We start from the raw sequence: 52255 nt of genomic DNA on the forward strand, positions 1-52255 counted from the left end.
CTTTTCAGCCTGTCGGCAAATAGCCCGCAGTGACCGAAAGTAACACGCCGAAGTATTCGGTGAACATCCCGAAGCCAACAAATAGTGTTCAAAACTCAGAAAGAATCCTGCTGTCAACTCTTTAAAAGTTAGCAACTCAATATTAGCAAACTCTTCTAAGCTATGCAATATACTTCTGCAAGTATGCTCTGCCGAAAACTTAAACAATTCCCCCAGCCCCTCCGCATGAGCCACAATACCTTCCTTTAATGTCTTCATTCTCATCACACTGTTCTTTTAATTAATGATTATTTCCTCCCCAACCCCACTCTCCATCATTTGTTTTAGAGTGAAAAAGAGGTAAACATCAAAAGTAAGAACAGGAAAGTTGGCTGCTTGTCATGAAACATGCATAAATACCCGTATATAGTGTATATAAACAAAAAAAGTAGTTACCTACATTAGATAACTACTTAATTCCTTTATAATTCGTCTGGGATCCTTTTTTTGGGGGTATTACGTTGATATTTAAAGTCTTATGCTCTTTTGTTTCAAGTATATCCCATTAATTATCTTACTAATTTGCTACGTGCTTTTGCGGTAGTTTGCTCATGGAGAATACTGGGAACAAAGATAATATAAAGAATTTAATCATTTCATTTTGATAATTCTACTTGTGTATTATTGAGTTGAAAACTTTTTATATTTTTCTCCAAGAGATTTCAATTTAGATAAAAACTGTTCAACATATTCCGCATCTACAGTTTTATCATCTATATTTTTTAATAGAGAAAACATATTTCTTAAATCAGTTATAATATCTGTTTTATGTGATATTGCTGATTGTATTGAAAGATCATAAAGCATAATCCATAATATGTAAAACTCTTGATAAGAACGACTAAATCGTTGTAGGTTTTTTATATTTAGAATAGCATTAAAGCTTTCTTTTGTTGCATTATCTTCTAATAGCACATCCTTTATTAATTTTATTATACTCTCTGTTTTGTTTATACTTTTTAGAAAAAGTTCTTTTTCTGTTGGCTTAAATTCAAAGCTTTCTAATAAATCTGTTAAACTGTATTTATTTTTAAGCCTGCAAGTGAATTTCTCCATACGTGGATAAAAGCCAAGAATTCTTGTAATATCTCCAGTTTTAATATTGTTATAACACAAATATGAAAGAATTGTTATTAGTTCTTCATTTTGCATTCTATCTTTTCTCGCATCTTCTGAATCATCAGGAGCTTTTATATAAAACCATGAAACATATTTAGCGGTAATCTCTCTGATCAATTGTATTACATCTTTGTCAACTATTGAATTCCACATCTCAAAAGTATTAGGCTTTATAGGATATGGCTTACTATTGAGTCTAATAAATAAATCAGTGGCTTCAAAATCTTCATTTAAATCTTGACTTATCTCTATCTCGTCTAAATCAAAATCCAATATGGTATCTTCGACTTCAGATAAAATATCAGAATACCTTTTTCCATTATATTGTCTCAATATTCGTAATTCTTTTAGTTTGAAATTATGGTTAATAGAGTGTACATTTATTCCTTCTTCATTTATATATGATCTCCCTAAGAAGCCTATTATTGATAAAAGCCTTTGTTGACCATCAATGACCTCTCTTATTCCATCTTTTCTCACATATATAAATAATGGAGGAAGTTTTATTCCTAATAGAATACTTTCAATGATGGAAGATGCTTTTTTTATACTAATTTTTTCTTGTCTTTGATAAGAAGGTCTTATTAAATAGTAATTAGAGGCTAGATCTGCCATTACTTGATCTATAGGTTTAGAAGCTGGTGAAGGTTTATTGATTCTTAAGCTAGCAAGCCTATCCATTGTTAATTCAGCATCTTTCTCTGTCTGTTTAAGTGAATTGATTTTATTTTTAAAATCAGAAGACCTTAAATACATTTTAAAATCAAAGCCTGATAACTTATTTAATAAGTTAGCTGTGTCTGTAAAGCGAGCAACAATATTACCATAATAATGGTCACTGTCTGTTTGATATATATGAAGGTTCTTTTGGTAGTGTTCATTAAGTGTGTGTGCGTGTTTGCTAATTTCAAATGGAATATTTTCATTGTTGAGAATCCGGATACCCCATAAAAGACATTCATAGGCATTTCCACTGTTTATTTTAATATAAGCCGTTATATCATGAATCTGTTTTAACATTTTTTTTATATCATCTTCTATACACTGTTCGTTTTCTCTGGCATTTCCGATATAATTATCATATAGTAAATCTAGGAAAAAATTTTTACCACTGTCGGCGTATCTGGTAATTGGCAATGAGCTAAGAATTAGTGACTTTCTTAAAAAAGTAACCATGTCAACTATAAGTTCACTTTTAATTTTATCACTGTTATAAAAAAAACATTTGTTTATTTTATTGTATAAATTGTCATTTTCTTTTAATTCATGTTTGAAATAATCAGAGAACGTATCTGAATCATATTTGGCGTTATCCACTTCTGATTGATTTAGAGGAGTTATTCCTGAATTGTATCGTCTAAATATTTCCTTTTTTATTTTGTCCTCAATTACAGGATCTAATGCTGGCATACCAACAACTTCAAATTCAAAAATGCGAATTTTAGTGTTTAAAAATAGCTGTTGTATATCAGGATTAAGTTTGCTAAAAGTCTTTTTTGCAAGAGCTTGTAACTCAGGTAATCCAGATAAGTGCAAGGCGAAATCATCTTCTTTGAATCTTTTTAAAGTTTCAAACCTTTGTCTGCCATCAATAACCTCTACTCTCATTCCAGACTTATAGAAAACGAGTGGGGGAATTTCAGTTCCTAACACTACACTCTCAATGAAAAAGGATTGTTTGTCCTTTTCCCAAACATAGTTTCGTTGATAGTATGGATCATACTTAATGCGCTTTAAATATCTATCACTCAATAAAGTTGCAACAGATACAGTTCTTGCATCTTTTTTTAAATTATTCTTAAAGGTTTCAATGAAAGCCTCTTGGTTATTATTGTTTATCATAATTCTATATCTTTATTTAATTTCTCAATTAATTGTTCATTAAGTACATACTCAAACAACATAGTTCCATCAACTTCTGCTTGAGACCTATAAGCAAATTCTTTATCTATTGTTTTAAATTGAGTTATGTACAGTTTGTCACATAAATAATCATATATAATTTGCTCAAAATGCTCTGGAATTCTTGATTTATCAAAACATGCTATTTTTATGGATACCTTTTCTATATAAGAAATTGAAATAATACAACTTAAGCTATGATGTTTCTCTTCTATTTCTTGAAAATCAAATGAATCACAAAATTGATTAATTGTTTTTTCTAGTAAGATTGAAAAACCTTCGAGAAAAGCAGTCAAAGCATAATTATTTTCAGTAGTTATATTGTATTTTTTTCTAAATTCAATTTTGGATAGAGGGTGTATGTGTTTGAGAATATTATATTTATATATTAAGATGGTTGATTTATTTGCATAAACAGAATGGTAATTGTAGTACATTATTAATAATTCATAATCTGTCAATTGAGATCTTATTATTTTGGCATAAAACATCTTTTCTTGATTATTTAGGCATAAACTGCTGTCTATGATTTTTAATAACCGATATATTGTTTTAAAGTAATGAGATAACCTCCCCTTGTTATGCAAGAATAGGTCAATGTATTTTTTCTCTACTATTTTATGACAATTTAAGGGAGGCTCATTAATTAGTTCTATATCAATAGATTCACATAGCTTGAAAAAAATTGTTTTGAAAAAGTCCTTTTCCTCGTCATTAGTATTTAGTTCATTCTTTATTGCAATGTAAACGTTTAAAAAGGAGTAGAAGCTAGATTCAAATTGTTGAATTTTCATTGTATGTTCTTGTTCCTTCATCGTTTTATACTGCTGTTCATAGACAACTCTAGTCAAAGCTAATTCTTCTTTTTGCTTTTCAAATTCTTCAATTTGTTTGGCGAGAGCTTCATTTTGAAGATTCATTGATTTCTGATTTATAGCAATATCTTTTCGTTGTTCTTTCAATGCAACATAATACAATATTGCAGCAACAAAAGCAAGTAAAGTACCAACCACCCCTCCGACAAAATCTCCAAACTGTGCAATTTTAGCCTCGTCTAATATTGGACTAAACTGCCAACTTCCATGAATAATAAAAACGTAAATAGAAACAAGTAAGCAAATTAGTGAAGTTATAGCTATAACACCACTCAATTTCTCGGAAAATATTTTATCAAAGCGATTAGTCATTTTGTCTATTCTGAATTTGGTTCAATACAAAAGTAGAAAAAAAAACAGAAAATCCCTAAAAATAAATATTTTATATACTATTTGATAAGTAAAAAAATCTAAATACAAGTGCATTTCTATATTATAGGTGAGGATGAACATCTACAATTTACTTTGTAGATATTATCATTAGTCTGGTTGAAAAAGCTATCAGTATGGATACCTTGTAGTATCCGTTCCATATCTTCATGCTCTAAATAATTAGCTAGTTGTCAAATACTTCCAGAATTATTATATATTCCGTTTGATAGTGAAGCAAAGTCAAGGTGCATAGTTCTATGTGTTTATCAGATTGCTGATTTCGGTTTTCAGGTTCTCTTTCCTTTTGCTACCCATCACACCACAAGCGGATAGTTCCGAATATTGTTGTATTAGGTGGAGTAACTTTTTATAGTCCCTTTGCTGTATCTGGTAAAGTGCATTTATCTTTTTGGACTGGCTGTTTATCACATCGGTATAATTGCCGAACTGCTCACTTAACTTTTTAAGTACGGCTGTTTATTTCTCTTGACTGGCTTCCAGTTGAGAGATAATAAGAGTTTCCAAAGCTTTTCCGATAGTATCGAAGCGCAAAGCGATAATAATTGTTGCCCGTATCATGGGATTCTTCTTCATAGTGATGGATGAAGCGGATAATATCATCCTGTCTCTTACTTATTTTCGCCAGTTCCGATTTTATGGATTCAGGTGCTTCGGATAGGTTGATATGCGCCTCATCTATATGCCCGAACGTCAATTTTACAACTTCGCTCTTTTTCAGTGAATAGCGTTTGCATATCTTTTCTACCAAAGCTGCCGTTTCCTTATCTATGGAAATAGTGGTGAATATTGTTTTCCGACTGTTATTTGTCATAGTAATTACTTTTTTATAGAAATATGAATAGATAAATACCTGATAATAACAAAGTCCGGGCTTGAGAAAGTCTGGGCTTTGCGCATAAAAAAAGGTTGTGCCAGCGTTTTGACACAACCTCTGTCTCTTTTTTGTCGCCATTTGGCTTTGTTCTTATGTGATCCGCCTGGGATTCTTCTTGTTGAGTTACCACGCTGATATTTAAAACTTTATATTTCTTGCTTCAAGCATATCCCATGAATTATCCCACTAAATTTCTACGTACTTTTGCGGTAGTTTTCCTCATGGAGAATACTAAGTACAAAGATAAATTATTTCTTTTGAACTCACAAAAATAAAAACGATTTTATATAATGTCAATAGAAAGTGAATGCTATACGTTTTGCTATTGATAATCATCATTTTTTAACTGGAAAATCTATACGCTTAAGCACGAAATTATTTCTCGTTATTTTGTTCATGATTTAATACGATTGTTATTGCAGAGGTAAGAATGAATATTGAATTAATCCATTATTTGACTGAAAATATGAAACAATTAGCGCTTTTATTTCTATTATACAGCAATAGTAGTACAGTTTGGAAACAAAATATTGAGATAGATTAGGAGTATTTTTGTCGACAATACATAAGAAGATGCACCTCTTTACAAAATCAAACAGAGCCAAACGAAAAATCAATCCTCTCTCAATAGTTTGAGTTGTTTATTTATAGTTAGTAATACAGATTCACCAAATTCCTCGTACCAAGACTGAGGTAAATTTTCTGCTTCGTCTGGTTTGGGTAATCCCAATGCACCTGTTATCATTCCTAATTGAGCCCCAAATTCACGTACAATAACTATGGGGAATCCCAAATAAATGTGAGACATAATAGAAATAGCTTCTTCCTGTGTATAGTCTGTATTTGGAGATATCAATGCTTTAACTGCATTCGTTGAGGCTTTTAAGGCTTCTAATATTTTTTGTGCGATTATTTTTGAATTTTTATTTTTAAAATATTCAAAGATAGCACTACTAAAGCTGGTTGCGAATATAAGATCGAGCATTTCCCAAAACTCAGTGGAAATTATAAGTTGTTCGGAAATCAAATGATCGAGGTATCTGTGAATGGGATAATCCTTTCTAAAATCTTGATATTTATCATAATGAAGCAAGAAAATAAGATGCTCCTTAATCTTTATTCTACATTCTCTAAATACATCTAAGGTTACATCCTTCAGGATAGGGGTATGTTTTTTCACTAAGTTTAAAATCTCCTGCTCATCATCTAAATCCTTTATTGTCATTAAGGCATATAGACTTTTAGCATCGTTTTCCAGTTCCAGTCGGAATTCAAAAAAGCGAATAGCTTCTTCTTTTAATTCTTTGTCATCTCCCCAATGCTCAATAAGTAAATTTGATTTAAAATTTAGATAATATATATCTTCTGGATAAATGTCCAAGCCTTTATTTATCCATATCAATGATTCCTTTATTTTATTCAGTTTCTCATAGGCATACGCAATCCCCCAATACCCATAAGCAAAACTATGAATCATTTCCTCTTCACAATTCAGAGCCTTTAACATTAATTTCAAGCCTTCCCTATGCAGGTTATAGATGCGTGATAGAGTAACTCCTTTACTGAAAAGAGCTTGTGGTAATTTAGGGTTTATTGCCAATGCTTTGTTATAACATTCGATTTCTTTCTCATGTTCATGGATATCCCAATAAACCTGGCCGAGATTCTTCCATGCAGTTGCATGATTTGGATTTATTTTCAAACATTCCTGATAATACTTTATTGCTTCCTCATGTTGCCCCAATCGACTTAATGTGTTTGCATAGTTATAATAATAATGCTCTTGATTTGATCTGTCTCCTATAAATTGTTTGAAAATATTTCTGGCTTCGATGATTTTTCCCTTTATTCCATTTTGAGTTCCATCTTCAGCTAAAATACATGCTTTAGTAAGGTATAGATTCCGTTTACCGGAAAGTTCAATTGCCTTATTAATATTAAAAAGAGCCTCTTTATAGTTGAAAGTTTCATATTGGCTTTGCGATAATCCTTCCAGAACAGTTACATTCTTAGGATTATCACGAAGCAGATTCTTAAAATAGAAAATAGCATTCTCATATTCCTTTGAATAATAATATCTCCATGCGAGTAATTCAGAATTAGAAATTTCGCTGTATTCAAGCGATTTAATGCCATCAACTAGAGTCTTAATGCTAAAAATACGCTGAACATACTTAGTTATTCTTGTCCAATCAAGTTCACTCAACTTATTAGTCTTGGGAATCTGTATTGTGAATGTCTTCTGTTGAACAGTTAAGTCAATATCCAAATCATTATTCCAGCACCAATAAGCCTCCTTTTCTTCTTGAACATAAGCGATTAACAATACGGGAACTAACATAGTATTAAATAAGGACAACGTTGAATGCTTCAATGTAATTGTTGCAAAATCAGAATGATGATCCCGTATCATGCTTTTTAACTGGACAGAAAAACTCAATCCAGTAACTTCGTTATTTATGACAATATTAATGTTGTAGTCAATCCCATAATCATGATCTGGTTTATCAATAACCCACTCATTTGGAATATGATTATTGACAAATTTATTAGACTCTGTTTCAAGAATATGATTATTATGTCGTATCGGCTTTCCCATCGTATGCTACAGTTTAACTTTAGTTTTAATCAATTCTGCGATATCGTTTGATTCCTCTACAATCCATGAATTACTAGAAATTAACAGCTCAATTAGTTGTCTTTCTTGAGAATCAAACAAGTCTTTATTCAAATTTGATAACTCATGTGGTATATGCGAGTTTTTCCAATGGCTATCATGTTCTGACTTAATGATGCTTACTGGTGTTGCATTAGGGAATAGCAATTCAATTTGAGGAATCTTTTTCTTAACCAAATCAAAAATCCTAAGACCATCGTAATCCCAGTCACACAAGTAATAAATAGATAAGTTACGAGTATCTACGTTTTCTAACATTCCGATGTTATAACCTCCTGCAAACCACAATTCCACATTATACTGTTTTACCCTATCGGGAACCCGTAAGAAATAAAGATTTTCACACAATAAAATTGCCTTCGCAGATTTACACGGGACTACATATAAATATTGTTTATCCTTTCCTGACGGTAATTCAGGGACTTGCAATATTTTTTCAATAGCATCCACAAGGGACTCTTTTTCATCGAGGTATTTTTCATTTTTAAAGAACATGAATGATACTCCTCTTACTGTTTCATTAGCTTTTAAGATTTGCTCTCGCAATGATTTCAAAGAACCTGAATCCATTTGAGCTTTGATCTCAATTAATTGTTCGATGTCCGTGTGTTCAAACCTCGTTTGTGGTTTTTCTAATCCATTATCTTTCAAGAATGAACTATATAAGGCAAATTTTTCTCGATATAGTTTATCATATGTTTGCCTGAAAGTTGAATTCTCTGGAATGATTACTTCTTTCCTTAAAACACACAATTCTTTTGTGGAATTTATTAAGTGATCTACATTCGGATCATCGACAAATGATGGTTTTCTTTTAATTTTTCCACACTCATATAGAGCTTGCATATCTTTTAATACATTCCACTTCATCTTTCCAACGCTTTCAAATAATTCTCCAAATCAATTCGATTCTCCCTTGTTTTATAGTAACTTGCGGGAACAGGATAATTAATATTATTGTCTTTATTCCCTTTTATTAAATGATGCAAATACCAGCCGTCCTCTGAATCAGAATTATACGGTTTTGGGGTCATTGTGAGGATTTGGTAGTCAAATTCACGAGCGATCTTGGGAAAAACATTAAAATTAGTATCATCCAGATTAGCTAATTCTTCTAAAATGATAAATCTCAGACCATTTCGCCTTTTTTCCTGTACTTTTGAAAGACGAGCTATACCCAGCAAAACAATGGCAGAGTACGTTTCTCCGGTGCTTCCGGGTATTTCGTTTTTTTCTTCATCCGTAAGTTTAACTGTTAAGTCGAAGTATGTCTTCGGATTAAGCAGGTCTTTAAATTCAATCGCTTTCCGGATACCTGTTATTTTTTTAAACAATTCCTCTATAAACTCCTGAACACAATGCCCGAACTCAAGTTCCCCTGGTTTATTTACCCAACGGGCAGATTTCTGTAATTCGTCAATCCAGCCGATATTGATATCATCATATTCTTTAAAATTGAGGTTTAGATAATAAGTATCACTAATTTTTTTACCAATGAAAAATGTATTGAGATTTTTGACGATAGTGTCATAATCTTGATATCGACGTAATGTTTTGGAAAAGACCTTAATCATATTTTCCCGAATGTTTTCAACGATACTAAGACGTTGCTCGTTAGCCTCACGTAAATAATCACTGACATTATCCAAATATCTTATTTTTCCTCCCAGTAAAACTTCTTCGAGTATTCTAAATTGATAGAGTGTATTATTTACCTGAATATTGATTTGTGGATTTTTTCCTTCTCGTGTTTCTCTAAAAAGGCTTACTATGGATTTGTATTCGGTTATATAATTTTCCTGTGCTATATTGAATTCTGTTTCCAATTCATCAAGGCTTTTGGTCTCAATAATATCATTTGACGCACTAAAGTCTTTATCCGGATGTTGTTGAACAAATTGTCCTTTTTTAAAATTGTATGAATTAAGAAGTTTTGCTATTTCTTCTTGTTTTTCTTTTAGTTCTTTTTGAAGATGCGGGAGTTCACCATTTAAATGAGATAATTCATTAGATTCCTTGTTTTTCTTATCTTGTAACCGATTTTTGCGTATAGAGACTAATTTCTTTTTTGCTTCATACTGTTTTACCAATCCGAATAAATTTTGTGTGTTTACTGGAATTGTAATTTGGGATAAGATTGTGTCTATGTCTGATTTTAACTGAGCACTTTCAGATAATAAATGAGATATTTTTACTTCCATATTGCATATCATCCAGACAACCTGCTTAAGATTCTCTATCCCTGAATATTCTATCAGCCGTATGTCGAAATCATAATCTTTAATGATTCTCTTATCATACGGGTGTAATTTTTTTATTTTGTTTAATTCTTCTTTCTCCTGTTTTAGTTTTGTAACCTGAATGTTCAACTCATCTATTTTATTTGATAGTATATTTTCAAAATCTGAACCAGATTCAAAAATTCGTTCGTCTTTTGACAGCTCAATAAATTCCCTTAATTCGCCTAATTTTAACCAAATCCCCTTATTTTGTTTATCGAATTCAAAATTATTTTCATCAAGAATATTTGTTGAAAGAGCATACCTTAAACCTTTAATGGCTTTTTCAGGTTTTTCGAGGGATATATCAATAAGAGATAGTAGTACTGATTCCTGATGCAAGGAAAGAATCTTCTTCTCACGGATGACCTGACCGAACAAGCTATTGGAACCTCTATCAACGAGCAGGTTGATTATCCGATCTAATTGTTTTAGTTTATTTTCTGTTTCGAGAGCTAAGGATGAGAGTCTCTCTTCCTGCTCATGGTGTTTCCTGATAATATCACTTAACTGTCCATATTGTACAAACAAGGGAATGGCTGCGTTGACCTTCTCTATTATTTCTTTTGTCGTTTTTAGTTTAAAGTCTATGGGAGAAGAGTTATTTACTGTTTCTTCTGAAAAATTACTGTAGTGAATCTCGCTTAGTTGGGTGATTTCACTATCAAAACGCTTCCAACTATTATACTTTGACTCGTATTGCAGCAAAAAAGTATAATTGGACTCAATTTCCTCATAATAACTTTCGACAGCAGGAGTTAGCCGTTTAAATTTCTTTTCTCTATCTTCTAAATATTTTCTTCTATCTACTTTGTAACTTAAATTTTTACTTAGTTCTTGTTCTTGGTTTTGGCTCTCTGAATATTGCTTATCTAGTTCCACAATTTCTTTCAAGTTGAAATTAAACTTGGACTCGTTCATCTGTTTTTCAAATCCATTAAGTTGTTTAAGCACTTTTTGTTTATACTCAATATCATCTATATGGGAATTTAGATCTTTAAAGTCAGTCAGTAGTTTATCCAGTTGTTGTTTGTGCTTTAGATATTCTTCTAAATATTCTTTATCATCATCTTCAAACAGGAACTCTTTCAGACTGTTCGCCTTATCAAGCCCTAAATCTCTCACTCTGGAAAAAGATTGTATTACTTTGGCAAATGCTTTTAGTTGCTCTGGAATGGTTAGATTTATAGGTAAGATTTCTTTTTCAAACAGAAAAGAGTGGTATCTCTCAATATCTTCATTGAAGGGAAAGTAGGTCAGAAATAACTGATGCTTTTCTTTTAAACGCTTTGACAATTCGTCTAATGGCAGGATTTTATGTTGTTCATTCAAAAAATCTCTATATGTGAGAATTTTACTACTTCCATATACAAGGTCTGTAAGTAGTAAGTTCAAATTAGGTTTTGAAAGAATCAAAAAAGGACGAATTCTCTTGCCTGACCGTGATTGTATATTTACTCCTAATGTGATAAACTGCTCTTCCTTTATTTTGATATTCAGAAATGCATAGCCTTCGTTGTTTTTATACGGAAGTTTCCGGATTTCCCTCTTTTCTTTCGTGAAACCATCTGTGCCAAATTTGATATATTTTTCGTAACAGATAAATATTATCTGGATTAAATCTGCAATGATTGATTTCCCAACACCATTTCCTCCTGTAAAATCAGTCCGTAAAGGATGAAGAAGATAATCTTGGTTGAAGTGCTTCAAAATACCGACTGTAGATATTGAATATATTTTTGGTTCGTTCATGATTTTCAAAAGAGTTTAATTTTTGAGACAAATTGAGGGAACTCTTCAATCTCATACTTGTATAATTCAGCAAAGCGGTGGATACTTTCTTTCAATTGGAAATGTATCTCTTCTTTACCTTTTGAAAGTTTTTTAATCCATCCTAATTGGGTAAAGCTATTTATTGTTCTACGGAATAACTCCTGTACCTTTTCCCATTCTTTATCGGTATAGAAATCTCTTACCTCTTCGAAAAATAACTTTTTATATAAGTCCTTAAGTTCGCTTTGCTCTATTTCTTCTTTAATATCCTCCCAGAACAATTCTTTGGGATATTTAAAATACATATCGTAATACATCTTAAGCAAAATAATTCCTATAATTACCTGCTGTTCGCTAAGTTCTCGATATCTATTGCTCAACCTCCCTTTACTGTCTACTGGGAAATCAAGGTAAAAATAGGTACTGTTGTCAAACGTAGCTTTTTCTAAAATGAGTTCGTACAATTCTTTGTAATATTGTTTCAATTCAGGTTCGTAATACTCTCTTAGCAGTTGGTAACTATAATAGTCATCAGCCGTGATATGCTTGCCCTGAAGTAAATCTAAATTCAGGTCTGCAAAGTACCTTTGAACAGAAGGATTACTTAAGAATGCATATGGACTTTTTTGCGTTGTATTTTCATGTTCCATGTCAGAATATCATTTCTATTGGGGTTTGCTATTATTTTATCAATAGTAACATCAAAATCTTTATTATTGGCATATTGCTGAAAAAGCGAAAAGCCAACTTGAAGTGGAATTTCAATGTTTTGCTCATTATCCAGAATTTCATAAAATACAGATGAATAGTCTAGCTGCTTTTCTTTTTCAATCCTAGAATTACAAGTGTCTATCCATAAAGCTATTTTCTCTTGTATTTGCAACTCTTTCTCAATCTTAGATCTTTCTGCCTGTTCATAATCCGTGTTACTTTCGGGAACAATACCTATTCTTTCCGGTTCTACATTGAACTCATACCTGGGCACGAAAAAGAATTGCATTTTCTGAAATGGGAGGCTCTTGATCGGAAATCTTTGGTGTAACACAATACCGTCCTTCCTGTCATAACTACTAGTTTGAAGCACAATCTGAAGTAACTTTTTCAGATTGATTTTGAAAAGCGATTGATATTGAAAATTTTCCTCCAATTCTTTTAACTTTGAACTGGCAAAAACTATCTGATCGTTGATTCTTGATAGCTTTTTATTAATATTATCGAAGAAAACAGCAACCTCACCTTTTATCTGATTAGCTGTTTTCCATTTATGCTCTAATTCTTGATAGCTTTTTTCTTCTTCTATAGTCTGATAGTGCTTTGTCTCCTCAATTTTTATATAAAAATAATCGGCAGCTTTTTTCAGGTTTTTCAGAGTTTCATCTTTGAGAAAAAGGGCTTCCCTTATTTGCTCTGCTTTAAGTCCGAAATTTTTAAACTCATTTACGAACAACCGCACCATTTCAATAGCCTGCAATTCATCAGAGTATAGAATCTTGTTCAGCTTCTTGATAGAGCTTTCAACTTCATCTTGCAAACTTTCGATATGGTCAAGAATAACTCTCTTCGAAGTATCGTGAAAACCTTGTTTAAACCAACGATTTAATTCTTCAAAATCTTCAATTTCCTCAAATTCGATAGCAAAATATTTTTCAAAATTCTTTTTTAAAGGAAAATTTCTGTAAGGGCTATCTATTTTAGTTTCTAAAAGTTGAATAAACCTTTCAGCATAATCAGAAAGATAGTATTTTGAAACAGTTTCAGGAGGTTTCTTAATAAAGTAATGAAGTAAATCCTTTAATATTTTCTCTATTTGAGGTGTAGCTCCATTTGTCAATGCAGTTACTTCATTGACTATATTTTTTATGTCGTTATAAGAGAATTCTTCTTGAATTTCACCGGATTTAATTTTCTGCCATAACCGAATGATAATATATCCCTCAATCCTGTTAGGAATAAGGAAGTCATAGTCAGAAAATAATTCATTGAAATCAAGACTCATTACATTATTCGATTATATTTCCAATCCAGTATTTATTACAGAAACATTTCTTCATCTCTGTTCTTCTCATCTTTAATACGCTTGTTTATATATTCCAAATGAAGATTCGCCCACTGTGAAACATTTCCAATTGGATGACTCTGGTTCTGGACGAATATTTCTTTTTGAGATTCTAATAAAGGCACTATAGAACCTACCCAAGAAAAAGTTCCCATATTAGTATCGAGGTTATTTAAAACGTCTTGAATATCCCCAAATTCATTAATGAGCCTGAATGCTATCGGTTGCCAAGTAGCATTTTCTTCGAAAATTGGAACCTGCTCTGCTAATCTTGTAGGGGCCAAAGGGTTGTTATTTTTGCACCAGTCAAATATCTTCATAACCTCATCGTGATTTTCGAAATCAATTGCATCCATATTCATTTCTTTTATATGTTTTCAAAGATACTAATTAATTCATAAATAGAGGAAAGATCACTTGCAAATTTTGAAGATAAGTTATTGTAACAACACAATGTCCCACTTTTACGGCGTCGTTCAACTGCCAAAAATAATTCTTAGACAATCCTTCCGCCCTTCAAAACGGATAGGGAAGCTATGAGCGGGAAATAAACGAAGTTGTACGGAAATACTTTTAGCACAAAAAAAGTCTAATTTTATCAGCTTAATCTTGGTCTTCGTTTCTTCTTTTTCTTGTGTTTCAGTAGTTGTTGTTCATCCGTTGGCTTGATCTCCATAACCGATGGAAGTATGGGTAATAAAGAAGATAAGCTGCTTTTATCTGTTTGTTGGTATATTGATTGGTTTACTGTTAAGCTGGTTTGCTGTTGTATTGAAGTATCTAAAATCGTTTTTACATTTTTATCTGTTTTTACATCGACAATCTTTTTCTTTTCGCCAACAAAAAATATTTCATGGGTGTTCAGTTCACGCTCTTGCGTCAGTAGTTTATCCATGACAGGGCTGTTCTTCATGGTGTTACAATACCCGAACTTTTCGGATAGCTGTCGATGGTAGTTGAACAATTTATCAAATCCCTTTTCTACGTTCTCAAACAGGGCTGCACGGTCAAACCCGCCTGCAATAACGCCTTTCTTAGTATTGCGATGGTTGGTAAGCGGGCTTATTTTGATCTTGTTCGATTGGTCTTTACGACTTACAATTAAATGGCAATGCATGTTCAGACGATTGTCGGAGTGGTTACGGGAAAAATGGATTTTGCCGTAAAACTTTATATCCGTTTCGGATAGTCCTTTGTTGAAGTTCTTGGCGTATTCTGGGATAAATACCTCACGGATATAGCGTTTCATTGCTTCGGCTTGTTCCTGCTCTGTGTTACCCATTACTCGGAGTTCCTTTTCCGATGGGCTGACATGAATAGCGTAAAACTTGGCATCTGTTTTTAGGAGTTGTCCGATATTTGTATCTATATCCTTTATGACCTTTGATTTATAGATATTATTATCTGTCAGATTGAAAAAGCCTTCGGTATAGATACCCTTTTCTATCCTTTCTAAATCCTCATGTTCGAGGTAATATGCTAACTGTCGGCTACTGCCTGCATTGTTATATGTGCCGTTAGATGGTGGAGCAAAGTCTATGTGCATAAGCTTATGTATTTATAAGGTTTGTAATTTCTGCTTTTAGATTATCTTTCCTTTTGCTATCCATCACACCACAAGCAGAAAGTTCCGAATAGAGTTGTATTAGGTGAAGCCACTTTTTATAGTCCCGTTGGTGTATCTGATAAAGTGCATTAATCTGTTTGGACTGATTGTTTATCACATTGGCATGATTGCCGAACTGCTCGCTTAACTTTTTAAGTACGGCTGTTTGTCTCTCTTGACTGGCTTCCAGTTGAGAGAGAATAAGAGCTTCTAAAGTTTTGCCGATAGCGTCGAAACGCAAAGCAATAGAATTTGTTGCCCGTATCATGGGATTCAGTTGTTCTTCCTCGTAGTGACGGATGAAACGGATAATATCATCCTGTCTCTTATTTATTTTCGCCAGTTCTGATTTTACGGATTCAGGTGCTTCGGATGGATTGATATGCGCCTTATCTATATACCCGAACGCTAGTTTTACAACTTCACTCTTTTTCAGTGAATAGCGTTTACATATCTTCTCTACCAAAGCTGCCGTTTCCTTGTCTATGGAAATGGTGGTAAATATTGTTTTTCGACTGCTGTTTGGCATGGTAATTACTTTTTTATAGAAATATGAATAGATAAATACCTGATAATAAGCATTGAAAAGAAAATGCTTATTACAGGTGTCATTACAGCGTGTTCTTGTAACACGCTAAAGCCGAAGGCTTTGCCCCGCAGGGCAAGAGGGAAGAACAGGACTTGTCCAGTTCCCTCTTGCTCGATTTAGTGAAACGGGCTGAACCGATAGGTGAAGCAGTTTCTGTTAAATCGAGGTGACAACACAAAGAAATAGCCCGCACACAGGCTTCTTCCTTCTACTGCATTTTGCTATCAGGGCTGATTTGTCAACTGATTGTCTTTTTCAAACCGTTTGTAGGTTTGGGAATCGGCACGTTCACGAACAAAAGCTCGAATATCTACAGCCCGATAATAGGTTTTCCTTCCGATAGTGAAATAAGGAAGTTGATTATTTACTCTATAGCGTTGAAGAGTTCGGAAAGATACTTTCAGGAGAAAAGCTAAATCCTGATTATCAAGAATCTTCTCATTATCATCTAGTACTGTATCAGTATTGATAAGAGATTTCAAATCTTGTCCGATTACGGTGAGCTTTTTAGATAGCTTTTCCATCCACTTCTCAAAGTTTTCATTGTCTATATACATTTTGCTTCATTTTTTAGTTCAACATTATTATTTTCAATCGATTGATGAAGCAAAGTACGGTAAATGGATGCAAATGAGTTAGGGGTGTAGTATATCTACTCCCCTAACAATTGTTGGTAAGTTCTTGATTTATAGATAGCCTTTCTTTTTACTTTCTTCGGCAATAGCTTTGCGAAGTGTATCTAAAAATTCAGTTACTTTAGATGGCTTGCGCTTTATGACGCTTTCGTGTTTCTTGTGAACATCTCCTAATTTGATATTAAAGAGGTGTTCAAATGCTCTCCCAATTTCTGTTAATGGTGATTTTGTTCCGGCATGGGTTACTACTCTTTGTGATAGGAATAGTCCACTAATCAACTCCATGATTTCAACTAGGTTGGTATTGTCGGTCAAATAGAGTGGTGAAGGTGGAAGGCTGCTTATTCTATTTTGAAATTGGCTGGGGTACTGAATTTTTAGATTCAGCAGTTCCATTTCTGCGGTAATAGTAGCCTGTACCTTTTGTATGAACAGCTTTTTAAGCGCATTTTTCCCCCTGCCCGTAAAGAGGTATTGTTTCAAGTAAAGCTATCTCGATACGGGTAGCTGCAAGAATTCGATAAGTAGTTGAATAATCATTTCCATTACTTATAGTTCTAATCTGTTCAACAAATTCGCCATAGGCTTCTTGCATTTCGTTATTAGTTACTTCTTGTGAGGTTTCAGAGAATAGTCCGAACATCCTCATGTTTAACAATACATTCATAAGCATAATTTTAATGGTAAGTATTATATAGAAAGACTTAACGCCTGATTTCATGCTTTTATATTACCAATAAATATCCATTATGCCAGAAAATACTAAAATCAATCTACGAATATGAATCTAAACTAAATGAGCTTCTTTCTTTAGAAAAGAATGAAGTGATTTGATAGAACTAAACACATATCCTTGATTTTCCTTTTCTAATTTCTTCATTTTTGAGAGTGAGGCTATCCATGCAGCAGATAAGCATTGTATTCCAACTTTACTACAAGCGATAATATCGGAAAATTCATCTCCAACATATACCATTTCTGCTGGTTGGATATTATATTTTAACATTAGTTCCGCCATTGATTCCGCTTTTGTGTTTCTATCTGGCGATCCGATTGAAATACTATCAAAAAGAGCTTCCATTTCAAAATGGTGAAGCGTAATATCACAACTCCTTTGACCTTTACCTGTTATTAAAGATACAATAATTGAGTTCTTCTTCAATTCTGTTATCAATTCTCTTATCCCCACAAATGGTTGAATGTAGACTGTGTGCATTTCTTTGTATATCACATAAAAATCAATCAGAGCTTTTTCCCAATCTTCTGAAACGACCTCTTTAATCATTCCCTCTTCATTAAGTCCGAATGTTTTCACAATATCATCTTCTGACAATATTTTTGATGCATAGGGAGATACTGCCTGTTTAAAGGCTTCGATACACATTGGGATTGTATCGGCAATTGTACCATCCAAATCAAAAGCGACCAATTTTATCATAGTTTCTTAGTTTGATTGATTTGACGTATCACTTTACATGGATTTCCAACGGCTAAACTATTTGCCGGAATATCTTTTGTAACAACACTACCTGCTCCAATTACACTACCGTACCCAATTGTTATTCCGGGAAGGATTATTACACCTCCACCAATCCAGCATCCATCCTCAATTGTAATAGGCAAAGCGTAAGTGCGGCGAACTCGTTTTATTCCATCTTCTGTTTCAACAGGCGCTAGCCGTTCATCTAAATCAATAGGGTGAGTTGCTGTATAAAGCTGAACATTAGGGGCAATAAGAACATTACTTCCGATAGTGATTTTATTACAATCCACAAAGGTACAACCGGTATTTACAGTAACATTATCCCCTATATGTATATTGCAGCCATAATCACAAATAAATGGACTGGCAACCGAAACTTTCATTCCGATACTACCTAGCATCTTTTTTAGCAAGCTGTGTTTTTCTTCTTTATTCTCATAAGGTAATGAATTATATTTCATCAATAACTTATGTGTTCGGGTCTTTAAATCCAAGAAAACTTGGTTATGACAATCATACCATTCACCGGCCAGACATTTTTCCATTTCTGTTTTCATAATTGTTACATTTTTATAAGATTGAAACTATTTCGGTTATATCTTTTCTTTTAGATGATTTTTCAGGTGGTTGTTTTACATAACCTAATGAAATAATTGCCACAGGGTACATATTGGGAGATAAATGAAGATTATCCTTTAGCATATCAGGATCGAAATTACATACCCAGCAGCTACCTAATCCTTGTTCTGCTGCGGCTAAACAAATATGTTCAGTCGCTATTGCTGCATCAATATCTGCATGGTTCTTATTGTCTGATTTTCTCACCCAAGAAATTGATTTGTCAGCACAAACTACAATATAGAGTGGAGCTTCGGTAAACCATTCACGTGGATAAGATTGTTGAATCAGTAGTTTGGTTTTATTACTTTTTACGACAAAAAAGTGCCAAGGTTGATAGTCTACAGCAGAAGGAGCAAAACGGGCACATTCTAAAATGTAGTCGAGTTTTTCTTGCTCAATCATATCAGAAGAATAGTTTCTTGCTGAATAACGCTGTTTTGATAGTTCTAAAAAGTTCATAAATAATCTAATTTTGATTTATGGCAAAGTTATACCTATTTTATTTCAAATATAGGTATATATTTTCGCTATATTGGTATAATTCCGCTTTATGTGTTATATTTGAGGAATGAAAAAAGAAAATCTTCATCAACCGTTTGAGATCAGCTTTAACGAGCATAATGAATCGTTATTAACTGAGCATGAGCATACTTTTTTTGAATTAGTCTACATCTTAACAGGAACAGGTATTCAATGGATTAACAATAACATGTTTCCATATCATGATGGACACTTGTTCTTGATAACTCCAAATGATTCTCATTCCTTTGAGATTCACACAACTACAAAATTCATTAACATCAAGTTTAATGACATCTATATACATTCAGCTATATTTGGTTCAGAGAATATCCAGAGATTAGAATTTATTTTGCAACATGCAAATCATCAACCGGGTTGCATCCTTAGAAATAAGGTGGATAAGCTATTAGTGAAACCAATGATTGAAACAATTATTCGCGAGTATGTAAATAGGAATCTGTATAGTAAAGAGATTATCACGCAGTTGATAAATACTATAATTATTGTTGTGGCAAGAAATATAGCTATGTTTTTACCTCAACAAGTCGATGAATGTTCAGATGATAAGTCTCTCGATATTCTTCAATATATCCAAGCAAATATCTATCAAACAGGTAAAATTAGAGCAAAAGAAATCAGTCAGCATTTTGGTATATCTGAAAGTTACTTGGGACGTTATATAAAAAAGCACACCAACGAAACAATGCAGCAATACATATTAAGCTATAAACTAAAATTGGTCGAAAGCAGATTGTTACATAGTCAAATGAGAATAAATGAGATTGCCGAAGAACTAGGATTTACCGATGAAAGCCATTTGAGTAAATTCTTTAGAAAAAACAAAGGCTGTAGTCCTTCAAGTTTCAGAAAAAGTAATAAGGCAATATGATGCGTATCCATTCTTAATCTAATATATTTCAGCGATAACATATATACTATTTATCTGTTTTCTTATTTCAATAGGAAGCCAGCAATAGTCAAATCTCACCACTTCCAGACAGTTTTTAAAACGTCTCTTAATTCTTCTTTCATTTGCCGATGAAAATAGAATCAACACGTTTTATAAACCATTAAAAATTAAAAGTATGGAAGTAGTAACCATTGAAAAGAGAACCTTTTCGTATATCAGCGAACGGTTCATTGAGTTTGCCAAACGAATAGAAAGTTTGTGCAGCACTCATACCCAGAAAGTAGGAAACTGGCTGGATAGTCAGGAAGTGTGCCTGTTGTTGGGCTTTAGCAAACGAACACTGCAATATTACCGAAGCAGTGGACGGTTGGCTTATTCTCAAATCGGGAGCAAGATTTATTATAAGTCTTCCGATATTGAAAGAATTATTGCGGACAGTGAAACACTGAATCAATCACCTAAACAAATCATGCCTTATGAAAAGAACTAAAGAAGATTATCCGTCCTTCAACCTGTTTTCTATTGTCGGCACATGGGAAAGCGTTAATCTGAATCCTACGATAATCATTTATCGGAGCGATAAAGAGTACCTTCTTTCTATTATATATGTATCGGAAACCACCAAACAGGCTTCGCCCGCTACTTGTGAGATACAGCAAGATGGTAGCCAGTATTTTATTGCCACTGAATCCAAACGGCTCTATGTAGATTATGATTCGGCAAAAGACGTACTTAACATTTCATCTTTGGGTGACTATCTGCGTAACTAGCCAGCTATCTAGCCATCTTGAAATCAAGATTTCAATAAAACAATCTTTCAATCATGGAATTAATAAATAAAGATACCCCACAAGTCAAAGAATTTATTTCTTCGCTTGATTCGATGCTAGACGGCATTGAATCTATTGTCAAGCATTACAAGCCCCATCTGAACGGAGAACGTTTTCTTTCCAATAATGAGGTTTCAAAAAAGTTGAATGTCAGTTTGCGAACCTTGCAAGAATGGCGAGATACAGGATTAATCCCCTTTATCCAGATAAAAGGGAAAATCATCTATCGCCAAAGTGATATTGACAAACTGCTCCAAAAGCATTATTTTGAAAGCTGGAAAGAATAACTTGCCAGCCCTAAAAACATTGTTTTTCGGAATTCAATTTGAATCATTGACTTTTCCAGTGAAGTATTTAGTCTGTGCAAGTCTTTTTCTAAAAATACGCTCGGAATGTAATGGAGAGGAAGATTTTTAGGAAAACCCATAGGGCTTGGACTTGAACAGGCTAAATACGGAACTTACCTTTGTCAATGCTTCATATTGAGTTCTGGGAAACTTACAATAAAAGAAAAAGGATTGAGAAAATGAAATTCATTATTCCCAATCCTTTTCTTTATGTGGCTACTACTTTATTATATCGCCAATTCCGACAAACTACTATTTACTTTTTGCATATCCTTGAAAATATTCTGATCCAGTACCCTTGCATAGTGCTTTGTCACACTGGTATCTGCATGACCTAACATCTCTGCTACATTCTCCATACTTACACCATTTGCAAGGCAAATGCTCGTGGCATACGAGTGACGGGCTGTGTGAGTGCTAAGATTTTTGTGAATTCCGCACACATCGGCAATTTCTTTCAAATAACTGTTCATGCGTTGATTACATAATACAGGCAAAAGTTTTCCAGTGCATTCTGCCACATCTTTATACTTGTCAAGTATAGAAGCTGCCACAGGTAACACAGGAATGTTACACATGATTTTTGTCTTTTGACGGTTCTTCCTTATCCAAAGTTCTCCTTTGTTATCTCTTACCAAGTGTTCAGGTGACAAGTCTTTCACATCGCTGAACGCCAAGCCAGTGAAGCGATAGAAAACTATCAATGCGACCAATAGAGGAATCCGGCAAAAGAACTGCAATTCGTTGTAAAGCAGCAAAATTGCGTTGGTTTGCGCAGTTGGGTAAATAGCAAAAACAGGTAGAATAACGAACCTGTTCAGCTACCAAGTCATTACCTGTTTTCATTTCATTTAGATGCAGTCAATCAGGGGATAAACTGTCAGTTAAAAGGTATTTCCATCCGGGAATCCCCCTTTATCCGGCAGATTTTGTCCGTCCGGTTTTGATTGCGCCGTTCTGCCTGATTCTCATATCATTCGATTGGCGAAGTATGAGTAAAATTGCAATCAAAAAAAGTAACGCATGAAAACAGAAATGAAAGTGCTGCTCTACATCAAGCGCGGCGTACAGGACAAGGACGGCTTTTCTCCGCTCATGGGCAGAATATCCGTCAGGGGAAAGGTGAACTCCATCGCGCAATTCGCGTGCAAGTTCAAAATCGATGTGCGGTTGTGGAACGCCACCGCCCAACGCTGCACCGGCAAAAGCAAATCGGCAACAATGGCAAACAGGGAGATTGAACGGGTACTGCTATTGTTGCAAAAGCGGTTCAACGAACTTTCCGACATCCGGGATGTCGTGAAGGCGGAGGAAGTCAGAAACGTGTTCCAAGGTCTGGCTGAGACCCAGGACACCATCATGAAGCTCTATGCGGAGCATAACAGCGACTATGCCCTGCGTGTAGGGGTGAACAGGGCGGCAAGCACGTTCTACCAGTACCGGAACACCTGCCGGATACTCGGTGAGTTCCTGAAAGAGAGATACCATGTGTCGGATATGCCTGTCAAGCAGCTGGATGAAAACTTTATCGAGGCGTTTGATATGTATATGCGCACGACAAGGCGTTTCATGCCCAGGACCATACTCGGACATGTCAACCGCCTGAAAAGCGTGATGATGCTTGCCGTGTTCCGCGGCATCGTCCCTTTCAGCCCGTTCAAAGGCTATGCGCCGCAGAAACCAGTTTTCAAACAGATGTACCTGACAGAAGACGAGCTTGACAGGTTTGCGAACACTACCTATGACACCCCCAACCGTAATTTCACGAGGGACATGTTCCTGTTCTCGTGCTGGACGGGTATCTGCTACTGCGACATGAGAAGCCTGACAGCCGCCAATCTGGTGAGGGCGGACGACGGCAGCCTGTGGATTCACACGGAAAGGCAGAAGACGGGCACGCCCGAATGTGTCCGGCTGATGGAGATACCGCTGAATATCATTGAAAAATACAAGGATATGGACAGCACCGGGAAACTCCTTCCGATGCTGACCAAGGAGAGCATGAACAGACACCTGAAAAAGATGTCCGTGATGTGCGGCATCAACCGTCCGGTCTCATTCCATCAGGCACGTCACACCTTCGGAAGCATCATCTGTCTGTCACAGGGAATCCCGATAGAGACCGTCAGCAAAATCATGGGGCACCGGCATATCACCACCACCCAGCGGTACGCAAAAGTCACGCAGGATAAAATAGACCGGGACGTGGACTGCCTGAACGGTGTTATTGGAAGCAAGTTCTCCTTGTCCGGCATCGACACCGCCCCGTCACCCATTCTGAAAGACTACAGCCAACGGAAAGTCAATCCGAGCTTGAAGCAAAGGGAGTATATAACCAAAATAATGGAAGGGTAAGCCATGCGAAGCACATTCAAACTATTGTTTTATATCAACCGCCTGAAAATAAAGAGAAACGGCAGATGCCCGATTATGGGACGGGTCACCCTCGACGGGAAGATAAGCCAGTATTCCACAGGGTTGGAAATAGAGCCTGACTTATGGGATGCAAAAGTGGGCAAGGCATTCACGGACGGTCGTAAGACCGGAAACATCACCGGCGAAAAAAGAAATGAGTTGAACAGGCTGAACTCATTATTGGAGGCTTTGGAGGAGAAAGCGAAATCCGCCTACAAAAGAAACGTGGACTCTTATGGCTTCGTCTCGGCGGAAATCATCAAGAATGCAGTCACCGGGAAATCCGATGTCAAAGAGACATTGCTGTCCCTGTTTGACGAACATAACGGGGAATATGCCAAACGTGTAGGCGTTGACCGGACACGGCATTCCTATGTCCGCTATCTTACCACGCGCAAGCATATATACAATTTCCTGAGATACAAATATGATTTGGAGGACATTCCGCTGCGTTCACTGACGATGAAATTCATGACCGACTTCACATTCTATTTTTCAACCGTACTGCGGTTGAAAGTTTCCGCCTACAATGACTATCTGATCCTGCTGCACAAGATGACGCGGCTGGCTTTGAAGAAGCACATACTTAAGCGCGACCCGTTTGCCGGGCATAAGGTTGAGAAAGTGCCGGTAAACCACCGCCACCTGACCGGGGAACAATTCGAGAAGCTGCTCAATGCCCGACTGCCGACCTACCGCCTGTGCCATACACGCGACCTGTTTGTCTTTTCGGTGTTCACGGGCATCGGCAGGGCAGATCTGGCAAACCTGACGGAAGACAACATCATCACGAAGGAGGACGGTTCCAAATGGATCCACATCGCGCGGCAGAAGACCAAGGCGGAGTGCCATATCAAACTTCTTGACATACCTCTCCGCATTATCGAAAAATACAAAGGGGAAGGCAAGGACGGAAGATTGTTTTACGTCCCGCAGACCTGTAACCTGTGCCGCAGCCTTAAAATCATAGCCGAACAGTGCGGTCTGGGCTGTCACCTGACATTCTATCAGGCACGCCACAGTTTTGCGACCCTTATCTGCCTGAGCAACGGGGTTCCGATAGAAACCATCAGCAAGATGATGGGACATTATTCCATACGCACCACCCAGATATATGCCGAGATAACCAACCACAAAGTGAGCAGGGATTTGGAAACCCTGTCTGAAAATACCAAAGGCAAATATGCGTTGCCCGATGACGGTATGCCGTCACGGGTGTTCAAATGCGGAAATTACAGCGGTTGGAAAAAGGAGTGTGCATCAAGTGATGAAACTAAAATCAAGTGACAATGAATAGAGGAATAATAACAATCAGTGAAACGGGTGCGGTCACGATGCCGACCGTATCCGTATGGATGACGCAACAAGAGATAGCCGACCTGTTCGGCGTGTTTTCCTGCCACGTCCGCAAGGCCATCCGTTCCATCTACAAGAACAAGGAACTGAATGAACTTGATACAATGAAGTATCTCAGGCAAGCGGATGGAATCAGTTATGATGTTTACAGCCTTGAAATGATTATCGCCATTGCATTCAGAATATGCAGTAAAGAGAGTGTCTTGTTCAGACGGTTTATAATAAATGAAATTAGCACCATTAAGAAGGCTACACCGATTACACTGTTTGTTGCCAGCGTCAGAGGTAATAACCGATGGTATAGTTGAGGTTCATTCCGCCAGTCTCTCGTTCCCGATGCACGGATGCAAAGGTAGCGTATGGCTTGATGGCAGCGGCAAGGTCGGGCGGCAAAGCCGTTTCGAACAGAATCTTCCTCCTTTGGAGTGTATTCAGCCCGAAAACCTTGCCACTGCCTGCCATACGCTTGAAAAGCATCCGGCAACGGAAATAAGCGACTGATGGGAAATCAGAAGAAAGAAGAGAGGAACGGCTTACAGACGAAGCGGAATTTTGATGCTTCGTCCGTAAGCCGTTCCTTTCTCTTTTTGCCGAAAGTCCGTTGCTGATGCAACCATAGGGCAGACGGCAAACTGCGCTCTTTCAAGAAAATCATGTGCCTGTCAGCCGATAGGCGGAGCGGTAGCCGTCAGCAAGCATCCTTTCGATGTCGGATTCACGGTAGAGGATTTTACCGCCTAACTGGATATAGGCTATGCGTCCTTTGTTTCGATAGTCCTGAAGTGTCCGGCGGCTCACTTTCAACCGTGCCGACACCTCCTTGTCGGTGAAGAAACGTTCACCGTTCAGTGTCGGGCGGTAATTGGCGGTCAAATGTTCGAAGCTGTCCAAAAGACGGTCGAGACTGCCCATGAAGTGGATTATCCACTCGTTGTCCTTGTTAATCAGTTCATTCATGTTACTTTGGATTTAGTGGGTATTGTTAGTTTACTTCGTTCATTTCATCAAGTTTATATAGTTCTTCCTTTGAACTTTGCTTCTTTGCGCCTGTCCTCCACAACGGAAACAATGCGCTGTACATCATCGAGACGGTAGTAGGTCTTGTGGTTTATCTGCGAGTAAGCCAGCGTCCCGTTGTCCCGAAGCGTCTGCAATGTGCGTGGACTGATGTTGAGTATCCGGCAAACGTCCTGATTGTCCATCCACTCGTCCATTGTCTTCTCTCCGTGCCGCTGACAGATGGCATCCATGCGACTGACGAAACGGTCGAACTTGGCGACCATCGCCTCAAAGGTCTTTCTTTCAATTGATACGATTTCCATATACATACTTTTTATTGTTACTGTTTCTTTTGCCGCAAAGGAATACATAATCTGTTATCCGGCAATGGATTTCCCGGAAGTGGAAGCATGTGGCACAGGTTGGTAGAGGTTGGCACAGATTGGGGCTATATTCTTAATTCCGGAAATCAGGAATGTGGCAAGAGAAAAAACAAGGGCTTAATTCAAGCCTGACTGTGATTGCACCTTTGTTCTTCCGGTTATTCATATCCGGCAAATCTGTGAAGTCCTCACCAATATCTCTATCACCATAAAGCAAAGTCTCACAATATTGCCTAATCGAATCCAAGTTATTGACTGACGGTACTAAAACGTCTTACTTTGCTTGCAACAATCGGTCAAGGTACTGACCAAGACCACAGTAATAACTTAATCAACCTGTTTTATGACAATGAAAAGAGAACCAAGTATCAGTGAGCAGCAGGCTCGTGAAATCGTGGAAAGAATGGGACGCAGGGAATCCCGCAGTGAGAAGTCTATGGACGACTTCTACCGGAATATCGGTCTGGATCCGGAACCGCTGGCACAACCCGGCAAGATCGTCACGAAAAAAGCGGAAACAACTACGGTGGATGAACCGTCAGGCGGAACGCCCGAAGATGTGGCAGTGCCACAGAAGCGTGTCAGCAGCAAACAACGCAGGCTGTCGCTGGACGAGTACCGTACCGCTTACCTGCAAGTTCCTGTCTAACCGACCGCAAACCCGTGTTCGTCAGCGGTGAAGTGCGTGACCGACTGGACGGGATTGTCCGCCGTCTCGGCGGGCATGGCATGAGTGCGTCGGGACTCGTTGAGAATCTCGCCCGCCTGCATCTTGAAACCTACCGGGAGGATATCGAGCAGTGGCGCAAACTCTGAGCGGATTACGGTAGAACCGGTCAAGCCGGTGGATACACTCCATCGGTTTGACTAATATTCCAAATGAGTTATTATACTCACAAACCAATCCGACAAGCGGAGGATTCTTGTGTCCTCAAAGACACAGCAAGATATATTTTCAGTTACCCGAATAATTCTAAGTAACTGAAAACACCTTCACCGCCGTGGGCAGAATTATCCTCCGCAGTCGGATAATTTCGGGGTTCCTTAATCAAAGATTAGACAATGGACAAGCTATAAAATTAAAAGAATAAGAAGAATGAAAAAGAAGAGCAAGTACGGGAGAAATCCCAAGTTGAATCCGAAGACACACTGCGTGATGGTGCGCTTCGATGATGTGGAATGGAACAGGTTCCTGACGATGTACGAGGAATCACAGGTGTATGCGAAAGCCGTCTTTCTCAAAGCGCATTTCTTCGGACAGAAGTTCAGGGTACATAAAGTGGACAAAGCAATGTTGGAATACTGTACCAAGCTGTCCGACTTTCATGCCCAGTTCCGCGGCATAGGCACCAATTACAACCACGTCGTGAAGGAATTGCGCATCCATTTTTCGGAGAAGAAGGCGATGGCGTTGCTCTACAAGCTGGAGAAACATACCATCGACCTTGTGAAGTTGAGCCGGGAGATTGTGGAACTTTCAAGGGAGATGTATGTCAAGTGGGAACAACAGAAGGAATAATTCCATACCACACTAAGCGCCCGCAGATTCGCAGTCCGGTGAATGAGCGTAGTCCGTCAGGCAATTTCATTGCCGACCATGTCATCATCGGACGACCGGGTTTTCAGATCAAGGATGATAACCGTCCGAAAGGGATAAAAATATAACTTTTATTGTGGGCAGTAACGTCATTGTTTTCGTTACTGCCCACAATAACAAATAATCCTTATCGCTTTTGGATATTGGCTGATAGAAGTTGGTACAGACAAATTTAACAAAATAGAACAAAAAAAGTAACTACTCAGCTATGCAAAGTCGTTGAGTATCAACTCTATTGCACGAGGTCAATCTTGCGTAATGCCCGATTTTCATCGAAATATAGTAAATCAACAAGTTTGCTACTGTTGATAATCAAGCATTTGGGCACATTTAGATACCTGAGTAGTTACACAAAAAAGCAATGCAATTTTTTTATACGTTGCACACTGATTTCTTATTTTGCAGAATTACAGCGAACAAGTTTCTCTTTCGTTTTGCAAATCTACTTGCAGTGTAATCTGTTTGCTTCTTAATATTATAGATGAAATTATAGCAACAATCAAAGCAAACACGGCAATACCTATAAATGACACATGCAAACCGTAGCGTTTTCCTATGAATCCGATTATAACCGGACCAAGAAGTATGCCGGAATATCCAAGAGCATTAATAAAACTAATGATGTTGTGTACAGCCATCCCTTTTATGTGGGCCGCAAAAGATACTAATTGAGGAACTACATTGGCCGCACCACAACCGACCATAGCAAAACCAGCTACAGAAGCGATCGCACTATCAATTGATACCACAATCAGGAAACCAGCGGAAATAAGTAATGCCCCTCCGCTAATCACAGTCCTTCGTCCAAATCGATCGACGATCTTGTCGCCGCAAAGTCTCATAATAGTCATTGCTATGGCAAAAGCGGTATAGAAAAATCCGGCCACGGACATGTCAATGCCACGCTCTTGACTAACAAAAATTGCTGACCACCCCATTACAGCACCTTCCGACGCATACATGATAAAACATAACAAACCGACCACTATCACCATAGGTGGAATATAAAATTTCTTATTCACATCCTGTTTCGGATGGTCGTTGCTTTTAAGTACCTTTGAGGATAGAAGGTCACGGCATCCGGCCATCATCGCAGCCAATACCAATATCATAAATATTACGACCGACCACATAGGGATTATTCCGAATGCGAAAAGAGAACTCATCACACCGGCACCGATGAGCGTACCAAGTGAATAACCCCCATGAAATCCTGACATCAGATGTTTTCCTGTCTGACCTTCAACTGCAACACCATTCACATTAGCAGCAACATCGATGGTGATAGTACAACCGCCGAATACCAATAACATTATAGCCGTCAGGGTGAAGTTAGCCAATAGGCTTATCGTCAATAGAGAAAAAGCCATTAAAAATCCGGAGAAATAAACTACTCGTTTTGCGCCAAATCTCACACATAGCCAACTTGATAAAGGAAGTGCTATTATTGAACCCAACCCGGTACAAAGCATCAGAAGTCCTAAGGAAGCTTCGTCCAAACTAAATGCACGTTTAACATACGGTACAAGAGGTGCCCATGCAGCCTCAAGACAACCTATGACGAGAAAAGCGGTGCGATTTGCGATAATTGGATGTTTACTCATCGTTTAAAGGTATAAGAAAAGCGCACATTTTGAATATGTGTGCGCCTTTGAAAATGATTAGATTGTTTTATTATTCTGCTATATTACCCTTTCTAAAGTCAGCGACAGGTTTATCTGTCAGAGATACTTCGGTGAATAGGCAGGTGTGTTCATTATCCTTAGGACTCTGTGAACTGATGCCTATAAGCAATTTTTCAGGAAAGTCATTCTTATAGAGTCGGGCCATACGCCATATTTTACCATCTTCTGAGAAATAGCTACCAAGGGTTGTGCCATCGGAGGATAATCTCATATAAACGTATGGAGCCGTGATTGCCTGATGGTTATTGTCATCAGAGGTGCCTAATGTGCGAACTGACACCACTCGGTGATCGCCATACTCATCCTGCTCGAAACATAGTTTTTGACAATGTGTGTCGTTTTCATAAGCATATATCACCCCTGCCGAATAAGTTCCGGTTTCAGTGAATTCAGGCTGCACTTTAGCCGTGAAAGTGAAAGGTTTGGTGTTGTCAACCTCTGTGAAGATGACCGCAGAGTTATTGACTACGCTTCCATCCGGGGAACGGAAATAATCAGTTTGAGGACCGGCCACAAATTTGAGCGTGTCGCCAAGAAGTGTGATGCCATTCTCTCCGCCGTTTTTCGACTTTGTAAAACGAATTCCTCCTACATTGATGTCGCATGTGGCGAGTTCAACGTTTTCTGTTGTAGCTTTCTTGTCAGAATTTCCCGCTTTTTTCTCTGGTTCTTTCTGGGTGCATCCAGCCATTACAAGACTTGCAATGATTGCGATAAATACTAATTTTTTCATTATGATATTGATTTGATTATTATTAAATTGCAATTTCCTTGTGATTTATTTGCGGTTGCAAAGTTAGATAGAACAAAAGATGTGCACAATACTGATTTCTAACCAATTTTCGCATCAATAGCAATAGGAATTAGCTATTATTTGTTGAATATCAATCCTCTACGGCCTACTACCAACGAATTATCAGGAACATCTTGGGTTATGGTACATCCATGTGACATGACACAACCATTACCAACACTAAAGCTACCCGCGACAATTATAGTTCCTGTACCAAAAACACAACGATTGCCTATTCTTGCTCCCGGAAACAAAATAAGTTCTCCTCCTATGATATTATTATCTCCGATATAGATGTCATCACCTACTCCTGTGCAATAAATAGAAGCTCCGTGTGTAAGAGAAACGCCTTTACCAAAATGAATTGGCACAGAACTAAAAATACGTTCACATTCATTTTGCAGAACTGTTATGCCTGCTTCCAATTCTAATTTACCAGCAAATTGATTCATCTTTTTCGCTTTTATATGCCCGCAAAATTACGAACCAATAATAACTGGTACAACACTGATTTTTAACCAATCATAAAGCAAGAGGGCTCATTAAATAAGATTCATTCTTAATGCGATTTCTACAGCAGCCGCAGTATTAGCGACTTTTAATGAAGCTAAAATATCCTGACGATGGCGATTAACGGTATAAACGGAAATATTTAGGTTGTCTGCAATCTGTTTACTGGGCACCCCTTTCGCTATTAGTGATAGTATTTCAAGTTGTCGCCGACTAAGGATTTTTCGGTCGCATGCTTCGTACACGTTTCGTCTAACGGTTTCTCCTGTCACGAGATTTACAATAATACCGTCTTGTTTGTTATGAGAACCAAAGTATGGAGAATAAGTGCATAGACCGAGAATGACACTTCCACCGTTGCTACAACTAAAATATCTCGTTGTATGTAATATTTTTATTGTCTCATTACTCCCTGTCCGATAGAAACTGATTATACACGAAGCCGAGAAATTTGTCTTTTCATTTATGGGAAGTTCTTTTATAAAGTTGAAGAAACGAAGTTCGAGTATATGACGTTGAATAAGCTCTTCTTCATTCGCGTGGCTGAAAACGGTATTTTCAAAGGCAGATGTATGATCAACCATATATTCCGGGAAGTCCATTATAGTTTGACCGAATCTGCCAGAATATATATGACATTCGTTGTTTTGAAAATCTGACACAACTGCTATACCTTCTGTTGCAAGAGCATAACCATTTGCGCACGCTCTTGCTTGAGCAAGCATAAATTCCTTATTTTCAACATCTTCAAACTGCTGCTCAGTCAGAAGCGATTTTAGTTGATGTTCCTGTTCCATAGTGAATTGGTTAATTTTCACCATTGCGGGATTGCGCCAATAGTCCTAATTTTGCCACAAAATTACGAATAATAAATGATTCAAAGATGAAAAGAACCGTTTTATATGGAGCATTTCTTGTTGGATGCCTCTCTTTAGCTGCATGTCAGCAGCACAAAGAGTCCAAAACAAGTGAACCGGATTTGACCGGTAAAGTGGCTGAAACAAGCCAAATCACAGACTGTGAGATAAAAGTGGGAGATGTCACTTTTACCAAATCCATCAATGGCGCAGATACATGTGTAACCATACTTGCAGACGGAGGATTGGAATTCAACTGTCCCGGAGGACTTGACTTCTTCTGTGATCCTAACGAGGGTAAGCTGTCCAACAATACACTGCCTGTGTTACTGATTCCGACCGATAATACAAAGCCATTCACGCTGACAGCTAAAGTAACCCCTGAGTTTACCTCTGATGGACTTTACAATGCCGCCGATCTTTTTGTGTATGTCAACGATACACTTTGGCAGAAACTTGCCTTTGAGCAGGACGAATATGGCAACCACCGCATCGTAACGGTACGAACACAAGGTACATCGGATGACAATAACCATGATAAGATAGACGCAAAATCAGTCTATATGAAAATATCTTCTGATACTCACACTATCGCCAGCTACTATTCATTAGACAAAAAAGAGTGGCATATGGTGCGTCTGTATCGTAATGAATATCCCGATCAAATATATCTCGGCATCAGCAGCCAGTGTCCGCAACATGGTGGATGCACAAGCATCATCGAAGATATAACTCTTAGTCATGACAACGTAGGAGATTTCCGTATGGGTGAATAAATGTAAAGGATATGAGCAAACGAATTTTGATTTTAACCGGCAGCCCACGACGGGGAGGTAACAGCGACCTTATGGCGGACGCTTTTGCGAAAGGAGCATCCGAAGCGGGCAACAGTGTTGTGCAGTTTAATACTGCGCATAAACATATTCAAGGATGCAGAGCTTGCGATAATTGTTTTAGCAAGGAGAATAAAGCCTGTATTTTTAATGATGATTTCAATGAACTGGCATCTTTGATGGCAGAAAGTGATGTCATCATATTCTGTACCCCTCTTTATTGGTACTCGTTTCCTACCCAGATAAAAGCTGCCATAGACAAGTTTTATTCTTTCATCATAGGTAAAAAAGATGTGCCTATTAAGGAATGTATGCTTCTTTCGTGTGGAGAGTTGGAAGACCCACATGTATTTGACGGTATAGTGCGTTCCTTTGAACTCATTGCGCAAGATAGGGGATGGAAAAACAGAGGCCATTATCTTGTAAATAGTGTCAATGAGAAGGGGGCTATTTCAAATACCGAACATCTACAAAAGATATATGATATCGGAAAGAAATTTTGAATTGTCTATTGAGGATGTTCTATAATCCAATTTGATATAGCATCTTTATTAGACTGAGCTTCAAAGACCATACAGCCCGTAAGCCTATAAAGACCTACGGGCTGTATTATCAATAATCAATGGCAATAACGCATGAATCGACATAACGCTGAAACAAGACACTTCCGTATGCTGACTTCCATAGGCTATCTACTAATAGCTTTGCTGGTAGGCGGCATCATGTACACATGGCTTGGCGAATGGCGAGACATGGAGGGACTGGAAGCCAAAAACCGAGAGATCGATGAATTTCGAAAAGAGGTAAACAATATTCATATTCATTTGATAGAGTTTTCCCTATTGGGTGAAACGATATTGGAATGGGATAATGACGATTTAGAACTTTACCATGCTCGGCGTATGACAATGGACAGTATGCTTTGTCGGTTCAAAGCTATCTATCCGGTAGAACGCATCGACAGTGTACGCCATTTTCTCGAAGACAAGGAAGGGCAGATGTGCCAAATCGTGCAGATACTTGAACAGCAACAAGCCATCAACGATAAGATAACCAGTCAAGTACCTGTAATCGTGCAGAAGAATGTGCAGGAACAGCCCAAGAAATCCAAGCGCAAGGGTTTCTTAGGCATCTTTGGCAAAAAGGAAGAAGCGAAACCAACTGCGACTACTACGATGCTCCGTTCCCTTAATCGGAATATGATAGCTGAACAACAGGCACAAAGCCGCCGTTTGTCGGAACACGCCGATAGTCTTGCTACACGAAATGCGGAACTCAACAGACAACTGCAAGGACTGGTAGTTCAAATGGATGAGAAGGTGCAAGCAGACATACAGAAACGGGAAGCTGAGATAACAGCCATGCGGGAACAATCGTTTATTCAGATAGGTGGCTTGACAGGATTCGTTGTGTTGTTATTGGTAATCTCTTACATAATCATCCACCGAAATATCACCCGTATCAAACGGTACAAACGAGAAACTGCGGATTTAATAGAACAGCAGATACAGTCTATCAAACAAAACGAGGCACTGATTGCCTCTCGTAAAAAAGCCGTTCATACCATCACCCATGAATTACGTTCTCCACTGACGGCAATAACGGGTTATGCCGGACTGATGCGGAAAGACTGCAATACGGATAAAACCGGGACATATATCCGAAACATTCAGGAATCTTCTGACCGCATGCGTGAAATGCTGAACACCCTGCTGAATTTTTTCCGGCTGGACAACGGCAAGGAACAGCCTAATTTCTCCGCATGTAGGATTTCCGCAATCACACATACGCTCGAAACGGAGTTTATGCCAATCGCCATAAACAAAGGACTGACTCTGACAATACATTGCCACAAGGATGCCTTTGTATGTACAGATAAGGAACGCATCTTGCAAATCGGGAACAACTTGCTGTCCAACGCCATCAAGTTCACGGAGAACGGTGGCGTTTCTCTGACAACGGACTACAATAATGGCGTCCTGAAACTTATCGTCGAAGATACGGGCACAGGTATGACCGAAGAGGAACAGCAGCGGATATTCGGGGCGTTTGAACGTCTGTCAAACGCTGCTGCAAAGGATGGCTTCGGATTAGGTCTTTCCATTGTTCAGCGTATTGTGACAATGCTCGGCGGCACAATCCGGCTGGAGAGCGATAAAGGCAAAGGTAGCCGTTTCACGGTGGAAATTCCCATGCAGACAGCCGGGGAACAGCCGGAACGGATAAATCAGACAAGGATTCATCATAACCATAGATTCCACGATGTGATTGCCATCGACAATGACGAAGTGCTGCTCCTGATGCTAAAAGAAATGTATGCACAGGAAGGGATACATTGCGATACCTGCACCAATGCAGCGGAGCTGATGGAAATGATACGCCGGAAAGAATACAACCTGCTTCTGACGGATCTGAATATGCCGGAAATCAACGGCTTCGAGCTGTTGGAACTGCTGCGCACCTCCAATGTGGGCAACTCAAAGACAATCCCAGTAGTCGTGACAACCGCTTCGGGCAGTTGCAGCAAGGAGGAACTTATGGAACGTGGTTTCTCCGGATGCTTGTTTAAACCTTTTTCCATATCGGAACTGATGGAGGTTTCAGATAAATGCGCCATGAAAGGCAACCGGAATGAAAAGCCGGATTTCACCTCCTTGCTGTCATACGGCAATGAATCCGTCATGCTGGAGAAACTGATAACGGAAACCGAAAAGGAAATGCAGGCAATCAGGGAAGCGGGTCTAAAGAAAGACCTTCAGGAACTGGACGCCTTGACACACCACCTGCGAAGTTCATGGGAGATACTCCGTGCCGACCAACCGTTAAGGGAACTATACAAATTGCTTCATTGCGATGGCACGCCTGACGATAAAACAATTGGCAATACCATAAAATCCGTGCTGGATAAGGGTTCGGAAATCATCCGGCTGGCAAAAGAAGAAAGGAGAAAATACGAAAATGGATAATACAAAAATCATCGTGGTGGAGGACAACATCGTGTATTGCGAGTTCGTCTGCAACCTGCTGGCACGCGAGGGATTCCGCACCGTGCAGGCTTTCCACCTCTCGACCGCGAAGAAATATCTGCAACAGGCCGCAGACGGGGACATCGTGGTTTCCGACCTGCGCCTGCCAGACGGCAACGGTATCGACCTGCTGCGCTGGATGCGCAAGGAAGGTATGATGCAGCCGTTCATTATCATGACCGACTATGCCGAAGTGCATACGGCGGTTGAAAGCATGAAACTCGGCTCGCTGGACTACATACCCAAGCAGCTTGTGGAGGACAAACTCGTCCCTCTGCTCCGTACCATATTAAAAGAACGGAATATCGGACGAAGCCGTATGCCCATGTTCTCGCGTGACGGCTCGGCGTTCCAGGCCATCATGAAGCGGATAAGGCTGGTAGCCCCCACCGACATGAGCGTGCTGATCTTCGGGGAGAACGGCACGGGCAAGGAGCATATCGCCCACCTTCTGCACGATAAGAGCAAGCGAGCAGGAAAATCGTTTGTGGCTGTGGACTGCGGTTCGCTCACCAAAGAGCTTGCGCCGTCGGCCTTTTTCGGACACGTCAGAGGGGCGTTCACTGGTGCGGACAGTGTCAAGAAAGGCTATTTCCATGAAGCCGAAGGCGGCACGCTGTTTTTGGACGAGGTGGGCAACCTCGCACCGGAAACCCAGCAGATGCTTCTGCGTGCCATACAGGAACGGAGATACCGCCCGATAGGTGACAGAACGGACAAAAATTTCAATGTCCGTATCATCGCCGCCACCAACGAGGATCTGGAGAAGGCGGTCAATGAAAAGCGTTTCCGGCAGGATCTATTATACCGACTGCACGACTTCGAGATAACCGTCCCGCCGTTGCGTGACTGCCAGGAGGATGTCATGCCTTTGGCTGAGTTCTTTCGTGAAATTGCGAACCGGGAACTGGAATGCGATGTCATCGGCTTTGACGGAGAAGCCCGCAAGACATTGCTGACCCATGCGTGGCCGGGCAATGTCCGCGAGCTTCGTCAGAAAATCATGGGCGCGGTGTTGCAGGCACAGAAGGGTCTTGTCACGAAAGAGCATCTGGAACTTGCCGTGACAAAACCTAACTCACCCGTCAGCTTCGCCCTGCGCAGCGATGCGGAAGACAAGGAGCGTGTCTTACGCGCGTTGAAGCAAGCGAACGGGAACCGCAAGGTTGCCGCCGAACTGCTCGGAATAGGACGTACGACGCTGTACAACAAACTGGAAGAATATGGATTGAAGTATAAATTTCAGCAACCATAGCCGGTAATTCGCTGAATTTGTATGATTTTGATTATCAGAATTTGGTTAATTCTCAAAATAATATTATCTTCGCATTGAGCTATTTGAAATGATTGGGAATCATGCAAAATGATGAAGGCAGGTGGTTTCTAAACCATTACCTATACCTCTATTGTTGGCTTGTAATTTATTGATAATCAACTACACATTAGTTAGTGCAACAAATGTGAAGCTGCAAAATGCAAAAACGTCACGTACCTGTTCTACTCGTTTAATTGTGAACTCTTTAGCGAGAATGATTTTAATCTCGTCCATCGTCAGAAATTCGGGATCAGTTTCTTCCAGTTTGAAGCGGTAGTAAGCAAATGGATCTTTCTTTATCCAGTCGTTTTCCAGAGCAATGCGGATAATCTTTTTCAAATTCTTAAGTCGGGTGATAGCGGAGTTCTGCGCACAACCTTTTTCAATCTTCAAGAAAGCATCGAACTTAGAAATGAAGTTGGCTTCCAAGTTGTTCAGAGCAATATCCGATAACTGATATTCTTTCTTTATGAATTCCTCCAAATAGCGGGTAGTGGTTTCATACCGTTGAACGGTCTTACTAACAAAGTCTTTGCCAATCAGCTTACGGCTTTGTTCGTTATGCTCTCTGAATACCTGCAATAGCGTTTTGTTATCTTCGTCCACGCCATAAAACAACTTTCTCACAAGATCAACTGTGATAACCTTATCGGAAGCTTCCAATTCTCTATAAATTTGGTGTATGCGTGAACGTGTGATTTCTAAGTAGTGGTTCAGTTCCACTGACATACGGTCTTTGCCTTTTGAATTCTCTTTAGCCTGATTCCATAGGTTTACGGGACAGCTTCTTTTGATAGAAATATCTACCATACAGCCGTTTACGGTGATTCTCATGCACACGGGTGCTTCTCCGTTCTTTAATAATTTGCCTTTCTTGATGAAGAACAAAACAGAAAATGATTTTCGAGCCATTTTTACATCGTTTTTAGAGTTACAAAACTATGTATTCTCTTCCAAAGTAAGTCTATGCAAAATACTATGAATCAGTGAGAAAGATGCAAATTCGTGGGACTTTTTTCGACTAAATTTTAGTCCCACGATTTATCCACCGATAATATGCTTGAAACGGCTGTTTTCTGCTACCTGCCAGAAAAAAGAAATCCCTGATAATATCTGATTATCAGGGATTTGCTTGATTTCTCTTGTTGTTTCAGTGATCCGCCTGGGGCTCGAACCCAGGACCCCAACATTAAAAGTGTTGTGCTCTACCTGCTGAGCTAGCGAATCAAACCTTTATTGCTGTTAAGCGGGTGCAAAGATAGGCACTTTTATTTAATCTGCAAGGAATATAAGGAAAAAAGTTTGCATTATTTTTCTTTGGTACCCTCTATCGGTTGATCCTCAGTAGATTCCGTTCGATAAATATTTTCTTGATTAATGATGTATCGTTGATAATAGGAGAGCATCAGCGTGGTAAGTGGCAAGGCTATGATCATCCCCAGCATACCCATTAATGAGCCCCAGACAGAGAGGGAGAGCAAAATAATGGCAGGATTCAACCCGGTTATCTTTCCCATGATGCGGGGCACAAGGTAACCATCTTGTATGATCTGTACCACTATGAATACAGCCGTTGCCGAAGCTATGATAATCCAGAAATTATCGCCGGTATCCGCAGCTTTCAGAATGGCGAGCATAATGGTAGGGATAAAACCGATGATTTGCAGGTAAGGCACCATATTCAGCGCACCGATGAACAGTCCCAAGCCAATAGCCAGAGGGAAGTCGATAATCAGAAATCCGATACTGAACAAGATGCCTACGCACAAAGCTACTAATGCCTGTCCGCGGAAATATCTGTTCATGCCGTCTTTTACGTCGTTCAGTATGCCGGTCACTGTGTGCCGGTATTTCTTGGGCATGAGATGTGTCCAGCCTTGGGATATACTTTCATAATCGAGCAAAATAAACACTATATATAATAGTATAAGGAAGACAGTGAAGAACCCGAATAAAAGGTTTATGGATTCCGAGACTAATGCCCACAACTTGGGAACGGTCACTTTAAGGGCATCCAATATGTTTTCCTGACTGAACATCTGCTCTAATATGTGCATGTCAACATTCTGCCGGATAAACTCGGAGAGGGTAGTGGGCACGTTGCTTGCAGTATGGGTAGTACTGAAATATTCTATTAGCAAATCCTTCACCCGAAAGAACTCCTGAATCATGGGCGGCACAAGCAGATAGAACGCAGCTCCCCCTATAATGGTAAGAGTGAATAAAGCACAGAAGATAGAAGCAATTCTATTCTTTAACCGCAGCTTATATTGGAAAAAGGATACTAACGGATATATCAGGTAAGCAATCAGCCATGCCAGGAAGAACGGAAGCAATACTCCACTCAACCGCTTCAGAAGCATCAATATACCGATGATAATGGCACCGAGAATGACGGCACGGATAAAACTGTCGAATGTTATCTTCTTACGTTCCATAAGGCTTATGCTTTTTTATTTGTTGTCAACTGCCAGCCGCTTTCTGGTCTTCTTTCACTGCCCGCAGATAACATTCACGGCAGAGGGGTTCGTATTCGGCAGTTTCTCCCAGAAGTACCTGCTTGTCGTTCTTAACGGTACGGTGAGAGAAGGATGCCAGTTGCCCGCACTTCACACAGATGGCGTGAACTTTGGAAACTTCGTCGGCAATGGCACACAGACCGGGCATCGGGCCGAACGGAAGTCCGCGGAAGTCCATATCCAGACCGGCTACAATAACGCGTACGCCATTGTTGGCAAGCTGATTGCAGACATCGATCAAACCGCTGTCGAAGAATTGTGCTTCATCGATTCCTACCACATCTATTTCCGAAGTGAACAGCAGGATGCTTGCCGAAGAATCTATCGGGGTAGATGCTATGGAGTGGCTGTCGTGTGACACCACCTCTTCTTCCGAATAGCGGGTGTCGATGGCTGGTTTGAATATCTCTACACGTTGTTTGGCAAACTTAGCACGTTTCAGGCGGCGAATCAGTTCTTCTGTCTTACCAGAGAACATGGAGCCGCAAATAACTTCGATTCTTCCTCTACGATTGGTTTCCTGTATGTGGTCTTCCGAGAATAATACCATTGTTTTAAAAGTTTATTTTAGCCGCAAAAATAACACTTTTAATGGCTTTCCGATATTATTTCATTATTTATTTCTACATTTGCGGCATTAACACTTTGTGATGAGAAAGGAAATGCAAACATTATTGGATGACATAGAACTGGACATTCAGGAACTGAAATATCTAATGCAAACTATAACGGCCGAGCCTGATTCTAAATTACGGATTGTGGCGAAACGGAGTATTCAGCAGATGCGTGCGCGTCTGGATGAATTGCAGAAGGTATTGGAGGAGACTGGAAGCAAGGTGGAAGAGCCTCAGATTGTTGAGATCAAAGTTCCGGAGGTTACCGAGCCTGTATCTCCCAAGCATGAACCGGAGGCGGCTCCAATTTCCTCTCCTGCATCGCCAATCCTGGCAGAGCGGATAAAGCCGGCTACTGACTTGCGGCATGCTATCAGCCTGAACGATTCTTTCCGCTTTGCGCGTGAGATTTTCGGTAGTGACACTGCCCGTATGAATGAGGTCATACGCCAGTTAGGTGATGCCCCTTCTCTGGATAAGGCACTGGAACTTTTCTCTTCTCTGGTAAATCCTGATGAAGAAAATGAGGCGGTTGTCGATTTTGTAGAACTTCTCAAGAAATATTTTAGCTAAAGTATATAACGGATATGGGAAAACTTTATGTAGTGCCTACTCCGGTAGGAAATTTGGAAGATATGACATTCCGTGCTATCCGCATCCTGAAAGAGGCGGATCTGATTCTTGCCGAGGATACCCGTACTTCCGGAATACTGCTGAAACACTTTGAAATAAAGAATGCAATGCAATCCCACCATAAATTTAATGAACATAAAACGGTGGAAAGTGTTGTTAATAGAGTAAAGGCAGGTGAAACTGTGGCATTAATTTCGGATGCAGGTACACCGGGAATCTCCGATCCGGGCTTTCTGGTAGTGCGTGAATGTGTTCGTAATGGCATCGAGGTGCAATGCTTACCGGGGGCTACGGCTTTCGTTCCGGCTTTGGTTGCTTCGGGCTTGCCGAATGAGAAATTCTGTTTCGAAGGTTTTCTTCCCCAAAAGAAGGGCCGCATGACGCGTCTGAAAACTTTGGCAGAAGAACGCCGGACAATGGTGTTTTATGAGTCTCCCCACCGCTTGGTGAAAGCATTGACGCAGTTTGCCGAACATTTCGGTGCCGAACGTCAGGCCTCCGTATCGAGGGAAATCTCAAAAATGCACGAAGAGACGGTGCGTGGCAGTCTCACGGAATTGATAGAGCATTTCACCGCCAATGAGCCACGTGGAGAAATAGTAATAGTAGTAGAAGGAATAGACGATTAGATAACTTCATTAACCAACGTAAAACAAAAGCGTATGAAAAAGTTAGCAGTTTTAATTGTATGCGCAGCCGTTATGGCATCGTGCGATGGCTTATCAGGTGGTAGCAAAGACCAGTTGAAAGCTGAAAATGATTCTCTTTTGATGGAACTTACCCAGCGTAATGCTGAACTGGACGAAATGATGGGCACTTTCAATGATATCTCCGAAGGCTTCCGCCAAATCAATGCCGCTGAGAGCCGCGTGGATTTGCAGCGTGGCGCTGTTTCGGAAGGCTCTTTATCTGCAAAACAGCAGATTGCGACTGATATTGAATTCATCCAGAAGCAGATGCAGGAAAACAAAGAGCAGATTGCAAAGTTGGAGGCTATGCTGAAAAGTAGCAAGACCAATTCTGCACAAATGAAGAAAGCGGTAGAATCTCTGACTCAGGAATTAGTAGCCAAGACTCAGCGTATTGAAGAGTTGCAGGCTGAACTTGCTTCCAAGAATATCCGTATTCAGGAATTGGATGCAGCCGTAACCGGTCTGTCGGCCGATAAAGAAGCTCTCTCTGCTGAAAACGAGGCTAAGGCTAAGACTGTGGCTGAGCAAGATAAGGCAATAAACACCGCTTGGTTCGTATTCGGAACTAAGAAGGAATTGAAAGACCAAAAAATCCTGACTGATACCGGCCTCTTCAAGAAAGGTAAAGTATTGAAGGATGGTGATGTGAATAAGGATTACTTTACTCAGGTTGACATCCGTACAACGAAAGAAATTAAGTTGTATTCTAAGGATGCTGATGTTCTGACAACTCATCCGGCAGGTTCTTATGCTTTGGAAAAAGATGATAAAGGCCAGCTTGTTCTGAAGATTACGAATCCGAAAGACTTCTGGAGCGTATCTAAATATCTGGTTATCCAAGTGAAATAATTTGATAATGTCATAAGATGGCAGGGTCATGAGCCCTGCCATTTCTTTTTTATGCAATACAAGAATCTGTTTTTCGATCTCGATGATACTCTTTGGGCGTTTTCTTATAATGCCCGCGATACCTTTGAAGAAATGTATCGCAAATATGAATATGACCGCTATTTCCGGTCTTTCCAGCACTTTTATGAACTCTATGAGCGGCGTAATGTGGAATTGTGGGCAGAATATGCGGATGGGAAAGTGACAAAGGATGAGTTGAACCGCCAGCGTTTTCTTTATCCGCTGGAAGCAGTGGGAGAGGGGGATGCAGCTTTGGCAAAGGCTTTCTCTGAAGATTTCTTTGCGGTGATTCCCACTAAAAGCAGATTGATGCCTCATGCCCGGGAAGTGTTGGAGTACCTCGCGCCCAAGTATAATCTTTATATCCTTTCCAATGGTTTCCAGGAATTGCAGTGTCATAAGATGCGCTCTGCAGGAATCGACCGTTATTTCAAGAAGGTGGTTCTTTCTGACGATATCGGTGTACTGAAGCCTTGGCCGGAGATTTTTCACTTTGCCATGTCAGCTACCCAGTCCGAACTGCGTGAGTCGTTGATGATTGGTGATAGCTGGGACAATGATATTGCCGGTGCCAGAGGGGTAGGGATGCATCAGGTATATTACAATGTTACGGGCCGTGCGGAGTTCCCATTTAAACCAACTTACCAGATTATAGACTTGAAAGAGTTACTTCAATTGTTGTGACATTGAGGGATTAGTTGTAATTTTGCATTCGATAAAAAACGAATAAAATTGCAACTATGGAATCTATTCTTCCTTTTGCCTTGCTTTGTCTGACATCTTTCTTCACGTTGACAAATCCTTTGGGAACCATGCCCGTCTTTCTGACTATGACACAGGGGATGACGGATAAAGAGCGTCAGTTTATCGTATCGCGTGCCACTCTGGTAGCCTTTCTTACGATAATGGTCTTTACCTTTGCAGGTCAGTTCCTCTTTAAGTTCTTTGGAATCTCTACCAATGGTTTTCGTATTGCGGGCGGAGTCATCATCTTTAAAATAGGTTTTGACATGTTGCAGGCCCGTTATACCCACATGAAGTTGAAAGACGAGGAAATCAAGACTTATGCTGATGATATTTCCGTAACCCCGTTAGGTATTCCTATGCTGTGTGGTCCCGGTGCCATAGCCAATGCCATTGTGTTGATGCAGGATGCCAATACCATTGAAATGAAGGGAGTTCTGATTGGTGCTATCGCCTTGATTTATCTGATCACCTATTTTATATTGCGTGCCTCTACACGTCTGGTAAAAGTGCTGGGGGAAACGGGAAATAATGTGATGATGCGCCTTATGGGACTTATACTGATGGTGATTGCGGTGGAATGTTTCGTGAGTGGGGCGAAGCCGATATTAGTGGATATACTGAAGGAGGGATTGATATAATGGAATGAAAATGAGGATGTGGCAGATTGACTGGCACATCCTCATTCATATTTCTGTTGTCATTTCACAATCACCATCGGCAAGTCTAGTTTGCCTTCTATGACACTTCGAGTATTCGCTTTCCCTTTCTTGGGTCCCGGTGTCAGGGGACTGTAAGTCAATACATGCCGAATACGATTGCGCTGGTCATTTGTTAGACGGTCAGCATAACTTATTTCATAATCCATCAGGTTGTATGAGCTGAATATCTGCCCCGTTTTGCAATTTTCACGTTTTACGGCCTCGGCCATACTCAAGCTTGTCCCCTGCTGAGCGGCTTCCTGAAGCAACGCTCTTAAGTTCATCATATAAGCTATACGGTTGTATGAGGGCGTATCCTCGCAATAGTCGGAATCTATGCAATCTGTAGAAAGACCAGAGTTCTCATCTTCATCAAAAGCATGATGCAACCCTAAGTAATGCCCCAACTCATGTGCCAAAGTCACATTTACGTCAAATCCGTTGTACTTTCCGTCACTACCGGTCTCTTCATAGACATATAGGCTGTTGATGGATAGACATTTGGGATAAGAAAGGTTCTCTTTGGTCAGGTAAGCGTATTGGGTGGCGGGAAGTCCTTCCAGATAAGTTGTGCCCGTGGTAGAAAGCGGAAGATGGGAAATGCCAAGTATTACACTTCCACCTCCGTCCACTTCCGCAAAGTTGTAGAGCATTACGTTGATGTAACGATTGGGATCCCAAAGCAGTTTTACATAGCGGCTGTCACCCATAAAAGCCTCACAGTCCAGGGGCATGGCATCCATCTTTACATATTCTACACCTGGAGTCAGAAGCGCATTGCCCGTTTCGTCAGTTTCGGCCGGTACGAATTCCAGATTCATATCCACTCCTTTGTCACCTCCATTGTAGCGAGTGATTCCGTCATAGTAAGTGTTTACTCTGTCCAGTACTTTCAGCAGGCGTTCTTGGTCAATATACTGGTTCCGGTCTTCCGCATCGGAGTAAAGCACATGGAAGATAACCGGGAGCCTGTAGGTAAATTCCTGTCCGTCCGGTATTCCTTCTTGCCGGATATTGATCTCCCGTATCTGTTCTTTAGTCCATATCTTTACCACACCGGAACGCTCCGTATCAATATTGGGTTCCAGCGATAATTCCAGTACGGCATCGCCTGTTCCTTTACTTTGGGATACCCGGCACCAATTCACCAAACTTGTGGCCGTCCATTCCAAAGAGGTTTGGATGGAGACTTTCAGAGTGTTCTCTTCATAAGAAATGTTCGCGAAATTATCCTGCGATAATGACACGGCCGGTTCTGAATCGTCTCCGCAAGAAACACTCAACAGGCCGAATAATAAGAAGAAGAAAAAAAAGTTTTTACGAATCATGGATTTTTTTTTAAGTTGTTAAATCAAGGCATGTGTATAAGTTCATTTAAGGAATAAAAATGGGGGACTTTTCATTGAAGTCCCCCATTTATGTAGCAATTCATTTTTCTCGTGGAACCGTTGAACGGGAACGGTTAGTGGAAGTTCCGATTATCGGTTCAGAGAATTCTGGGAAGTCACAATACCGAATTTCAACTCTCTTGAGGAAACTTTATTACTGGGACTGAATGCTTTCTTGCCTGTAGATTGAACACCAGGGGCTTTAACGGATTTTGTTGTAGCCTGAGTTTGAACGGTGGCGGCAGCTTCCGGAAGTACAACTTTGAAGGCTCCATTTATATTGCCATAATAGAAGCTGGTTTCGCTCTCAAGAGTGCAGAGAAGTGACTTCACGGGGAAAGTGATGACACCGTCCGCCAGCGAACCGCACACGCCTTTTGCCTTGACCTCTTCTAAAATTGCTCCCTGTCCCAAATAATTGGCGGCAAGACTGGATATTATCAATGCCCCATCTCCCCAGTTGAGTCCCATCTTCTGCTGGTCGATGAATACGCCTTCGGGGTCTTGTGCGTTAATTACCAGATAATGGTTCTGGCTATCATCCCAATCACCAGGTTCATTGTAAGGATAAGCTTCTCCATACGGGTTTACCAAACGATAGACACCGGGGTTTTCGCTGTTTTCTTGTATTTCGACTTCATAGGTAGGGTTATCCACCTTATAAAGTGTGGTCATAAGATCTTCAGTATAGAGAGCTGTTCCCAAACTCATCCATCTGTCAGTTCCTGCTGAAAACTCAAAAGACGTGTAGGCTACCTCCTGTGACTCACCTTCGCCATAACCTACGGCAACGATAGAGCATAATCCATTGGCTGTACTGGGAATGTTTACGGAACCGCTTTGGCTGATTTCGATGCCCTCAAGGCTGCCGTCCAGAATGCCGTTTATGGCAGCCTGAATGTCATTACCTTCCACCATCACCACTTTGGCATTTTCCACATCAGCACCCAATTGGATGTCGGCAACGGCATAGTTATCACCACCTACGTTCGTGAAGCGTCCCTTGTATTCCACATTAATCGTATAGTCTTTCAGAGACGCACCAGGGAAAATAATGGTTATAATGCCATCGGCCTGTGTATTGTTCCATCCGCCATGCCCATTCATATAGTAATATGGGGCAAGCTGCACTCCCGCAGGTGTGCCATCAGCCTGATACTGGAGAACCCTGTTGAACGTCCAAGCAGCTTCGCTGTTAAGGCTGGAGAAGTCGGAAGGATGGTGGGCGTCAACATTTGTATTATAGTCATTTGATGTATTAAAGAAACCGGTACAGTAATATGGGAAATAAACCAGATCTTCCATTGTAATGGTCACATCACCTATCTTGTCTCCCGGTTTCAATAGGGTAAATTCTACGTAAGGGCTCTGGTCGCCATTAGAAGTAAAACCTTCCTTAGTCAACCCTTCAGAATACGGATCAACCAAACGATATAAACTCGGATTGAGATCGTTGCGTTGCAGCTCCACACTATATTTATTGGCAAACAAGAAAGCATCGCTGAAAGTAGCCTTCCCCAGAGAAGTCCAAGGAGCCGGAATACCCGCCTTGAACACATACTGGGCCATACCGTAAGGAGTGGTCGCGCTTTCATCTCCAATAGTCAGTTTGATTTCAGAATATGCATCATACTCCAGCGACTCGGGGTTATAGCTGATGGACAACACAGCCTTGTCAACGCCTTGGGCAAAGCTGACAGAAGTTGGAATCGTGAAAAAGCTACCGTCCCCCGTAGCTGTAATAGGCACGGTAATCGCCTCATCAGTCTTGGCACGCATAAGGGTCACGTCGAACGATGTCTTGTCTTTGCTCAAATCAACAGTCGCACCATTTGTGGTCGGGAAATACACTTGGGCGTTTACAGGTTTGTCAGCAGGTGAATATTCCACATCGTCACCACAGGCAGTGAAAGCCAGTGGAAGTGCCAGCAAAAGCATGGCACTCAATATGTTCTTTATCTTATTCATATACAAATTCTATTAAAAGTTAACTTGTTTGGTTAATTATTACCCGGTGCATACGTGCCTATCGGAGTAGGACGTGTGGGGATGGAACCTGAAGGGTCAGGATTGTTCTTGCCTTGGAGAGCTGTATTTGAATCCACTTCATCTTTGGGAATCACCAATGCCCAGTTGGGTTTCACGCCTTCACAGTTTATCTTGAAAATGTCCTCTATGTAGTTGGTTCCCTCATAGTTCTGAATTACACCCGGTTTCAGACGCTTAGCCGTGGGGAATGCGATGCCTTCACCCCAGAACTCGATGCGCATTTGCTTCAGCACTTCAAGCTGAACAGCACGTAGGTCGGTCAGCACACAGTTATAGTCAGACTGACGGTATCGTTTCATAAAATCGTTTAGCAGCTGTACGCCTGCCGCCACATTCTGACTGGCAGCTACAGCTTCGGCCTCTATGAAGTACATTTCTTCCACACGCATTACGGGGATATCGCCGGCTGCACCAACGGAGTAAATCTTGTAGTCACCATTGACGCAACGGAACTTCAGCGACATATAGTCGGGTTGTTCATCCAGCCACTCCTTGCCTTGCACCGACTGATAATTATAGAAACTTCTGTCCGGGTCGAGGAAAGAGTATTTACGGAAGTCGTTGTCGGCTATCTCGTCATAGAGCGAGCGCGCTATCTGAAGTTTCGACAAGTCTGCATAACCCCAGCCAGCCTCATTGGAGATGTGACCTATGAAGTTAGCAAGATTACCCATATTGGAGGCTGTGGGATGAAGATACCACATCCATGAAGAAGTGGCGGTGTTAAAGCCTGTAGTAGGGTTGTGCCACTGTGCGGAGGTCATAGGCGTTGCGTCCGATGCGTCGATAGCCTTGCGGGCATACTCGGCTGCCTTGGCATAATTTTCATCCCACATATATACCTTGGCCTTCAAACCATATACCACAGCCAAGCTGGGGAAGTTTTTGGTAGCAGGCGTATAGTCTGTCAAGCCGATTTCGGCCTTGTCAAGATCAGAAAGTATGAAAGCCATCATCTCCTCACGTGTTGCACGTGGATTGTTTTTAGCCATGTCGTTGGTGGTCGCCTCGGTCACAATGGGGACTGTAAGTCCCAATATTTTGCTGCAATCGGTGTAGATGTTTTCCACCGGTTCGAAAAGCACCATCAGTGTATAATAGTCCAAAGCACGGAAGGCATGAGCCATACTTCCGTATCCACGCATTTCATCGGAAATGGTGGGGTCGGTTACATCAACTACTGCTATCACATCATTGGCAGACTTGATAAACTTATACAAGGCAAAGTAAGGCAGGAACGACTCATAAGTGTTATCGGACATGCCGTAGTTTGCGCTGTAGCGCCACCACCAGTCATAACCGTATTCTGTGGCAACAATATCACCCAGAAGTTCGGACTGAACCAGCATCAGAGAGGGGTAAGCGAGGTCGCTTTCGCGAACTTGCCTTCCGTATACCAAATAGCCTTGGACCATCTGCGACGGCAGACCATTGATTGCAGCCTCAAGCGCTGAAGCCGAAGCACCGATTTGTTCGGAAGTTGCGGTAGAGTTTTCAGGGAAAATCTCTTCTATACAGCCTGTTAATACCGTAGCCGATACCACCATAGCCGAAAATAGTTTGAATATATTCTTTTTCATATTATCGTTATCTATGTTTTAGGTTTAGAACTCAAATGTCACACCGCCGGAGATAGTACGCATCGGCGAGTAATAAGTGGCGTTGGTGGTCTCGTTGTACGACTGACGCGGGTCGAAACCTTTGCGCTTAGACCAATAGAACACGTTCTCAGCCGACATGTATAAGCGCAATGAGCTGATAGCCATTTTCTTTGTCCATCTGGAAGGCAGTGTATAACCCACGTTGATGTTCTGAATGTTCAGGAAGCTGGCATTGGTCAGGAAGCGTGTGGACATTGATGCCGAATACTGGTCATTGAGCTGGAAGCGTGGTATGTTGCTGCCGGTGTTCTCGGGAGTCCAAGCCTTCAGTAGGTCCTTGTGGTAATTGGAACCGGTTGAACCAGAAGGTGAGGACATGAAATAGGCATACGTACCGTCATACTGCTTGCCGCCAATCTGGTATGTGAAGTTGATACCAAAGTCCACACCATATACTTTCAGCTTGGTGCCGAATCCACCATATACCTTAGGAATGGAGGTCTCTTCAGTAATGTAATAGTCGGCGTCGGCATAGGTCTTGGTTGTTTCACGTCCAATGACGTTTCCGTCCCCATCCTTGGTGTTCCGATACCATAGGGACTCGCCGTTTTCGTCCACTCCGGCATATTCTTTCAGACGCCATGTAAACATTGGCAGGTCTTCGGCAATAAAGAAATTACCACTGGAGTAACCTTTATATCCTTTGCCGCCAGCTGTGTACTCGGTAGTAATCTGCTTGTCAGCATCAAGCATCGTAAGGCGGTTTTTCAGCGTGGAGATGTTGAGGTTAACGTCCCATGTGAAGTTGCGAGTATTGAAGATGTTCACGTTGAAGTCCATTTCCACACCGCTGTTTGTCATGTTACCTACGTTGTCGAAGTAAGAAGAGTAACCCAAAGAGGGAGCTACAGAGAATGAGAACAACATATCCGAAGTCTTACGCATATAGTACTCAATGCTACCGCTCACACGGTTCCACAGCTGGAATTCCGCACCGATATTGAAGTTAGTGTTGGTCTCCCAAGTAATATCCTTGGTACCTTTACTATAAAACGAAGTACCGACCTTGTTGTCGGAGTTGATGATGTCGAACACGTCGGTATAACGGAAGTCTCCGATATTGTCATTACCCTGCGAACCTACAGAAGCCTTTATTTTCAGTTCCTGCACCCATGAAGCGTTAAACCAACTCTCCTTATTAATGAGCCATGCACCGCCTACTGACCAGAATGTACCCCAACGGTAGTCCGGATGGAAGCGTGAGGAAGCATCACGGCGCAAAGAGGCGGAACCGAAAATGCGCTCGTCAAAATTGTACTGTAAACGGCCGAAGTAACCTTCATTATTGCGACGTCTCTTGTAAGAAGTAGCTGCCTGTCCGTCAATTACAGCACCGTCCAATTCATGGTTGTCCTGAGAGAACATCTTTGACTTGCTGGCGCCCAGATAGTTTAGGCGGTAATCGTAATATTCGTGTCCCAACAGGATGTCGAAGTTGTTGTCACCAAATGAGGTGGCGTAAGAAGCAAGCTGTTGCAGGTTGTAGTCATAATCACGCTGATTGTACTTGCTCACTGTACCTCCGGTGGAGTCAAATTGTCCATAATAGGGGTTGTACACATAAGTGAAGCGTGTCTCGTCCAAATTAAAAGTACCATTCAGTGTTACCTTCAGTCCCGGCAGCGGAGTGATGTCCACAAAAGCATTACCGCTAAGGGCGTTTCCTTCGGCATTTCTGGTGTTAAGCTTATTATCCTGAATAGGGTTGGCGTCAGCAATAAAGGGACGTTGCATACCGGCATTGATACCGCTACCATAGTCCATCATTTCGATACCGTTGCCGTCAAGCATGATACTGCCATCAGCATTACGCACGTAAGCGGGATAGATGGGAGCCATTTGAGTGGTGAATGCCCAAACGTTAGCGGTAGAAGAACTTGACCCATTGTTACCCAATGAATTGCTGTCAAAGCGTGCGTATGACATATTTGCACCCACCTTCAACCATTTCTTGGCCTGATAATCGGCTTTCAAACGACCGGTTAGACGTTTCAGATCAGATCCTTCAGTGATACCCTCATTTCCCAAATAGCCCAAAGAGACATAGAAAGAAGATTTTTCATTGGCTGCGCTTATCGAGAAGTTGTACTCCTGACGCAAGCCGGTACGTGAACCAACCTTATCCCAATCATCGGGAGTAAGCAGGTAGTCACGTCCTTTGTAGTTTACTATCCTACCCAGTGTGGCGTCGGGATTGAGCTTGCCATTCTGGCCAATGAGGTATTGTCCTTCAGGAACAGTATAGACATTGTAGCCCAAACCGCCGTTGGAGCCAAACAGATTATTGTTTGCCTCAATCCATGCAGCCTGATCGCTCATACCCATTTGTCTTGTATAGTAATTCTTCATTGCGCCATAGTGCATCTCGTAATACATCGCAGGGTCAGAAATCACATCATACTTCTTCAATGCGCGTGTATTGGCACCCCACTTGGCATCGAAAGTCACTTTGGCTTCACCACTCATGTTGGCTCTCTTGGTGGTGATGATAACCACGCCGTTGGCGCCACGTGCACCGTAAAGTGCATTTGAAGCAGCGTCTTTTAGTACGGTCATTGACTCAACATCATTAGGATTGATATTGCTAAGGTCACCGCTGTAAGGCGCACCATCAACAATAATCAAGGGGTCGTTTCCTGCATTGAGTGAGCTGAAACCGCGAATTTTGATAGATGCAGTTGCGCCCGGGGCACCATTGTTAGAGGTTAGTGTCACACCCGGCACTGCACCTGCCAATGCATCAGTGACACTTGTCACCTGCGACTGCTCAAGCTTTTCAGCTCCAATGACTTTTGCCGAACCAGTAAAGGCTGACTTCTTCGCCGTACCGAAAGCTACTACCATTACCTCCTCAAGCATCTCAGTATCAGACCTCATGACGACTTTTACGGTAGGTTTAATAGCCACTTCTTGTGTCTGCATTCCAATATACGAAACCTGCAAAGTCTTCGCAGAACTATGCGTTAGCTATATTGTTGATATATAGCAATATATTAATAGCACAGGAACTTATTATTCCATAATAGTATTTTGTAATTGATTGATT

The 52255-nt window shown here is 40.2% G+C and carries 47 protein-coding genes, 1 tRNA gene and 6 pseudogenes; 19 read left to right on the forward strand and 35 right to left on the reverse strand.

The annotated features are described in order from the left end of the window. From BHV72_RS11410 to BHV72_RS11500, 19 genes and pseudogenes are all read right to left on the reverse strand, one after another. On the reverse strand, nucleotides 1–264 hold a 264-nt coding region (locus BHV72_RS11410), incomplete at its 3' end, for a phage integrase SAM-like domain-containing protein (RefSeq protein ID WP_286856013.1). A 396-nt stretch (nucleotides 265–660) separates the two neighbouring features. Continuing rightward, a complete protein-coding gene (locus tag BHV72_RS11415; RefSeq protein ID WP_286856015.1) occupies nucleotides 661–3000 on the reverse strand; it encodes a DUF262 domain-containing protein in 2340 nt (779 codons plus the stop codon). After that, nucleotides 2997–4247: a putative phage abortive infection protein gene (locus BHV72_RS11420; RefSeq protein WP_286856017.1), complete on the reverse strand. Its 1251-nt coding sequence runs from the start codon at nucleotides 4245–4247 to the stop codon at nucleotides 2997–2999. Before BHV72_RS11420 ends, BHV72_RS11415 begins: the two co-directional genes overlap by 4 nt. Before the next feature lie 152 nt (nucleotides 4248–4399). Next, nucleotides 4400–4558, reverse strand: a pseudogene (locus BHV72_RS11425) (DUF5712 family protein); the annotation flags it as partial. Between the two features lie 4 nt (nucleotides 4559–4562). After that, a pseudogene (locus BHV72_RS11430) lies at nucleotides 4563–5139 on the reverse strand (BfmA/BtgA family mobilization protein). 676 nt (nucleotides 5140–5815) lie between these two features. Next, nucleotides 5816–7801 (reverse strand): tetratricopeptide repeat protein, encoded by a 1986-nt coding sequence (locus BHV72_RS11435; RefSeq protein ID WP_117988190.1) that lies wholly within the window; start codon nucleotides 7799–7801, stop codon nucleotides 5816–5818. A 6-nt stretch (nucleotides 7802–7807) separates the two neighbouring features. Continuing rightward, on the reverse strand, nucleotides 7808–8749 hold the full coding sequence (locus BHV72_RS11440; RefSeq protein WP_117988191.1) for a Wadjet anti-phage system protein JetD domain-containing protein: 942 nt from the start codon (nucleotides 8747–8749) through the stop codon (nucleotides 7808–7810). Then, a complete protein-coding gene (locus BHV72_RS11445) occupies nucleotides 8746–11910 on the reverse strand; it encodes a hypothetical protein (RefSeq protein WP_286856019.1) in 3165 nt (1054 codons plus the stop codon). Before BHV72_RS11445 ends, BHV72_RS11440 begins: the two co-directional genes overlap by 4 nt. A 5-nt stretch (nucleotides 11911–11915) precedes the next feature. After that, nucleotides 11916–12581 carry a chromosome partition protein MukE gene (locus BHV72_RS11450; RefSeq protein ID WP_117988194.1) on the reverse strand — a complete coding sequence of 222 codons (666 nt, stop codon included), beginning with the start codon at nucleotides 12579–12581 and terminating at the stop codon, nucleotides 11916–11918. Beyond that, the gene (locus BHV72_RS11455; protein ID WP_286856021.1) at nucleotides 12536–13927 is read right to left on the reverse strand and encodes a hypothetical protein; all 1392 of its coding nucleotides are present in this window, start codon (nucleotides 13925–13927) and stop codon (nucleotides 12536–12538) included. Before BHV72_RS11455 ends, BHV72_RS11450 begins: the two co-directional genes overlap by 46 nt. 35 nt (nucleotides 13928–13962) lie before the next feature. Further along, nucleotides 13963–14343 (reverse strand): hypothetical protein, encoded by a 381-nt coding sequence (locus BHV72_RS11460; protein WP_147347712.1) that lies wholly within the window; start codon nucleotides 14341–14343, stop codon nucleotides 13963–13965. A 242-nt stretch (nucleotides 14344–14585) separates the two neighbouring features. Then, nucleotides 14586–15533, reverse strand: coding sequence for a DUF5712 family protein (locus BHV72_RS11465; RefSeq protein ID WP_117988198.1), 948 nt, complete (start codon nucleotides 15531–15533; stop codon nucleotides 14586–14588). 4 nt (nucleotides 15534–15537) lie between these two features. Then, nucleotides 15538–16122: a BfmA/BtgA family mobilization protein gene (locus BHV72_RS11470; RefSeq protein WP_117988199.1), complete on the reverse strand. Its 585-nt coding sequence runs from the start codon at nucleotides 16120–16122 to the stop codon at nucleotides 15538–15540. Between the two features lie 284 nt (nucleotides 16123–16406). Continuing rightward, nucleotides 16407–16739, reverse strand: a complete 333-nt coding sequence (locus BHV72_RS11475; RefSeq protein WP_007478806.1) for a helix-turn-helix domain-containing protein — start codon at nucleotides 16737–16739, stop codon at nucleotides 16407–16409. Nucleotides 16740–16868: 129 nt separating this feature from the next. Beyond that, nucleotides 16869–17300, reverse strand: a complete 432-nt coding sequence (locus BHV72_RS11480) for an RteC domain-containing protein (RefSeq protein WP_080715581.1) — start codon at nucleotides 17298–17300, stop codon at nucleotides 16869–16871. Then, the gene (locus BHV72_RS11485) at nucleotides 17257–17484 is read right to left on the reverse strand and encodes a hypothetical protein (RefSeq protein ID WP_173664699.1); all 228 of its coding nucleotides are present in this window, start codon (nucleotides 17482–17484) and stop codon (nucleotides 17257–17259) included. Before BHV72_RS11485 ends, BHV72_RS11480 begins: the two co-directional genes overlap by 44 nt. A gap of 120 nt (nucleotides 17485–17604) precedes the next feature. Continuing rightward, nucleotides 17605–18255: an HAD family hydrolase gene (locus tag BHV72_RS11490; RefSeq protein ID WP_117988202.1), complete on the reverse strand. Its 651-nt coding sequence runs from the start codon at nucleotides 18253–18255 to the stop codon at nucleotides 17605–17607. Beyond that, nucleotides 18252–18857, reverse strand: a complete 606-nt coding sequence (locus BHV72_RS11495) for a sugar O-acetyltransferase (protein ID WP_117988203.1) — start codon at nucleotides 18855–18857, stop codon at nucleotides 18252–18254. The genes BHV72_RS11490 and BHV72_RS11495 overlap by 4 nt, the downstream gene beginning before the upstream one ends. Nucleotides 18858–18870: 13 nt before the next feature. After that, a complete protein-coding gene (locus tag BHV72_RS11500) occupies nucleotides 18871–19380 on the reverse strand; it encodes a nitroreductase family protein (protein WP_117988204.1) in 510 nt (169 codons plus the stop codon). 109 nt (nucleotides 19381–19489) lie between these two features. Here BHV72_RS11500 and BHV72_RS11505 point away from each other — a divergent pair, with 109 nt between their 5' ends. The 4 genes from BHV72_RS11505 (at nucleotide 19490) to BHV72_RS11520 (ending at nucleotide 21470) form a co-directional block, all read left to right on the forward strand. Further along, the gene (locus tag BHV72_RS11505; protein WP_117988205.1) at nucleotides 19490–20332 is read left to right on the forward strand and encodes a helix-turn-helix domain-containing protein; all 843 of its coding nucleotides are present in this window, start codon (nucleotides 19490–19492) and stop codon (nucleotides 20330–20332) included. Nucleotides 20333–20528: 196 nt separating this feature from the next. Beyond that, the gene (locus BHV72_RS11510; protein WP_117988206.1) at nucleotides 20529–20843 is read left to right on the forward strand and encodes a helix-turn-helix domain-containing protein; all 315 of its coding nucleotides are present in this window, start codon (nucleotides 20529–20531) and stop codon (nucleotides 20841–20843) included. Further along, nucleotides 20830–21123: a DUF3876 domain-containing protein gene (locus BHV72_RS11515; protein WP_117988207.1), complete on the forward strand. Its 294-nt coding sequence runs from the start codon at nucleotides 20830–20832 to the stop codon at nucleotides 21121–21123. The genes BHV72_RS11510 and BHV72_RS11515 overlap by 14 nt, the downstream gene beginning before the upstream one ends. A gap of 53 nt (nucleotides 21124–21176) precedes the next feature. Continuing rightward, nucleotides 21177–21470: a helix-turn-helix domain-containing protein gene (locus BHV72_RS11520; protein WP_117988208.1), complete on the forward strand. Its 294-nt coding sequence runs from the start codon at nucleotides 21177–21179 to the stop codon at nucleotides 21468–21470. Nucleotides 21471–21757: 287 nt separating this feature from the next. Here BHV72_RS11520 and BHV72_RS11525 read toward each other — a convergent pair. Then, nucleotides 21758–22225, reverse strand: a pseudogene (locus BHV72_RS11525) (site-specific integrase); the annotation flags it as partial. Between the two features lie 328 nt (nucleotides 22226–22553). On the opposite strand from BHV72_RS11525, the gene BHV72_RS11530 reads away from it, so the two are divergent. Genes BHV72_RS11530 through BHV72_RS11540 form a run of 3 tightly spaced genes read left to right on the forward strand, consistent with a single transcriptional unit; the run spans nucleotide 22554 to nucleotide 25609 of the window. Continuing rightward, entirely contained in the window at nucleotides 22554–23885 is a 1332-nt protein-coding gene (locus tag BHV72_RS11530) for a site-specific integrase (RefSeq protein ID WP_286856041.1), read from the forward strand. A gap of 3 nt (nucleotides 23886–23888) precedes the next feature. Further along, complete coding sequence (locus BHV72_RS11535; RefSeq protein ID WP_117988210.1) at nucleotides 23889–25232, forward strand: site-specific integrase; 1344 nt, start codon at nucleotides 23889–23891, stop codon at nucleotides 25230–25232. A gap of 2 nt (nucleotides 25233–25234) precedes the next feature. Continuing rightward, nucleotides 25235–25609, forward strand: coding sequence for a virulence RhuM family protein (locus tag BHV72_RS11540; protein WP_117988231.1), 375 nt, complete (start codon nucleotides 25235–25237; stop codon nucleotides 25607–25609). Here BHV72_RS11540 and BHV72_RS11545 read toward each other — a convergent pair. The 3 genes from BHV72_RS11545 to BHV72_RS11555 form a co-directional block, all read right to left on the reverse strand. Continuing rightward, nucleotides 25581–25778 (reverse strand): hypothetical protein, encoded by a 198-nt coding sequence (locus BHV72_RS11545; RefSeq protein ID WP_117988211.1) that lies wholly within the window; start codon nucleotides 25776–25778, stop codon nucleotides 25581–25583. The genes BHV72_RS11540 and BHV72_RS11545 overlap by 29 nt on opposite strands. A 174-nt stretch (nucleotides 25779–25952) precedes the next feature. Continuing rightward, nucleotides 25953–26258, reverse strand: coding sequence for a helix-turn-helix domain-containing protein (locus BHV72_RS11550; RefSeq protein WP_117988212.1), 306 nt, complete (start codon nucleotides 26256–26258; stop codon nucleotides 25953–25955). Between the two features lie 53 nt (nucleotides 26259–26311). Beyond that, the gene (locus tag BHV72_RS11555) at nucleotides 26312–26623 is read right to left on the reverse strand and encodes a helix-turn-helix domain-containing protein (RefSeq protein WP_117988232.1); all 312 of its coding nucleotides are present in this window, start codon (nucleotides 26621–26623) and stop codon (nucleotides 26312–26314) included. 409 nt (nucleotides 26624–27032) lie between these two features. Here BHV72_RS11555 and BHV72_RS11560 point away from each other — a divergent pair. The 3 genes and pseudogenes from BHV72_RS11560 to BHV72_RS11570 all read left to right on the forward strand — a co-directional run bounded on the left by BHV72_RS11560 (nucleotide 27033) and on the right by BHV72_RS11570 (nucleotide 28348). Beyond that, a pseudogene (locus tag BHV72_RS11560) lies at nucleotides 27033–27499 on the forward strand (DUF3408 domain-containing protein). Between the two features lie 280 nt (nucleotides 27500–27779). Next, a complete protein-coding gene (gene mobA, locus BHV72_RS11565) occupies nucleotides 27780–28202 on the forward strand; it encodes a conjugal transfer protein MobA (protein WP_117833898.1) in 423 nt (140 codons plus the stop codon). Further along, nucleotides 28181–28348, forward strand: a complete 168-nt coding sequence (locus tag BHV72_RS11570; RefSeq protein ID WP_230327105.1) for a hypothetical protein — start codon at nucleotides 28181–28183, stop codon at nucleotides 28346–28348. Before mobA ends, BHV72_RS11570 begins: the two co-directional genes overlap by 22 nt. 339 nt (nucleotides 28349–28687) lie before the next feature. Here the strand turns inward: BHV72_RS11570 and BHV72_RS11575 are convergent, their stop codons facing one another. The 4 genes from BHV72_RS11575 to BHV72_RS11590 all read right to left on the reverse strand — a co-directional run bounded on the left by BHV72_RS11575 (nucleotide 28688) and on the right by BHV72_RS11590 (nucleotide 32065). Beyond that, nucleotides 28688–29884 carry an MFS transporter gene (locus tag BHV72_RS11575; protein WP_005678306.1) on the reverse strand — a complete coding sequence of 399 codons (1197 nt, stop codon included), beginning with the start codon at nucleotides 29882–29884 and terminating at the stop codon, nucleotides 28688–28690. Between the two features lie 70 nt (nucleotides 29885–29954). Then, nucleotides 29955–30698 (reverse strand): DUF1349 domain-containing protein, encoded by a 744-nt coding sequence (locus BHV72_RS11580; RefSeq protein WP_007656374.1) that lies wholly within the window; start codon nucleotides 30696–30698, stop codon nucleotides 29955–29957. Nucleotides 30699–30835: 137 nt separating this feature from the next. After that, nucleotides 30836–31210 carry an acyltransferase gene (locus BHV72_RS11585; protein WP_005678303.1) on the reverse strand — a complete coding sequence of 125 codons (375 nt, stop codon included), beginning with the start codon at nucleotides 31208–31210 and terminating at the stop codon, nucleotides 30836–30838. A gap of 90 nt (nucleotides 31211–31300) precedes the next feature. After that, complete coding sequence (locus BHV72_RS11590; RefSeq protein ID WP_286856059.1) at nucleotides 31301–32065, reverse strand: response regulator transcription factor; 765 nt, start codon at nucleotides 32063–32065, stop codon at nucleotides 31301–31303. Nucleotides 32066–32151: 86 nt separating this feature from the next. On the opposite strand from BHV72_RS11590, the gene BHV72_RS11595 reads away from it, so the two are divergent. The 4 genes from BHV72_RS11595 to BHV72_RS11610 all read left to right on the forward strand — a co-directional run bounded on the left by BHV72_RS11595 (nucleotide 32152) and on the right by BHV72_RS11610 (nucleotide 37239). Further along, nucleotides 32152–32901, forward strand: coding sequence for a DUF1349 domain-containing protein (locus tag BHV72_RS11595; protein ID WP_005678300.1), 750 nt, complete (start codon nucleotides 32152–32154; stop codon nucleotides 32899–32901). 11 nt (nucleotides 32902–32912) lie between these two features. Then, nucleotides 32913–33461 (forward strand): flavodoxin family protein, encoded by a 549-nt coding sequence (locus BHV72_RS11600; RefSeq protein WP_005678299.1) that lies wholly within the window; start codon nucleotides 32913–32915, stop codon nucleotides 33459–33461. A 132-nt stretch (nucleotides 33462–33593) separates the two neighbouring features. Continuing rightward, complete coding sequence (locus BHV72_RS11605) at nucleotides 33594–35924, forward strand: hybrid sensor histidine kinase/response regulator (RefSeq protein WP_286856061.1); 2331 nt, start codon at nucleotides 33594–33596, stop codon at nucleotides 35922–35924. Further along, on the forward strand, nucleotides 35917–37239 hold the full coding sequence (locus BHV72_RS11610) for a sigma-54-dependent transcriptional regulator (RefSeq protein ID WP_117988215.1): 1323 nt from the start codon (nucleotides 35917–35919) through the stop codon (nucleotides 37237–37239). The genes BHV72_RS11605 and BHV72_RS11610 overlap by 8 nt, the downstream gene beginning before the upstream one ends. Nucleotides 37240–37422: 183 nt before the next feature. On the opposite strand, the pseudogene BHV72_RS11615 reads toward BHV72_RS11610, so the two are convergent. The 4 genes and pseudogenes from BHV72_RS11615 to BHV72_RS11630 all read right to left on the reverse strand — a co-directional run. Then, nucleotides 37423–38211: pseudogene (locus BHV72_RS11615) on the reverse strand (phage integrase SAM-like domain and Arm DNA-binding domain-containing protein); the annotation flags it as partial. Between the two features lie 242 nt (nucleotides 38212–38453). Then, nucleotides 38454–38526: transfer RNA gene (locus tag BHV72_RS11620), tRNA-Lys, on the reverse strand. An 80-nt stretch (nucleotides 38527–38606) separates the two neighbouring features. Continuing rightward, complete coding sequence (locus tag BHV72_RS11625; protein ID WP_286856062.1) at nucleotides 38607–39737, reverse strand: AI-2E family transporter; 1131 nt, start codon at nucleotides 39735–39737, stop codon at nucleotides 38607–38609. Nucleotides 39738–39762: 25 nt separating this feature from the next. Continuing rightward, entirely contained in the window at nucleotides 39763–40368 is a 606-nt protein-coding gene (locus tag BHV72_RS11630; RefSeq protein ID WP_009131905.1) for a thymidine kinase, read from the reverse strand. A gap of 100 nt (nucleotides 40369–40468) precedes the next feature. Here BHV72_RS11630 and BHV72_RS11635 point away from each other — a divergent pair, with 100 nt between their 5' ends. The 5 genes from BHV72_RS11635 to BHV72_RS11655 are packed head-to-tail and all read left to right on the forward strand — an operon-like array spanning nucleotide 40469 to nucleotide 44051. Next, the gene (locus BHV72_RS11635) at nucleotides 40469–41005 is read left to right on the forward strand and encodes a DUF8457 domain-containing protein (RefSeq protein ID WP_117988696.1); all 537 of its coding nucleotides are present in this window, start codon (nucleotides 40469–40471) and stop codon (nucleotides 41003–41005) included. Between the two features lie 14 nt (nucleotides 41006–41019). Continuing rightward, the gene (gene rsmI, locus BHV72_RS11640) at nucleotides 41020–41694 is read left to right on the forward strand and encodes a 16S rRNA (cytidine(1402)-2'-O)-methyltransferase (protein WP_286856076.1); all 675 of its coding nucleotides are present in this window, start codon (nucleotides 41020–41022) and stop codon (nucleotides 41692–41694) included. 33 nt (nucleotides 41695–41727) lie between these two features. Next, nucleotides 41728–42606 (forward strand): Cbp1 family collagen-binding glycoprotein adhesin, encoded by an 879-nt coding sequence (locus BHV72_RS11645; protein WP_009131902.1) that lies wholly within the window; start codon nucleotides 41728–41730, stop codon nucleotides 42604–42606. Nucleotides 42607–42657: 51 nt separating this feature from the next. Beyond that, a complete protein-coding gene (locus BHV72_RS11650) occupies nucleotides 42658–43350 on the forward strand; it encodes a YjjG family noncanonical pyrimidine nucleotidase (protein WP_286856077.1) in 693 nt (230 codons plus the stop codon). Nucleotides 43351–43406: 56 nt separating this feature from the next. Then, the gene (locus tag BHV72_RS11655; protein ID WP_286856078.1) at nucleotides 43407–44051 is read left to right on the forward strand and encodes a MarC family protein; all 645 of its coding nucleotides are present in this window, start codon (nucleotides 43407–43409) and stop codon (nucleotides 44049–44051) included. Nucleotides 44052–44110: 59 nt separating this feature from the next. Here BHV72_RS11655 and BHV72_RS11660 read toward each other — a convergent pair whose 3' ends face one another. The 4 genes and pseudogenes from BHV72_RS11660 to BHV72_RS11675 form a co-directional block, all read right to left on the reverse strand. Beyond that, nucleotides 44111–45439 (reverse strand): zinc-dependent metalloproteinase lipoprotein, encoded by a 1329-nt coding sequence (locus BHV72_RS11660; protein WP_286856079.1) that lies wholly within the window; start codon nucleotides 45437–45439, stop codon nucleotides 44111–44113. Between the two features lie 150 nt (nucleotides 45440–45589). Beyond that, nucleotides 45590–47467: a hypothetical protein gene (locus tag BHV72_RS11665; RefSeq protein WP_286856080.1), complete on the reverse strand. Its 1878-nt coding sequence runs from the start codon at nucleotides 47465–47467 to the stop codon at nucleotides 45590–45592. A 32-nt stretch (nucleotides 47468–47499) separates the two neighbouring features. Continuing rightward, nucleotides 47500–49128 (reverse strand): RagB/SusD family nutrient uptake outer membrane protein, encoded by a 1629-nt coding sequence (locus tag BHV72_RS11670; RefSeq protein WP_025835617.1) that lies wholly within the window; start codon nucleotides 49126–49128, stop codon nucleotides 47500–47502. A 24-nt stretch (nucleotides 49129–49152) separates the two neighbouring features. Continuing rightward, a pseudogene (locus tag BHV72_RS11675) lies at nucleotides 49153–52167 on the reverse strand (SusC/RagA family TonB-linked outer membrane protein); the annotation flags it as partial. Nucleotides 52168–52255 lie beyond the last annotated feature (88 nt).

It is taken from the genome of Bacteroides sp. 43_46, assembly GCF_001915455.1.
GTDB lineage: Bacteria > Bacteroidota > Bacteroidia > Bacteroidales > Bacteroidaceae > Bacteroides > Bacteroides caccae.

What these genes read in the sequence shown, in the direction of transcription:
- BHV72_RS11415 (WP_286856015.1), bottom strand. Translation starts at nt 3,000, where the DNA reads ATGATAAACAATAATAACCAAGAGGCTTTCATTGAAACCTTTAAGAAT.
- BHV72_RS11420 (WP_286856017.1), bottom strand. Translation starts at nt 4,247, where the DNA reads ATGACTAATCGCTTTGATAAAATATTTTCCGAGAAATTGAGTGGTGTT.
- BHV72_RS11435 (WP_117988190.1), bottom strand. Translation starts at nt 7,801, where the DNA reads ATGGGAAAGCCGATACGACATAATAATCATATTCTTGAAACAGAGTCT.
- BHV72_RS11440 (WP_117988191.1), bottom strand. Translation starts at nt 8,749, where the DNA reads ATGAAGTGGAATGTATTAAAAGATATGCAAGCTCTATATGAGTGTGGA.
- BHV72_RS11445 (WP_286856019.1), bottom strand. Translation starts at nt 11,910, where the DNA reads ATGAACGAACCAAAAATATATTCAATATCTACAGTCGGTATTTTGAAG.
- BHV72_RS11450 (WP_117988194.1), bottom strand. Translation starts at nt 12,581, where the DNA reads ATGGAACATGAAAATACAACGCAAAAAAGTCCATATGCATTCTTAAGT.
- BHV72_RS11455 (WP_286856021.1), bottom strand. Translation starts at nt 13,927, where the DNA reads ATGAGTCTTGATTTCAATGAATTATTTTCTGACTATGACTTCCTTATT.
- BHV72_RS11460 (WP_147347712.1), bottom strand. Translation starts at nt 14,343, where the DNA reads ATGGATGCAATTGATTTCGAAAATCACGATGAGGTTATGAAGATATTT.
- BHV72_RS11465 (WP_117988198.1), bottom strand. Translation starts at nt 15,533, where the DNA reads ATGCACATAGACTTTGCTCCACCATCTAACGGCACATATAACAATGCA.
- BHV72_RS11470 (WP_117988199.1), bottom strand. Translation starts at nt 16,122, where the DNA reads ATGCCAAACAGCAGTCGAAAAACAATATTTACCACCATTTCCATAGAC.
- BHV72_RS11475 (WP_007478806.1), bottom strand. Translation starts at nt 16,739, where the DNA reads ATGTATATAGACAATGAAAACTTTGAGAAGTGGATGGAAAAGCTATCT.
- BHV72_RS11485 (WP_173664699.1), bottom strand. Translation starts at nt 17,484, where the DNA reads ATGAATGTATTGTTAAACATGAGGATGTTCGGACTATTCTCTGAAACC.
- BHV72_RS11490 (WP_117988202.1), bottom strand. Translation starts at nt 18,255, where the DNA reads ATGATAAAATTGGTCGCTTTTGATTTGGATGGTACAATTGCCGATACA.
- BHV72_RS11495 (WP_117988203.1), bottom strand. Translation starts at nt 18,857, where the DNA reads ATGAAAACAGAAATGGAAAAATGTCTGGCCGGTGAATGGTATGATTGT.
- BHV72_RS11500 (WP_117988204.1), bottom strand. Translation starts at nt 19,380, where the DNA reads ATGAACTTTTTAGAACTATCAAAACAGCGTTATTCAGCAAGAAACTAT.
- BHV72_RS11505 (WP_117988205.1), top strand. Translation starts at nt 19,490, where the DNA reads ATGAAAAAAGAAAATCTTCATCAACCGTTTGAGATCAGCTTTAACGAG.
- BHV72_RS11510 (WP_117988206.1), top strand. Translation starts at nt 20,529, where the DNA reads ATGGAAGTAGTAACCATTGAAAAGAGAACCTTTTCGTATATCAGCGAA.
- BHV72_RS11515 (WP_117988207.1), top strand. Translation starts at nt 20,830, where the DNA reads ATGAAAAGAACTAAAGAAGATTATCCGTCCTTCAACCTGTTTTCTATT.
- BHV72_RS11520 (WP_117988208.1), top strand. Translation starts at nt 21,177, where the DNA reads ATGGAATTAATAAATAAAGATACCCCACAAGTCAAAGAATTTATTTCT.
- BHV72_RS11530 (WP_286856041.1), top strand. Translation starts at nt 22,554, where the DNA reads ATGAAAACAGAAATGAAAGTGCTGCTCTACATCAAGCGCGGCGTACAG.
- BHV72_RS11535 (WP_117988210.1), top strand. Translation starts at nt 23,889, where the DNA reads ATGCGAAGCACATTCAAACTATTGTTTTATATCAACCGCCTGAAAATA.
- BHV72_RS11540 (WP_117988231.1), top strand. Translation starts at nt 25,235, where the DNA reads ATGAATAGAGGAATAATAACAATCAGTGAAACGGGTGCGGTCACGATG.
- BHV72_RS11545 (WP_117988211.1), bottom strand. Translation starts at nt 25,778, where the DNA reads ATGCTTTTCAAGCGTATGGCAGGCAGTGGCAAGGTTTTCGGGCTGAAT.
- BHV72_RS11550 (WP_117988212.1), bottom strand. Translation starts at nt 26,258, where the DNA reads ATGAATGAACTGATTAACAAGGACAACGAGTGGATAATCCACTTCATG.
- BHV72_RS11555 (WP_117988232.1), bottom strand. Translation starts at nt 26,623, where the DNA reads ATGGAAATCGTATCAATTGAAAGAAAGACCTTTGAGGCGATGGTCGCC.
- mobA (WP_117833898.1), top strand. Translation starts at nt 27,780, where the DNA reads ATGAAAAAGAAGAGCAAGTACGGGAGAAATCCCAAGTTGAATCCGAAG.
- BHV72_RS11575 (WP_005678306.1), bottom strand. Translation starts at nt 29,884, where the DNA reads ATGAGTAAACATCCAATTATCGCAAATCGCACCGCTTTTCTCGTCATA.
- BHV72_RS11580 (WP_007656374.1), bottom strand. Translation starts at nt 30,698, where the DNA reads ATGAAAAAATTAGTATTTATCGCAATCATTGCAAGTCTTGTAATGGCT.
- BHV72_RS11585 (WP_005678303.1), bottom strand. Translation starts at nt 31,210, where the DNA reads ATGAATCAATTTGCTGGTAAATTAGAATTGGAAGCAGGCATAACAGTT.
- BHV72_RS11590 (WP_286856059.1), bottom strand. Translation starts at nt 32,065, where the DNA reads ATGGAACAGGAACATCAACTAAAATCGCTTCTGACTGAGCAGCAGTTT.
- BHV72_RS11595 (WP_005678300.1), top strand. Translation starts at nt 32,152, where the DNA reads ATGAAAAGAACCGTTTTATATGGAGCATTTCTTGTTGGATGCCTCTCT.
- BHV72_RS11600 (WP_005678299.1), top strand. Translation starts at nt 32,913, where the DNA reads ATGAGCAAACGAATTTTGATTTTAACCGGCAGCCCACGACGGGGAGGT.
- BHV72_RS11605 (WP_286856061.1), top strand. Translation starts at nt 33,594, where the DNA reads ATGAATCGACATAACGCTGAAACAAGACACTTCCGTATGCTGACTTCC.
- BHV72_RS11610 (WP_117988215.1), top strand. Translation starts at nt 35,917, where the DNA reads ATGGATAATACAAAAATCATCGTGGTGGAGGACAACATCGTGTATTGC.
- BHV72_RS11625 (WP_286856062.1), bottom strand. Translation starts at nt 39,737, where the DNA reads ATGGAACGTAAGAAGATAACATTCGACAGTTTTATCCGTGCCGTCATT.
- BHV72_RS11630 (WP_009131905.1), bottom strand. Translation starts at nt 40,368, where the DNA reads ATGGTATTATTCTCGGAAGACCACATACAGGAAACCAATCGTAGAGGA.
- BHV72_RS11635 (WP_117988696.1), top strand. Translation starts at nt 40,469, where the DNA reads ATGAGAAAGGAAATGCAAACATTATTGGATGACATAGAACTGGACATT.
- rsmI (WP_286856076.1), top strand. Translation starts at nt 41,020, where the DNA reads ATGGGAAAACTTTATGTAGTGCCTACTCCGGTAGGAAATTTGGAAGAT.
- BHV72_RS11645 (WP_009131902.1), top strand. Translation starts at nt 41,728, where the DNA reads ATGAAAAAGTTAGCAGTTTTAATTGTATGCGCAGCCGTTATGGCATCG.
- BHV72_RS11650 (WP_286856077.1), top strand. Translation starts at nt 42,658, where the DNA reads ATGCAATACAAGAATCTGTTTTTCGATCTCGATGATACTCTTTGGGCG.
- BHV72_RS11655 (WP_286856078.1), top strand. Translation starts at nt 43,407, where the DNA reads ATGGAATCTATTCTTCCTTTTGCCTTGCTTTGTCTGACATCTTTCTTC.
- BHV72_RS11660 (WP_286856079.1), bottom strand. Translation starts at nt 45,439, where the DNA reads ATGATTCGTAAAAACTTTTTTTTCTTCTTCTTATTATTCGGCCTGTTG.
- BHV72_RS11665 (WP_286856080.1), bottom strand. Translation starts at nt 47,467, where the DNA reads ATGAATAAGATAAAGAACATATTGAGTGCCATGCTTTTGCTGGCACTT.
- BHV72_RS11670 (WP_025835617.1), bottom strand. Translation starts at nt 49,128, where the DNA reads ATGAAAAAGAATATATTCAAACTATTTTCGGCTATGGTGGTATCGGCT.